This window comes from Marinobacter sp. Hex_13, assembly GCF_001566815.1.
Classification (GTDB): Bacteria; Pseudomonadota; Gammaproteobacteria; order Pseudomonadales; family Oleiphilaceae; genus Marinobacter; species Marinobacter salarius.
Genome location: NZ_LSMM01000018.1, coordinates 1 through 57,671 on the forward strand (window position 1 = coordinate 1; position 57,671 = coordinate 57,671).

The 57,671-nt window shown below is 57.7% G+C and carries 46 protein-coding genes (1 of these 46 running past the window's edge); 24 read left to right on the plus strand and 22 right to left on the minus strand.

The genetic code is table 11. From position 1 onward, the window contains the following. The 3 genes from AXW11_RS04140 to AXW11_RS04150 form a co-directional block, all read left to right on the plus strand. A partial coding sequence (locus AXW11_RS04140; protein WP_286791909.1) for a carbohydrate ABC transporter permease occupies nucleotides 1-472 on the plus strand: 472 nt, incomplete at its 5' end. Then, nucleotides 465-1,334 carry a carbohydrate ABC transporter permease gene (locus AXW11_RS04145; protein ID WP_036208880.1) on the plus strand — a complete coding sequence of 290 codons (870 nt, stop codon included), beginning with the start codon at nucleotides 465-467 and terminating at the stop codon, nucleotides 1,332-1,334. The genes AXW11_RS04140 and AXW11_RS04145, both read left to right, overlap by 8 nt. A gap of 6 nt (nucleotides 1,335-1,340) precedes the next feature. After that, entirely contained in the window at nucleotides 1,341-2,456 is a 1,116-nt protein-coding gene (locus AXW11_RS04150) for an ABC transporter ATP-binding protein (RefSeq protein WP_091642910.1), read from the plus strand. 22 nt (nucleotides 2,457-2,478) lie between these two features. Here AXW11_RS04150 and AXW11_RS04155 read toward each other — a convergent pair whose 3' ends face one another. Beyond that, nucleotides 2,479-4,011, minus strand: coding sequence for a cryptochrome/photolyase family protein (locus AXW11_RS04155; protein WP_091642912.1), 1,533 nt, complete (start codon nucleotides 4,009-4,011; stop codon nucleotides 2,479-2,481). Nucleotides 4,012-4,111: 100 nt separating this feature from the next. Next, nucleotides 4,112-5,104 (minus strand): GTP 3',8-cyclase MoaA, encoded by a 993-nt coding sequence (gene moaA, locus AXW11_RS04160; protein WP_036208888.1) that lies wholly within the window; start codon nucleotides 5,102-5,104, stop codon nucleotides 4,112-4,114. Between the two features lie 185 nt (nucleotides 5,105-5,289). Here moaA and AXW11_RS04165 point away from each other — a divergent pair, with 185 nt between their 5' ends. Then, the gene (locus AXW11_RS04165) at nucleotides 5,290-5,727 is read left to right on the plus strand and encodes an RrF2 family transcriptional regulator (RefSeq protein ID WP_085679235.1); all 438 of its coding nucleotides are present in this window, start codon (nucleotides 5,290-5,292) and stop codon (nucleotides 5,725-5,727) included. Here AXW11_RS04165 and AXW11_RS04170 read toward each other — a convergent pair. Both AXW11_RS04170 and AXW11_RS04175 read right to left on the minus strand, forming a co-directional pair. Further along, nucleotides 5,724-6,818, minus strand: a complete 1,095-nt coding sequence (locus tag AXW11_RS04170) for a fatty acid desaturase family protein (RefSeq protein WP_091642915.1) — start codon at nucleotides 6,816-6,818, stop codon at nucleotides 5,724-5,726. The genes AXW11_RS04165 and AXW11_RS04170 overlap by 4 nt on opposite strands. Nucleotides 6,819-6,886: 68 nt before the next feature. Then, nucleotides 6,887-7,990: a ferredoxin reductase gene (locus AXW11_RS04175; RefSeq protein WP_091642917.1), complete on the minus strand. Its 1,104-nt coding sequence runs from the start codon at nucleotides 7,988-7,990 to the stop codon at nucleotides 6,887-6,889. Between the two features lie 182 nt (nucleotides 7,991-8,172). Between AXW11_RS04175 and AXW11_RS04180 the strand changes: the two genes are divergently transcribed. Further along, complete coding sequence (locus tag AXW11_RS04180) at nucleotides 8,173-8,799, plus strand: TetR family transcriptional regulator (RefSeq protein ID WP_036208900.1); 627 nt, start codon at nucleotides 8,173-8,175, stop codon at nucleotides 8,797-8,799. 19 nt (nucleotides 8,800-8,818) lie between these two features. Here the strand turns inward: AXW11_RS04180 and AXW11_RS04185 are convergent, their stop codons facing one another. From AXW11_RS04185 to AXW11_RS04195, 3 genes are read right to left on the minus strand one after another with little or no spacing between them, the layout of a single operon-like run. Further along, nucleotides 8,819-9,412, minus strand: a complete 594-nt coding sequence (locus AXW11_RS04185; RefSeq protein WP_007153343.1) for an HD domain-containing protein — start codon at nucleotides 9,410-9,412, stop codon at nucleotides 8,819-8,821. A gap of 13 nt (nucleotides 9,413-9,425) precedes the next feature. After that, nucleotides 9,426-10,196, minus strand: a complete 771-nt coding sequence (locus AXW11_RS04190; RefSeq protein WP_007153342.1) for a class II aldolase/adducin family protein — start codon at nucleotides 10,194-10,196, stop codon at nucleotides 9,426-9,428. A 29-nt stretch (nucleotides 10,197-10,225) separates the two neighbouring features. After that, the gene (locus AXW11_RS04195) at nucleotides 10,226-11,677 is read right to left on the minus strand and encodes a WS/DGAT/MGAT family O-acyltransferase (RefSeq protein WP_091642920.1); all 1,452 of its coding nucleotides are present in this window, start codon (nucleotides 11,675-11,677) and stop codon (nucleotides 10,226-10,228) included. A 267-nt stretch (nucleotides 11,678-11,944) separates the two neighbouring features. On the opposite strand from AXW11_RS04195, the gene AXW11_RS04200 reads away from it, so the two are divergent. The 4 genes from AXW11_RS04200 to AXW11_RS04215 all read left to right on the plus strand — a co-directional run bounded on the left by AXW11_RS04200 (nucleotide 11,945) and on the right by AXW11_RS04215 (nucleotide 16,111). Beyond that, nucleotides 11,945-12,856 carry a bile acid:sodium symporter family protein gene (locus AXW11_RS04200; RefSeq protein ID WP_036208907.1) on the plus strand — a complete coding sequence of 304 codons (912 nt, stop codon included), beginning with the start codon at nucleotides 11,945-11,947 and terminating at the stop codon, nucleotides 12,854-12,856. Nucleotides 12,857-12,920: 64 nt separating this feature from the next. After that, complete coding sequence (locus AXW11_RS04205; protein WP_041334045.1) at nucleotides 12,921-13,301, plus strand: CidA/LrgA family protein; 381 nt, start codon at nucleotides 12,921-12,923, stop codon at nucleotides 13,299-13,301. Continuing rightward, nucleotides 13,294-14,019 (plus strand): LrgB family protein, encoded by a 726-nt coding sequence (locus tag AXW11_RS04210; protein ID WP_036208912.1) that lies wholly within the window; start codon nucleotides 13,294-13,296, stop codon nucleotides 14,017-14,019. The genes AXW11_RS04205 and AXW11_RS04210 overlap by 8 nt, the downstream gene beginning before the upstream one ends. Before the next feature lie 43 nt (nucleotides 14,020-14,062). Next, the gene (locus AXW11_RS04215; RefSeq protein ID WP_091642923.1) at nucleotides 14,063-16,111 is read left to right on the plus strand and encodes a TonB-dependent receptor family protein; all 2,049 of its coding nucleotides are present in this window, start codon (nucleotides 14,063-14,065) and stop codon (nucleotides 16,109-16,111) included. A 16-nt stretch (nucleotides 16,112-16,127) separates the two neighbouring features. Here the strand turns inward: AXW11_RS04215 and AXW11_RS04220 are convergent, their stop codons facing one another. The 4 genes from AXW11_RS04220 to tmpT form a co-directional block, all read right to left on the minus strand. Further along, a complete protein-coding gene (locus AXW11_RS04220) occupies nucleotides 16,128-17,675 on the minus strand; it encodes a SpoVR family protein (RefSeq protein WP_041334047.1) in 1,548 nt (515 codons plus the stop codon). Beyond that, a complete protein-coding gene (locus tag AXW11_RS04225; protein WP_206512165.1) occupies nucleotides 17,672-18,961 on the minus strand; it encodes a YeaH/YhbH family protein in 1,290 nt (429 codons plus the stop codon). Before AXW11_RS04225 ends, AXW11_RS04220 begins: the two co-directional genes overlap by 4 nt. Before the next feature lie 39 nt (nucleotides 18,962-19,000). Continuing rightward, entirely contained in the window at nucleotides 19,001-20,923 is a 1,923-nt protein-coding gene (locus tag AXW11_RS04230; protein WP_036208922.1) for a PrkA family serine protein kinase, read from the minus strand. Between the two features lie 233 nt (nucleotides 20,924-21,156). Beyond that, the gene (gene tmpT / locus AXW11_RS04235; RefSeq protein ID WP_041334054.1) at nucleotides 21,157-21,810 is read right to left on the minus strand and encodes a thiopurine S-methyltransferase; all 654 of its coding nucleotides are present in this window, start codon (nucleotides 21,808-21,810) and stop codon (nucleotides 21,157-21,159) included. 97 nt (nucleotides 21,811-21,907) lie between these two features. Between tmpT and AXW11_RS04240 the strand changes: the two genes are divergently transcribed. The 8 genes from AXW11_RS04240 (at nucleotide 21,908) to AXW11_RS04275 (ending at nucleotide 37,812) form a co-directional block, all read left to right on the plus strand. Beyond that, a complete protein-coding gene (locus tag AXW11_RS04240; protein ID WP_091642926.1) occupies nucleotides 21,908-22,840 on the plus strand; it encodes a D-2-hydroxyacid dehydrogenase in 933 nt (310 codons plus the stop codon). Nucleotides 22,841-22,995: 155 nt separating this feature from the next. Further along, nucleotides 22,996-23,823 carry a sulfotransferase gene (locus tag AXW11_RS04245; RefSeq protein WP_075194428.1) on the plus strand — a complete coding sequence of 276 codons (828 nt, stop codon included), beginning with the start codon at nucleotides 22,996-22,998 and terminating at the stop codon, nucleotides 23,821-23,823. Between the two features lie 33 nt (nucleotides 23,824-23,856). Next, the gene (locus AXW11_RS04250; protein ID WP_091642928.1) at nucleotides 23,857-32,346 is read left to right on the plus strand and encodes an Ig-like domain-containing protein; all 8,490 of its coding nucleotides are present in this window, start codon (nucleotides 23,857-23,859) and stop codon (nucleotides 32,344-32,346) included. Nucleotides 32,347-32,356: 10 nt separating this feature from the next. Beyond that, nucleotides 32,357-32,647 (plus strand): hypothetical protein, encoded by a 291-nt coding sequence (locus AXW11_RS04255; RefSeq protein ID WP_085679260.1) that lies wholly within the window; start codon nucleotides 32,357-32,359, stop codon nucleotides 32,645-32,647. Then, nucleotides 32,634-33,251 carry a hypothetical protein gene (locus tag AXW11_RS04260; protein ID WP_085679263.1) on the plus strand — a complete coding sequence of 206 codons (618 nt, stop codon included), beginning with the start codon at nucleotides 32,634-32,636 and terminating at the stop codon, nucleotides 33,249-33,251. The genes AXW11_RS04255 and AXW11_RS04260 overlap by 14 nt, the downstream gene beginning before the upstream one ends. A gap of 173 nt (nucleotides 33,252-33,424) precedes the next feature. Further along, nucleotides 33,425-34,642 (plus strand): maltose/maltodextrin ABC transporter substrate-binding protein MalE, encoded by a 1,218-nt coding sequence (malE, locus tag AXW11_RS04265; RefSeq protein ID WP_085679266.1) that lies wholly within the window; start codon nucleotides 33,425-33,427, stop codon nucleotides 34,640-34,642. A gap of 11 nt (nucleotides 34,643-34,653) precedes the next feature. Beyond that, on the plus strand, nucleotides 34,654-36,390 hold the full coding sequence (locus AXW11_RS04270; RefSeq protein ID WP_091642931.1) for a methyl-accepting chemotaxis protein: 1,737 nt from the start codon (nucleotides 34,654-34,656) through the stop codon (nucleotides 36,388-36,390). A 99-nt stretch (nucleotides 36,391-36,489) separates the two neighbouring features. Beyond that, nucleotides 36,490-37,812 (plus strand): YihY/virulence factor BrkB family protein, encoded by a 1,323-nt coding sequence (locus AXW11_RS04275; protein WP_036208935.1) that lies wholly within the window; start codon nucleotides 36,490-36,492, stop codon nucleotides 37,810-37,812. Here the strand turns inward: AXW11_RS04275 and AXW11_RS04280 are convergent. From AXW11_RS04280 to AXW11_RS04295, 4 genes are all read right to left on the minus strand, one after another. Further along, on the minus strand, nucleotides 37,809-38,849 hold the full coding sequence (locus AXW11_RS04280; RefSeq protein WP_091642933.1) for an HDOD domain-containing protein: 1,041 nt from the start codon (nucleotides 38,847-38,849) through the stop codon (nucleotides 37,809-37,811). The two genes, AXW11_RS04275 and AXW11_RS04280, sit on opposite strands and share 4 nt — an antisense overlap. A gap of 114 nt (nucleotides 38,850-38,963) precedes the next feature. Next, nucleotides 38,964-40,193 carry a DUF445 domain-containing protein gene (locus tag AXW11_RS04285; protein ID WP_036208940.1) on the minus strand — a complete coding sequence of 410 codons (1,230 nt, stop codon included), beginning with the start codon at nucleotides 40,191-40,193 and terminating at the stop codon, nucleotides 38,964-38,966. A 276-nt stretch (nucleotides 40,194-40,469) separates the two neighbouring features. Further along, nucleotides 40,470-41,207, minus strand: coding sequence for a 16S rRNA (uracil(1498)-N(3))-methyltransferase (locus AXW11_RS04290; RefSeq protein ID WP_091642936.1), 738 nt, complete (start codon nucleotides 41,205-41,207; stop codon nucleotides 40,470-40,472). Nucleotides 41,208-41,215: 8 nt separating this feature from the next. After that, nucleotides 41,216-42,568 (minus strand): adenosylmethionine--8-amino-7-oxononanoate transaminase, encoded by a 1,353-nt coding sequence (locus AXW11_RS04295; RefSeq protein WP_041334068.1) that lies wholly within the window; start codon nucleotides 42,566-42,568, stop codon nucleotides 41,216-41,218. 182 nt (nucleotides 42,569-42,750) lie between these two features. On the opposite strand from AXW11_RS04295, the gene AXW11_RS04300 reads away from it, so the two are divergent. After that, a complete protein-coding gene (locus AXW11_RS04300; RefSeq protein ID WP_036208948.1) occupies nucleotides 42,751-43,239 on the plus strand; it encodes a DUF2505 domain-containing protein in 489 nt (162 codons plus the stop codon). Between the two features lie 18 nt (nucleotides 43,240-43,257). Here the strand turns inward: AXW11_RS04300 and AXW11_RS04305 are convergent, their stop codons facing one another. The 7 genes from AXW11_RS04305 to AXW11_RS04335 all read right to left on the minus strand — a co-directional run bounded on the left by AXW11_RS04305 (nucleotide 43,258) and on the right by AXW11_RS04335 (nucleotide 50,419). After that, on the minus strand, nucleotides 43,258-44,004 hold the full coding sequence (locus AXW11_RS04305) for an amino acid ABC transporter ATP-binding protein (RefSeq protein ID WP_036208977.1): 747 nt from the start codon (nucleotides 44,002-44,004) through the stop codon (nucleotides 43,258-43,260). A gap of 13 nt (nucleotides 44,005-44,017) precedes the next feature. Then, a complete protein-coding gene (locus AXW11_RS04310) occupies nucleotides 44,018-44,689 on the minus strand; it encodes an amino acid ABC transporter permease (protein WP_041334074.1) in 672 nt (223 codons plus the stop codon). A 69-nt stretch (nucleotides 44,690-44,758) separates the two neighbouring features. Then, a complete protein-coding gene (locus tag AXW11_RS04315; protein WP_075194435.1) occupies nucleotides 44,759-45,517 on the minus strand; it encodes a transporter substrate-binding domain-containing protein in 759 nt (252 codons plus the stop codon). Nucleotides 45,518-45,745: 228 nt separating this feature from the next. Next, entirely contained in the window at nucleotides 45,746-46,615 is an 870-nt protein-coding gene (gene metF / locus AXW11_RS04320; protein ID WP_041334077.1) for a methylenetetrahydrofolate reductase [NAD(P)H], read from the minus strand. Between the two features lie 12 nt (nucleotides 46,616-46,627). Continuing rightward, nucleotides 46,628-48,022, minus strand: coding sequence for an adenosylhomocysteinase (gene ahcY, locus AXW11_RS04325; RefSeq protein ID WP_091642938.1), 1,395 nt, complete (start codon nucleotides 48,020-48,022; stop codon nucleotides 46,628-46,630). A gap of 57 nt (nucleotides 48,023-48,079) precedes the next feature. After that, on the minus strand, nucleotides 48,080-49,270 hold the full coding sequence (gene metK / locus AXW11_RS04330) for a methionine adenosyltransferase (protein ID WP_085679302.1): 1,191 nt from the start codon (nucleotides 49,268-49,270) through the stop codon (nucleotides 48,080-48,082). Between the two features lie 147 nt (nucleotides 49,271-49,417). Beyond that, complete coding sequence (locus AXW11_RS04335) at nucleotides 49,418-50,419, minus strand: metalloregulator ArsR/SmtB family transcription factor (RefSeq protein WP_091642941.1); 1,002 nt, start codon at nucleotides 50,417-50,419, stop codon at nucleotides 49,418-49,420. 245 nt (nucleotides 50,420-50,664) lie between these two features. On the opposite strand from AXW11_RS04335, the gene tkt reads away from it, so the two are divergent. The 6 genes from tkt to AXW11_RS04365 form a co-directional block, all read left to right on the plus strand. Then, nucleotides 50,665-52,665: a transketolase gene (gene tkt, locus AXW11_RS04340; RefSeq protein WP_091642943.1), complete on the plus strand. Its 2,001-nt coding sequence runs from the start codon at nucleotides 50,665-50,667 to the stop codon at nucleotides 52,663-52,665. Then, nucleotides 52,665-53,693 (plus strand): type I glyceraldehyde-3-phosphate dehydrogenase, encoded by a 1,029-nt coding sequence (gene gap / locus AXW11_RS04345; protein WP_036208995.1) that lies wholly within the window; start codon nucleotides 52,665-52,667, stop codon nucleotides 53,691-53,693. The genes tkt and gap overlap by 1 nt, the downstream gene beginning before the upstream one ends. 29 nt (nucleotides 53,694-53,722) lie before the next feature. Further along, the gene (locus AXW11_RS04350; RefSeq protein ID WP_091642946.1) at nucleotides 53,723-54,883 is read left to right on the plus strand and encodes a phosphoglycerate kinase; all 1,161 of its coding nucleotides are present in this window, start codon (nucleotides 53,723-53,725) and stop codon (nucleotides 54,881-54,883) included. A gap of 188 nt (nucleotides 54,884-55,071) precedes the next feature. After that, nucleotides 55,072-56,136: a class II fructose-bisphosphate aldolase gene (fba, locus tag AXW11_RS04355; protein ID WP_085679317.1), complete on the plus strand. Its 1,065-nt coding sequence runs from the start codon at nucleotides 55,072-55,074 to the stop codon at nucleotides 56,134-56,136. 520 nt (nucleotides 56,137-56,656) lie between these two features. Then, entirely contained in the window at nucleotides 56,657-57,628 is a 972-nt protein-coding gene (locus AXW11_RS04360) for a DnaJ C-terminal domain-containing protein (protein ID WP_091642948.1), read from the plus strand. A 14-nt stretch (nucleotides 57,629-57,642) separates the two neighbouring features. Further along, nucleotides 57,643-57,671: the start of a chaperone modulator CbpM gene (locus tag AXW11_RS04365; protein ID WP_041335575.1), read on the plus strand. 316 nt of this gene lie beyond the right edge of the window; the window shows 29 of its 345 coding nt (coding positions 1-29); it begins with the start codon at nucleotides 57,643-57,645; the stop codon falls past the right edge of the window.

A 57,671-nucleotide genomic window follows, 5' to 3' on the forward strand; every position in this document is an offset into this window, starting at 1 on the left:
GCACGACTGGGGCTGGACGTCCTTCAGCTTCGACTGGCTGGTGAATTCCGACTTCGCCATCTACACCATTGTGATGGCGGCGGTCTGGCAGGCCTCCGGCTTTGTGATGGCGCTGTTTCTGGCCGGGCTGCGGGGCGTCGACTCTTCCATTATCCGTGCTGCCCGAGTGGATGGTGCCAGCCTGCCGGTGATCTACTGGAAAATCATCCTGCCGTCCTTGCGGCCGGTGTTCTTCAGCTCCGTGATGGTGCTGGCCCACATTGCTATCAAGAGTTTTGACCTGGTGATGGCGATGACGGCGGGTGGCCCGGGCTATTCCACCGACCTGCCGGCGGTGTTCATGTACGCCCATACCTTTACCCGTGGCCAGATGGGGCTGGGCTCTGCCAGCGCCATGCTGATGCTGGGTGCGATTCTGGCATTGCTGGTGCCTTACCTGTATTCCGAACTGAGGGAGAAACGCCATGACTGATATGGTTCGTACCGGCTTTCGCCCCAGCCGCATTGCCATCTATGGCGTGCTGCTTCTGGCCTGCCTGGTGTACCTGATTCCGCTGATCGTGATGTTGATCACCAGTTTCAAGACGCCCATGGATATCCGCTCTGGCAACCTGTTGGCACTGCCCACCGACTGGACAACCATCGGTTGGACCAAGGCCTGGTCCGAGGCCTGCACCGGTGTGCAGTGTGAGGGCGTGAAAGGGTATTTCTGGAACTCGTTCAAGATGACGGTGCCAGCGGTGATGATTTCCACCCTGTTGGGTGCCTTTAACGGCTACGTGCTGTCGAAGTGGAAATTCAAGGGCTCGGATCTGTTGTTCGGGATGTTGCTGTTCGGCTGCTTTGTGCCCTTCCAGGTGGTGCTGCTGCCCATGGCGGCCACCCTTGGCAAGCTGGGCATGGCCAACACCACCGCTGGATTGGTACTGGTCCACGTGATCTACGGGGTGGCCTTTACCACGCTGTTTTTCCGCAACTATTACGTGGCCATTCCCGACGCTTTGGTGAAGGCGGCCCGGCTCGACGGCGCCGGCTTTTTCACCATCTTCTTCCGCATCCTTCTGCCCATGTCCACACCCATCTTCATGGTGTCACTGATCTGGCAGTTCACCCAGATCTGGAACGACTTCCTGTTCGGCGTGGTCTTCGCCAGCGGCGACAGCCAGCCGATAACGGTCGCCCTGAATAACCTGGTGAACACCAGTACCGGGGTGAAGGAATACAACGTGGATATGGCCGCCGCCATGATAGCCGCCCTGCCAACGCTGGTGGTGTACATCGTGGCCGGCAAGTACTTTATACGCGGCCTGACGGCCGGCTCGGTTAAAGGGTAAAACAACATGTCACAACTTGAACTGCGGGACATCCGCAAGACATACCCGGGGGCTCTCGATGAGACGCTCAAAGGCATTAATATTGACATCGCATCCGGTGAGTTTCTGACTCTCGTTGGACCTTCCGGCTGCGGCAAGTCAACCCTGATGAACAGCATTGCCGGCCTGGAGTCCATTACCGGTGGGTCGATTGTGGTGGAAGGCAAGGACATATCCACCATGGAGCCGAAGGACCGGGACATCGCCATGGTGTTCCAGTCCTACGCGCTGTACCCCACCATGTCGGTGCGCGAGAACATTGCGTTCGGTCTGAAAATCCGCGGTATGCCGAAAGACGAGATCCAGCAGGAAGTGGAGCGGGTGGCCGACCTGTTGCAGATTTCCGCGTTGCTGGACAAAAAGCCAGCCCGGCTTTCAGGGGGTCAGCAACAGCGGGTCGCCATGGGGCGCGCCCTGGCTCGCAGGCCGAAGATCTATCTGTTCGACGAGCCGTTGTCCAACCTGGATGCCAAGCTGCGGGTGGAAATGCGCACCGAAATCAAGAAGTTGCACCAGCGCCTGAAAACCACCATTGTGTACGTGACCCACGACCAGATCGAAGCCATGACGCTGGCGGATCGGATCGCGGTGCTCAAAGACGGCGAACTGCAGCAACTGGGCACGCCGAAGGAAGTGTATGACACGCCGGAGAATCTGTTTGTCGCGGGCTTTATGGGCTCGCCGTCCATGAGTTTTATCAATGTGACGGTAGAGCAGGCTGGCGCAGGCTTGGTGGTCAACGTTGAGGGTAGCGATGGCCGGAAACTTGCCCTGCCAGTGCCGGATTACCTGAAGGGGTGGGCCGGCAAACAGGTGGTACTCGGTATCCGGCCGGAGCACATAAGCCAGCCAGATGAACAGAAAAGAGATAGCCAGATGGTGGCCGAGAGCCGGTTTACGGTGGAGGTGACCGAACCCACCGGGCCGGACATCCTCGCCGTGATTCGCCTCAACAATGTTGATGTGCAGTGCCGGCTGGATGCGGAACACCCGGTGAACTGGGGTGAAGAAGCGGAGCTGATGTTCGACATGAGAAAGGTCGTGTTTTTCGACCCGGACAGCGAGAAGCGCATCCGCCCATAGTCGCGCCAGCCCCTCTCCGTGTTCAGAGTTGCTCCAGGTGTGCCAGCAAGTTGTCGGCACGCTGGAGCAGCGCCTCCCGCCTTTCTGGTTTCTGCTTGTCCCAGTTGCGGTACATCATGCCCATGCGCGGATTGCTGGCAAAGTCTGCCCGATGGCGATTGATGAAATGCCAATAGAGCGCATTGAACGGGCAGGCGTCGTCTTCCGTGGCCTTGTTGACCTTGTAGTGGCAGTTGCTGCAGTGGTCCGACATGCGCTGGATGTATTTGCCGCTGGCGGCATAGGGTTTCGATCCCAGATAGCCACCGTCTGCGTGCATCACCATGCCCAGCACGTTGGGTAGCTCCACCCAGTCGTAGGCATCGGCATACACGGCCAGGTACCAGTCACAGATCTCCTCCGGCTTGACGCCGGCCAGCAGCGCAAAATTACCGGTCACCATCAGTCGCTGGATATGGTGTGCATAGGCGTTGCGACGGGTGGCATCAATGGCCTTGTGCATGCAGCGCATCCTGGTGTCTCCGGTCCAGTAGAACCAGGGTAGGGAACGGGTATTACCGAGCCGGTTTTCCTGTGCGTACCCCGGCATATGCAACCAGTAGATACCCCGCACAAACTCACGCCAGCCCAAGATCTGGCGGATAAAACCCTCCACTGCGTTAATCGGCGCACGCCCCGAATACCAGGCCTGTGCGGCGGCCTCGCAGACGGCCAGTGGATCCAGCAAGCCGCAATTGATGTAGGGCGACAGGATGGAGTGGAACAGCCAGTCTTCATTGTCTGACATGGCATCCTGAAAGTCGCCGAAACAGGGCAGGGCAAAATCGATGAAGTACTCCAATGCCTGCTCTGCGTCCTCGTGGGTGACGGCAAAGTGAAAACCCTCCGTGGTGCCGAAGTGTTCGGTAAAGTGTTGCTCTACCGCCTCAATCACCTCCCGGGTCACCTTGTCGGGCTCAACGCGAAAGGGAGCCGGAGCCGCCGGTTTTCCCGTCCATTTGCGGCGGTTGTCGGCGTCGAAATTCCATTCGCCGCCCTCAGGCTTGCCATCTGGAGTCATCAACAAACCGGTTTTTCGTCGCATTTCCCGGTAGAAGAACTCCATTCGCAGCTGTTTGCGCCCCTCTGCCCAGTCCGAAAACGCCTGCTTGCTGGCGATAAAACGCGTATCCGGCCGGATCTCGACCGGCACGCCCAGGCGCTCATGCCAATGGCTAACTTGCTCGTGCAATCGCCACTCGCCGCACTCTGTCGTGATCACCCTGTCAGCGCCGGTTTCTTTGAGCTGATTGGCGATGACAGACTCGAGATTTCGGGTTTCGTTATCGGGGTGGTACGTCTGGTAGTGAACCTGCCAGCCGTCATCCTCCAGCCGCTGTGCGAAATGGCGCATGGCGCTGAACAGCAGAACCAGTTTCTTCTTGTGGTGATTGGTGTAGCTGGCCTCGTCGTGGACCTCTGCCATCACGATTCTGTCTCGTTTTCTGTCAGCGTTGTCGAGTGCGCTGATGGCGGTGGTCAGCTGGTCGCCGAGTATCAGAATCAGATTGGACATAGCGGGAAACGACCTCCGTACCTGGGGCAGCAATCACCCATGATCGCCACGATGTGGTACGAAGGATACGCCAGCGGCGCAAGGCTGGTTCAGCTGGAAGCTAGCCGCCGGTCATATTCATAAACCGAAGAATCTGAACGTCACCCTCGCTGGAAAAGTGATGGCGCTCCGGTTTCAGGTCCATGGCGTTGATGATGGTTTCACGGAGTTTGTCATCGGTTTCCGGGTGGCCGCGCAGCACGCGGCGCAGATCAACGGAATGCTCGTTGCCCAGGCATAGCAGCAGACGGCCTTCCACCGTGACCCGAACGCGGTTGCAGGTAGAGCAGAAATTGTGGGAATGGGGCGAGATGAAACCGACCCGAATGTCGCTGTCCGGCATGCGGTAGTAGCGGGCGGGGCCGCCGGAATCTTCCGGTGTGGGAACCAGCTCATGGCGCTGGCTGATGATATCGCGCACTTCGTCGCTGGTGCACAGCACCTGACCACGATCATGATCGGAAATTTCACCCAGTGGCATTTCCTCAATGAAGGTAATGTCCACTTTCTTTTTGCGGGCAAACTCAACCAGCTCTGGTACTTCCTGGTCGTTGCCACCTTTCATGACAACGGTATTGAGTTTGATGCCCTCAAACCCCGCCTCTTTTGCAGCGTCTATACCATCAAGAACCTGGGCAAGCCGGCCGGTGCGGGTGATGCGGCTGAATTTCTCGGCATCCAGGGAATCCAGGCTGATATTCAATCGTTTGAGCCCGGCCTTGCGCAGTGGCTCTGCCATGGTGGGCAACTGGCTGCCATTGGTGGTCATGGCGAAGTCCCGTAGGCCAAATGTGCCGATTTCCTTGACCAGTTCCAGAATGCCCCGTCTGACAAGCGGCTCTCCCCCGGTCAACCGAATCTTTTCGGTGCCCAGGGATACGAAGGTCTTTGCCACCTGGGCAATCTCTTCAAGTGTCAGCACCTGCTGCCGTGGCAGGAAGGTCATCTCCTCGGCCATGCAGTACACGCACCGGAAATCGCAGCGGTCTGTGACGGACAGACGCACATAGTTGACGGTGCGACCAAAACGGTCTGTCAGCGTGGCGTTGGGCATGGGTAAATTCCCCGTCTGGCTTTGTATACAACAAGCATAACCAATGTGTGGCGAATAACCCAACCCAATATCGACAAAAGAACCATTCGGGCGTAAGAACCGGTTTCATGAATTCTGCGTATACAAGTATCGGTTTGGCCACTTTCGGTGTGAACCTGATATCGATGACTTATTGGAGTTGATGAATGCATATCACCCGTTACACCGATTACTCCCTGCGTGTTCTGGTTTACCTGGCGGTGCAGGGTGATGAGCTGGCGACCATTCAGCAGATCGCCGACAGCTATGAGATCTCCAAGAATCACCTGATGAAAGTCGTTCATCAACTTAACAAGAAGGGCTACATCGAAACCGTCCGTGGCAAGAAAGGAGGGATGCGCCTGCACATGGCGCCGGAGGACATTAACGTTGGCATCCTGGTCAGGGAAACCGAACAGGATCTCAGTGTTGTGGAGTGCTTTTCCTCCAGGAATGCCTGCCGCATCACGCCGGTCTGTGGGTTGAAATCAATGTTCGGCGAGGCCTTGGCGGCATTCCTGGAAGTGCTGGACCGATACACGCTGGCCGATATTATTAACGACCAGCATCGCCCTCAGTTACTACGACTTTTGCAGATCGCTTAACTCAAGGCCCGGTTGCTGAATTCCGGTAGCAGCCGGTTGCGCATCCGGTCCGGCAGTGAATAGCCGAAAATGCGTTTCAGCACGGTTGAATACTGTTTGGCGAAGGTGCCGGTGTTGTATGGAATGCCGTGCTTTTCGCACACCGCTTGAACCTTCTCCGAGAGTTCGGGGTAGCGGTGGGCTGGCAGGTCCGGGAACACATGGTGTTCAATCTGGTAGCTCAGATGGCCGCTCAGCAGGTGCACCCACTTACCGCCGGTAAAGTTGCTGGAGCCTGTCAGTTGGCGCAGATACCAGTGGCCCTTGCTCTCACCTTCGCATTCCTCCTCGGTAAACGTCTCCGCATCCTGGGTAAAGTGGCCACAGAAAATGACCGTGGACGACCACAGGTTACGGATCAGGTTGGCGCCAATGTTGCCCGCCAGTACCACCGGAGCCACCGGAAAGGTGACCAGCGGGAAGAACACATAGTCCTTGAAGGCCTGACGGCCGCCCTTGCGGAAGAAGTCCTTCAGGAACGGAATCTTTTCCCGTACCGAGATTTCCCGGCGGCGGATCCGTTCAGACTCCAGCTCATGCAACCCAACGCCCCACTGGAAGAACACACTCAGCAGAATATAGTTGATGAACTGCAGGGTATGAGCCGGCTTCCATTTGTCGTCGTCGCTCAGGCGGAGCAGGGCATAGCCGTAGTCCCGATCCTTGCCGATGATATTGGTGTAGGTGTGGTGCTCGTAGTTATGGGTGCGGCGCCAGGAATCGCCAGTGCACACCGTATCCCATTCATAGGTCTGCGAGTGCAGCGATGGGTCGTTCATCCAGTCGTACTGGCCGTGCATGACGTTGTGGCCGATCTCCATGTTTTCGATAATCTTGGAGATACCCAGCGCCGTGGTGGCGGCGAGGAACACGGGCGGGATAAACCCGAAGGGCATCAGCACCCGGCCACCGATTTCCAGGGACCGGTGGAGCCGAACGATCCTGCGGATGTAACGTGCATCCCGTTCGCCAAGATCGGAAATCACCTGGTCACGAATGGTGTCCAGGTCGTTTTCAAGCTCTTTCAGTTGTGTTTCGTTCATCGTTTTCATGGTGACTCCTTGCAGAATGGTCGAACCATGTCTGCCAATAATGGGTTCAGGCGTTGTGGTGCGGCCGGTCAGAGTTCAACAGTCACCGGCCCGCTCGGAACAGACACACAAAGCTGAATGGTTTCCTCGCCCGGGCCGGATGCTTTGCCGGTCAGGCGGTTGATCACAGTGCCGCTGGTCTTGCGGCAACTGCACTGGTGACAGATGCCCATGCGGCAGCCGTAGCGTGGCGACAGTTTCGCGGCCTCGGCAATGTCCAGTAGCACCGCATCGCCTTCGGACGAGACATCCAGGTTGCTGCGTTGGAAATGCACCGCTCCTCCGAGGGACTCGGTGTCGAGATTTGCGGACGGTGCGGAGAAGAAGGTGCTGTGAATGCGGTCTTCGCCAATCCCCCGCCGATACAGGAGATCGTTGGCCAGATCCATGAGCCCTTTCGGCCCGCAGAGATAGCACCGCCGTGCTGCAATGCCGGGAACCTCATCCAGATGTTGCTCGCTGAGGAACTGGGGCGGGTGGGTGTCGCTGGTGGCAAACACCTTCAGGGTGAAGGCCGGCCAGCGACTGGCCAGCGCGTGCAGCTTTTCCGCAGCAATCACATCGGCCTGGGTGCGCACGAAATACAGCAGGGTCACCGGCGCCCGATAGTCTGATGCCGCCATGGTTTCCAGCTGGCTCAGCACCGGGGTGATGCCGCTGCCACCGGCGATGTATAGGGCTGGCTCCTGCGGATCGGGAATCTGGAAGTCGCCGAACGCCTCGCCCAGCCCGATGACCGCGCCTGGCTCCAGGTGGTCGTGCATCCAGTTGGTCACCAGGCCACCGGGAAGCCGTTTGATGGTCAGAGTGACGGTGCCGTCTGCGCGCCATTGAATGGGCGAACTGGACAGGCTGAAGGTTCGGTTGCGACGCACGCCGTCAACATCGATGCCAATATTGACGTGCTGGCCGGCGGCAAAGCCTTTCCAGCGCCCGGCCGGCGCCAGGACAAAGGTTTTGGTGTCGGCGGTTTCGTTGTAGATGGCCTTCACTCTGGCCGGCGTGTATTGCCGTACCCACATGGGGTTGATGCGCTCCAGCAGGGGATCAAAAAAGGCAGCCGGGTCGTCCCGGTTAAAAAGCTGCCTGCCCAGCCAGTGCAGGGTCGGTGACTTTTCCAGTACAGATATCATGATTGCTCTCCTTTGTACTGATGTGTACAAGTGTTCACTAATGTGTACGACTGTACACATTGAGGTGTTGGGCGGCAATCAAGCCATCAACATTGTCCTATAATGACAAGTTCGGGTTATTTTTAGTGTGGGCCTGTGTACACTTGTTGGCTTGTGATCAACCGATGAGCTAGTTCCAGGCGATGGCAGAAAAACAACGACGTAAGCCGGGTGAAACCCGCGAGAAACTGATGAACGCGGCATTGGCCCTGGTGGGAAAGGGGCGGCATTTTGCCAGCCTGGGCATCCGCGAAGTCACCCGACAGGCAGGCGTGGTGCCGACGTCTTTTTACCGGCACTTCCGCAACATGGATGACCTTGGGCTGCAGTTGGTGGACGAATTGGGGCTGGTGCTTCGACGGATGATGCGCGAGGCGCGGGCGAACGTATTGCAGGCGGACAAACTGATCGACGAATCAGTCGGTATTTTTATCTCCCATGCTCGCAATAATCGCAGCTTTTTCATGTTTATGGCCCAGGGGCTGGCGGGGGAGAGCCGGGCGGTACAGGAAGGCATCCGCAGCGAAATGCGTTATTTTGCCAGCGAACTGGCCAATGATCTTCGGCGTCTGAAAGTGGCGGATCACCTGAGCGATGCCGACCTGGATATGACCTGCGACCTGGTGGTGCGCAGTGTGGCCTTCAGCCTGACGGACATCCTGGGGATCTCTCCCGACGACGACTATCAGGAAGAACAGGTGCGGCAGCGAACCGCACGCTTTCTACAGCTGATATTTGTGGGCGCAGCCAACTGGAAGAGTCAGTCCTGAGCCCACGTTGTGTTCCGGGTCACATGACGCTTTCGGCATCCTTGTAGAGGGATCGCACAGGCTGAGCGAACACCCGTTGCACCATGGGCTCGAAGTAGGAAAGCGGTAACGTTTCCGCATCAGGGTCGAACGCGGGTGAGTCATACTTGTGAACAAACTCGATGGTGCGTTCGAAGTGTGGATGGTCCCGGTACTGGTCTCTCATATCCCGGTTCATACCGAGATAGTGAAAGAAAAAGTAGCCCTGAAAGATGGCGTGGTGTTTTACCATCCAGTGATTAGCGTCGCTGACGAACGGTTCCAGTAGCACTGCGGCGACATCCGCATGGTTGTAGGTGCCCAGGGTGTCACCGATGTCGTGTAGCAGGGCGCAAACCACATACTCGTCGTCCTTCCCGTCCCGGTGTGCCAGGGTAGCCGTTTGCAGGCAGTGCGTCAGCCGGTCAACCGGAAAACCACCAAAGTCGCCCTCCAGCATTTTGAGGTGCGATAGAATTCGATCTGGCAGGCCTTTGGCGAATTCCCCGAAAGACGACGCGATGACCTGCCAGTCTTCGGCCTTGCCGTCTTTCATATGAGTAAACGTGGCCTGGTTCTTTGTCGGTTGGTTCATACTGTTCTCCCCCTTATTCCCGGAAACTGGCATCAATGCGGTCGAGCTTGCGTAGCAGGCCCGGCCAGGCCAGCTTGCCGCCCAGGCCTTTGGTCACCTGATCCGCCTGTTGCCGGATGGTATCCACAATGCCGGCAGGAATTGGCGTCAGTGGGCGATCGCCCGACAGTGCCCTGATCTGAATCTGACAGGACGTTTGCAGTATGTACATGGCCAGGAAGGCATCGGGAATACTGGAGCCGGTGGTCAGCAGGCCGTGGTTGCGAAGAATCATGAAATTGGTATTACCGAGATCCTTTTGCAGGCGGGCCTTCTCGTCTTCCCTTAGCGCCACACCTTCATAGTCGTGATACGACAGGCTCGCCAGTGCAAACAGGCTCTGCTGGGATAGCGGCAGCAGGCCCTCCTGTTGGGCGGATACAGCAATACCGTCGGTGGTGTGCAAATGCATGACGCAGGCGGCATCGTCCCTGACCTGGTGGATGGCGCTATGGATGGTAAAACCCGCGGGATTGATATCGAAGTCGTCGGGGTTGATCTTGTTGGCGTCCTGATCCACTCGCACCAGGCTGGAGGCTGTAATTTCCTCGAACATCATACCGTATGGATTAATAAGAAAGTGGTGCTCGTCACCGGGTATCCGTGCGGAGATATGGGTGAATACCAGATCGTCCCAGCCGTATAGGGCGACCAGACGATAGGCCGCGGCGAGGTCGACTCGGAGCTGCCATTCTTCCTTGCTGACCTGATCTCTTTTTGACGGAATTGAAAGTTGTTCGGACATGGCATTGGCTCCCGTTCTCAGGTGTTGCGCTACTTTTTATTGGAGGCGGCGACCTTTCTGCGGACGGATTTTTGAGTGGCGGTATCAGGCGGGAGAACCAGCATTTCCAGTTCATCCAAAGCCTCACCGGTGTAGACCGCCAGCTTCTGCATACTGGGCAACGTATCGCGGCAGCCCGTGAAACCGAAGTTGAGCGAGCCGGCGTAGCTCAGGCAAGTAATGTTGAGCGCACCGCCGTGGGCAATAAGCGAAACCGGGTACATCGCCTCCAGTCGTGCTCCTTCATAGTAAAGGGTTTCCCCTGGCCCTGGCACGTTGGAGATGGTCACGTTGAACACCGGGCGCATTCGCCCGCCCAGGCCTGACATCAACTGCAGGATGTAGGGCGACATCAGCAGCATGGTGTATTGGGTCAGGGCTTTACGCGGCAGTTTCTGAAGGTGCTGTTTGGCCCTGCGGGTAGAGTGTTTGATGCTCTTCAGTCGCTCGAGGGGGTCGGCTTCGTCGGTCGCCAGTGAGGCAATCATGAAGCTGATCTGGGTGCCCGTGCCCTGGTCATCGGAGGGGCGGATATTCACCGGAATTCCGGCGGTGAGTGGCGTATCCGGCAAACCATCCTGTTCAACAAGAAAGCGGCGCAGGGCAGTGCCACAGAGGTAGAGCACAATGTCGTTCAGGGAGCCGTTGGACGCCTGGGCGACCTGTTTGATCCGTTCGAGCTGGTAGTGCTGGGTGGCAAACCGCCGCTGACCGGTGACCCGGTGATTGAGGGCGGAAACCGGGCCGGCAAAGGGCGCGGTCAGCCCCTCTTCCGGGTGCCGTGCGGACTGGATCAGGCGGTTCATCGCATTCCAGAGCCTCGGCGCCATGTCGGCCTGAATCCTCAGGGCTTCCATGGCCTGGGACAGGGCGGCTGAAATGCTGGCTTCGGAATCTGTCTTGCTGCCCCGTGTCCGCTCCGGGCGTACCGACCATGGCGGCAGCATATTAATCTCACCGGGGTCCTTGCTGAGCACCCGCTGCATCAGCCGAACACCGCTTATGCCATCAATCATGGAATGATGCATCTTGGTGTAGAGGGCAAAACGGTTGTTCTCCAGGCCCTCGATAATGTGGCATTCCCACAGCGGGCGGGAAAAATCCAGCGGGTTGGAATGCAGCCTGGATACCAGGATGCCAAGTTCCCGTTCACTGCCGGGGCGCGGCAACGCCGAGTGTCGAACGTGGTAGTCGAGATCCAGCTTCTTGTCGACCTTCCAGGACGGGGCGACCAGGCGGCCCAGGAACCCCGAAAAGGCGAGCTTGTAGCACCAGGGCGGCGCTACATCGGCATCTGCTTTCATGCGGGCGAGCATGTCTCTTAGAAACGTCTCCGGAGCATCTTCCGGTAGTGAAAAAATCTGCAGGTTGCCGACGTGCATCGGGGTGTCTTCCGATTCCACCGCCAACCAGGAAGCGTCCAGTGTGCCCAGGCGTTTCATTGATCGTCCTCTTGCTTTATGAAGCTGCCAAACTGCACTGAATCTGATGCGTTTGGATTCGTATAGTTGTTGTTCGAAAGTATACGCAACAACCGGGACAATCACACGAACAAGCAGGTTGAAAGGTTCAGGTTTTTGCGCGCAATCCCATTCCTACCCTTTGCGCAATTACATGTTGTTGCGAATCCATATTCACTCTTTTTCGGCAGCTTATGCTATTTTCACTAGCTGGCTAATCTAATCACAACAAAAATCCTTGGAGGCTTTGTGGAATCGAGTCCACTGATCTCTGCGGGGCTGCCGATTGCCCTGTTTATCATCATGATCGGTATAGGTATGACCCTGACGGTCAGGGACTTCCGCCAAGTGGCGGTTTTTCCAAAAGGTATGGTGGTGGGTACCGTTGCCCAGATACTGCTCATGCCCATGGTGGCCTTTGCCATTGCCTCCATGCTCGACCTGTCATCGGCCATTGCCGTGGGGCTGGTGATCATTGCGGCCTGTCCGGGAGGCACTACCTCCAACCTGTTCGTGTTGCTGTCCCGGGGGAACATTGCCCTGTCGATCGTGTTGACGGTCACCGCCAGTCTTATAACCATCGTGACTCTGCCGTTATTCACCAACTATGCGCTTCAACTCTATGCTGGCACCGAGGAGTCCATCACACTGCCGGTGGGAAGAACGGTAGGCATGCTGGTGGGTATTGTCCTGTTCCCTGTGGCGATCGGGATGATCTTCCGCACCCGGGCACCAGAGCTCTCACGCCGTGCTGAAAGCGCAGTCAGCGTGTTCGGGGGTGTGGTTCTGGCGTTGCTGGTTGTCGGTCTGATCTGGGGCGTACGCGACCAGATCTGGGACCTGCTGCGACAGGCCGGCCCGGCAACCCTCCTGCTGAACATTGCCGGTATATTCCTGGGGCTCCTGGCGGGCCGCGCCGTTGGTCTGACCCAGCGCGAATCCATTGCCGTTGCTGTGGAGTTGGGCATTAAAAACAGCACCATTGCCCTGTTGGTAACGCTGACGCTGCTGGAGTCCAGCACCATGTCGATTCCCGCAGCGGTATACGGCGTGCTGATGTTCCCGATCGGTTTCCTGCTGGCGGCCTATGGCCGGAAAGTGATTCCAGCGACTACCATCACGACCACCACCCCGCCGCGCACAGAGACCAAGGCCGGGTAGGCACGGCGCTGCTTAGTGGCTATGCTCCTGACTTGGGCCGTTTTTTCTGTCGGGAGCCGCCACCATGAACTTTCTCAACGGAATAACCCTGCTGCTGGTGTATCAGTTGGTAGGGGAAGTCACTGTTCGTCTTCTCTCACTGCCGATTCCAGGGCCCGTGCTGGGTATGGTGATGTTGTTCCTGACGCTGATGATTCGGGGCGCCACGCCAGAGCCACTTGAGAACGCTTCCAGCGCATTGCTCAGCCATCTTTCGCTACTGTTCGTGCCGGCGGGTGTTGGCATGATGAGTCATTTTGGCCGGATTGCGGATGAGTGGCTGCCGATCACGCTGGCCCTGTTTCTCTCCACTATTATCACCATGGTCGCCACCGCCGGCATTATGCAGGTAACCTCGCGATGGTTTGCCCGACCCGAAAATGCGGGAGGGCAGCGGGATGAATGAGCCGGTCATTCGTGATATCTGGGTTTATCTTTCAACGTCGCCGTTGCTTGGCCTGACCATTACGCTGGTGGCCTATGGCCTTGCCTATCGGCTCTATCTCAAGTCCAACTCCAGCCCCCTGGCCAATCCGGTGGTTACCTCAGTGGCGATGCTGATTGCCCTGTTGATGCTCACTGGTACCTCCTACGAGGAGTACTTCGAAGGCGGGCAGTTCGTTCACTTCCTGTTGGGGCCTGCCACGGTGGCGCTGGCGGTTCCCCTTTACCAGCAGTTTTCCCGGCTGCGCCAACTCTGGTTGCCGGTATCCATTTCCCTGGTGTGTGGTGTTGTGATTGCAGCGGGCAGCTCCATTGGGCTTGCCTGGCTTCTTGGCGGCTCCACTGAGATTCAGGTGTCCCTGGCGCCCAAATCCGCCACGGCGCCGGTTGCCATGGGGATCTCCGAAACCATCGGCGGCATTCCGTCCCTGACCGCCGTTCTGGTGGTGGCCACTGGTATTGTCGGTGCGGTGCTCGGTACCAAACTGTTTGAATGGATGCGTATCACCGACGACAGTGTGAAAGGCATCGCCATGGGTGTGGCGGCCCATGGCATTGGCACAGCACGGGCATTTCAGGTCAGTTCCCAGATGGGCGCTTTTTCGGGGCTGGCGATGGCGCTGTCGGCGTTTGCGACGGCATTGATTGTGCCCTGGTTGGTGGATTTACTCGGAATTTAGACCGGCAGCAGGAGGTAAAGTGTTCGTTCACAGGAGATTGGTTGTGGTCTTTTCAGCGCTGATATCCGCTGGAACATGGGCTACCGCCAATGCGCAGCAAAGCGTGGAGTCGCAAGACAATGTCATCAAGGTGACGTCGCCCCGCCTTGAGAGAGACCTCTACGAGACCCCCGCTGCGGTGTCCGTGACCAATGCCCCGGACATCCAGGAGGGCCAGCAGAGGCTTCAACTGGACGAGTCCCTGGATACTGTCCCTGGCCTGTTCTTCCAGAACCGCTACAACTTCGCCCAGAATCTGCGGCTGTCCACCCGTGGTTTTGGTGCCCGGGCGCCATTCGGCATTCGCGGCATTCGTATACAGGTGGATGGCATCCCCTACACGTTGCCCGATGGGCAGTCTCAGATTGATGCGGTGGACCTGGACTCTGCACAGCGCATTGAAGTGATTCGCGGGCCGTCGTCGGTTCAGTACGGTAACGCCTCCGGTGGGGTGATCGACATTACCACGGCCCGTGGAGACGAAATGCCGCCGGGCGCGCGCCTGCGTCAGGATGTGGGAAGCAACGACTATTACAAAACCACGTTCCAGGCCAACGGAAGTGAGGGGGCGACGAGTGGCATCGCAACTGCGTCCTGGCTTAACTACAACGGTTACCGCGATCAGAGCCAGGTTGAGAAAGGCCTTTTCAATGGGCGGGTGTCTCATGGTTGGGGAGCCGGGCAGCGTTTAACGGCCACCTTCAATGCCTTGCACACGCCAAAAGCAGAAGACCCCGCCGGCCTGACAGCGAGCCAGGTGGAACAGGATCGCCGCCAGGCGACGGCCAATGCCGAACGGCTTGACGCCGGCCAGGACGTTGACCAGCAGACGCTTGGGTTGCTGTATGAAACCGCCGAGATGGGTACTGGGGACCTGGCCGTTAGTACCTTTTTTACGCACCGTGATTTTGCCCAGCAACTGCCGTTTCCCGGCCCCAGCCGAATTGCCTACGACCGCCAGTTCTACGGCGTCAGTACGGATTACCAGCAGGGCAGCGAGGTAGCGGGCCTTCCGCTGACCTGGGTGGTGGGCGTTGACCTTCATCGCCAGGTTGATGAACGCCGGCGCTATTCGGTGTCGTTTAACGGTGATGTCACCGGACAAACCCAGGACGAAACCCAGAACGGCACTACCGCCGCGGTGTTTGCCCAGGGTGACCTGGCATTGACGGAGCGCCTGAACGTGTCTCTGGGCACCCGGTTTGATCGCCTGCGGCTGTCGGTGGATGACCACAGGATCAGTGACGGAGACGATTCCGGCAGCCGCACCTATCGGGAATTCAGTGGTTTTGCAGGAGTCAGCTATCGGTTGGCGCCACGCCAGCAGTTCTACGCCACGGTGGGCACGGCCTTTGAAGCACCCACCTTCACGGAGTTTGCCAATCCCGACGGCAGCGGTGGCTTCAATCCAGACATTGAGCCCCAGCAGGCGCTTAACCGGGAAGTCGGTATACGCGGCAGCCTGGGGCAGGGGATTCGTTATGACCTGGCACTGTTCTCCATCCGGGTGGACGACGAAATCCTGCCCTATGAGATCAATAACCGTACCTTCTACGAAAACGCCGGGCGCACAGAACGGAATGGGGTGGAGCTCGGCCTGAAGTGGGATATCTCCTACACCTGGCGGGTAACCAGTGCCGTGACCCTGGCGGACTACACGCTGAAGGACTTTACCGACGAACAGGGCAATGACGCCGATGGCAATCGCCTGCCGGGGTTACCGCAGGAGCAATGGGTTACGGAGGTTGAGTGGCGCGGTGACGGGCAACGGTTTGCTGCCCTGGAGTGGCAGTACGTGGGTGACCTGTACGCCGAGAACAGCAACCAGACCAGGGTCAGTGACTACTGGCTGCTGGGGATTCGGGCCGGTGACAGCGTTCGCGTGGGCAGTCAGAAATTCAGCGTCTACGGCGGTATCCGCAACCTTCTGGATGAGGATTACTTCAGCAATATCCGCATCAATGCCAATGCAGACAGGCCTATAGAAGATCGCGGCTACTATGAACCCGCGCCCGGCAGAACTTTCTATGCCGGGCTGGAGTGGGCATTCTGACAATTAATAGCGACATTCAATCCGCGTCGTCCGGTTCCCGTTGCGGGCAGTGGCACTCCTCCATGACCACGCCGTTGTCGACGCTTTCAAGGTGGACATCAAAGCCCCACAAACGATGCACGTGACGAAGCACCTCATCAGTGTCGTCGCCAAGTGGAACCCTGTCGACGGGGATGTGCCGCAGGGTCAGTGATCGATCCCCCCTGACATCCACATTCCAGACCTGGATATTGGGTTCGCGGTAGCTCAGGTTGTATTGCCGTGCCAGCTTTTCCCGAAGGCTGCGGTAGCCGGGGTCATCGTGGATGGCGGTGATCCGGTAGACGTCTTCCTCATCATCGTTCTGAATGGCAAAAAGCTTCAGATCCCTCATCACTTTTGGGGACAGGAACTGCTGGATGAAACTCTCATCCTTGAAATTCTTCATGGCGAAATGCAGGGTTTCCAGCCAATCAGAACCGGCAAAGTCCGGGAACCATTCGCGGTCCTCGTCGGTGGGATTCTCACAGATCCGCCGCAGGTCGGTGAACATCGAAAAACCCAGAGTGTAGGGGTTGATGCCCGAATACCAGGGGCTGTCAAACGGTGGTTGGTAAACCACGGCCGTATGACTTTGCAGAAACTCCATCATGAAACCGTCGTTCACCAAGCCCTTGTCGTACATTCTGTGTAGCAGGGTGTAATGCCAGAAGGTGGCCCAGCCTTCGTTCATCACCTGGGTCTGGCGCTGCGGGTAGAAGTACTGCCCCAGCTTTCGAACGATACGGATGATTTCCCGCTGCCAGGTTTCCAGTAGTGGCGCGTTCTTCTCGATGAAGTAGAGGATGTTTTCCTGGGGTTCTTCCGGGTAGCGCTTCTTGCGGCTCACCGGGTCGTCATCCTCGCCCATTTTGGGGATGGTGCGCCAAAGATCGTTGAGCCGGCGCTGCTGATATTCCTCGCGTTCCTTTTGCCGGCGCAGCTCTTCGGCGGCAGAGATCGGCGCGGGGCGTTTGTAGCGGTCAACGCCGTAGTTCATCAGCGCGTGGCAGGAATCCAGGATTTCTTCCACCGCATCCAGGCCATAACGCTCCTCGCACTCGGCCACGTAGTTACGGGCGAATACCAGATAGTCAATGATGGCGCTGGCGTCGGTCCAGGTGCGGAACAGGTAGTTGCCCTTGAAGAACGAGTTGTGGCCATAGGAAGCGTGGGCAATCACCAATGCCTGCATGGGCAGGGTGTTCTCCTCCATCAGGTAAGCGATGCAAGGATCGGAGTTGATCACGATCTCGTAGGCAAGCCCCATCTGCCCCCGCTGATACCCTTTGGAGGTAGACAGGAACTGCTTGCCGAAAGACCAATGGTGGTAACCCACGGGCATACCGACGGAGCTGTAGGCATCCATCATCTGTTCGGCGCTGATCACCTCCACCTGATTGGGGTAGGTGTCGAGACCGAACTCCGCCGCGCATTTGGCGATTTCCTCGTCGTATTTCTCGATCAGCGGGAAGGTCCACTCGGAACTGGTCGAGATAGGTTCCCGGGTTTTCGGTTCGTTGGGTCTGTCGATGGTGTCGGTCATGCGGCTTTCCTCTCGAACAACTGGCGGAAGACCGGATAGATTTCACCAGGGTCGGCGATCTGTTGCAGCGCGAAGCTCTGCGGGAACCGCTCCTGAATTTTCTCGTATTCGTACCAGAGCATCTGGTGATCCTGGGGCGTGATCTCCACATAGGCGTAGTACTGCACCAACGGCAGGATGCTGTCGGCCAGCAACTTGCTGCATATGGGCGAATCATCGTTCCAGTTGTCGCCGTCCGAGGCCTGGGCGGCATAGATGTTCCATTCCGCAGGGGAATACCGGGACTCGATGATCTTGTGCATCAGTTTCAGAGCACTGGATACGATGGTGCCGCCGGTTTCCCGTGAGTAGAAGAACTCTTCCTCGTCCACTTCCTTGGCGCTGGTGTGGTGGCGGATGAAGACCACTTCGATCTTCTTGTAGTTCTTCTTCAGGAACAGATACAGCAGGATGAAGAAACGTTTGGCGATGTCCTTGTGCATCTGGGTCATCGACCCGGACACATCCATCAGGCAGAACATTACGGCACTGGTGGCTGGCTGGGGCTTCTTCACGTGCTGGCGGTACCGCAGGTCAATCTCGTCAATGAACGGGATGCGCCGGACATTGGCCTTGAGATCGGCAATCTCATCCTCCAGGGCTTTGATCTGGTCCTCGTGGCTGAAGGCCGGGTCCAGATCCTCCGGCGCGCTTTTCAGCGCGGCCAGCTCTTCCTCCATTCGGCGGATTTTCTTGCGGCGCGCGCCACCGAGGCCAAGGCGTCGGGCATGGGCGCCCCGCAATGAGCGAACCACGTCCAGCTTGGCGGGTATGCCCTGGGTTGAAAAACCGGAGCGAACGTATTTGAACGCCTCGGTGTCTTTCAGCTTTTTACGGGCGAGATTGGGAAGTTCCAGATCATCAAACAGAAAGTCGAGGAATTCTTCCTGGGTGATCTGAAAGGCGAACTCATCCATGCCTTCGCCATCCGGGCTGGCCTGGCCCTGTCCCTGGCCTCCGCCGCCACCTCCTGGGGGTTTGGGCACCGTGTCACCCGTCACGAACTCCTTGTTGCCGGGGTGGACCATTTCCCGCTTGCCGCCCTGGCCATGGTGGAAGATCGGTTCGTCAGTATCCCGGGACGGAATACTGACATTCTCGCCACGCTCAATATCCGTAATGGAGCGCCGGTGAACCGCGTCCGCCACGGCCTTTTTGATATGATGGCGGTAACGGCGCAGGAAACGTTCCCGGTTTACCGCGCTCTTGTTCTTGCCGTTCAGTCGCCGGTCGACTACGTGGGTCATACCCATAGTTTCACTCCAGTTCAGCGTATGAAGGCTGACTTATTGAGACTTACGAACCCGCAGGTACCATTCCGCAAGGAGGCGGACCTGTTTCTCCGTGTAGCCTCGATCGACCATACGTTCGACGAACTGCTTGTGCTTGTTCTGATCCTCCTGGCTGGCCTTCGGATTGAAGGAAATAACCGGCAGCAGGTCCTCGGTATTGGAGAACATTTTCTTCTCGATCACGCTGCGCAGTTTTTCGTAGCTGAGCCAGGACGGGTTACGACCCTGGTTGTTCGCCCGTGCCCGCAACACGAAATTGACCACCTCGTTGCGGAAGTCTTTCGGGTTGCTGATGCCGGCCGGCTTCTCGATTTTCTCCAGTTCGTCGTTAATGGACGAGCGGTCGAGAATCTCCCCGGTTTCCGGATCACGGTATTCCTGATCCTGAATCCAGAAGTCGGCATAGGTGACGTAGCGATCGAACAGGTTCTGGCCGTATTCGCTGTAGCTTTCTAGGTAAGCCGTCTGGATTTCCTTGCCAATAAACTCAACGTAGTGAGGCGCCAGGAACTCCTTGATAAACCGCAGGTAGCGGTCGTGGGTCTCGGCCTGGAACTGCTCCTGCTCGATCTGTTTTTCCAGCACATAGAGCAGATGAACCGGGTTAGCCGCCACCTCCGTGGTGTCGAAGTTGAAGACCTTGGACAGAATCTTGAACGCGAAACGGGTGGACAGTCCGTCCATGCCCTCATTCACGCCGGCTGAATCGCGATATTCCTGGATCGACTTGGCTTTGGGATCGGTATCCTTGATGTTCTGGCCATCGTAAACCCGCATCTTGGAAAAGATACTGGAGTTTTCCGGCTCTTTGACCCGCGACAGGATGGAGAACTGCGCCAGCATATCCAGGGTGTCCGGTGCGCAAGGGGCGCCGGAAAGGGAACTGTCGCGCAGCAATTTGCGATAAATATCAATCTCTTCCGTCACGCGCAGGCAGTAGGGCACCTTGACGATATACACCCGGTCAAGGAAGGCCTCATTGTGCTTGTTGTTACGGAAGGTCTGCCACTCGGACTCGTTGGAGTGGGCCAGGATAATACCGTCGAACGGCACGGAGCCCATGCCTTCGGTGGTGTTGTAGTTGCCTTCCTGGGTGGCGGTCAGTAACGGATGCAGCACCTTGATAGGCGCTTTGAACATTTCCACGAATTCCATCAGGCCCTGGTTGGCCTTGCACAGGCCGCCGCTGAAGCTGTAGGCGTCCGGGTCATCCTGGGAGAAGTCTTCCAGCATGCGGATATTCACCTTGCCAACGAGGGCGGAGATGTCCTGGTTATTGTCATCGCCCGGCTCGGTCTTGGATACACCCACCTGGTCCAGTACCGACGGGTACATCTTCACCACACGGAACTGACTGATGTCGCCGCCGTACTCGTGCAGACGTTTTACCGCCCAGGGCGACATGATGGACTTGAGGTAGCGGGACGGAATGCCGTATTCCTCTTCCAGAATACTCGCATCCTCAGCGGGATCGAACAGGCCTAGTGGCGACTCGTTAACGGGTGAGCCCTTGATCGCATAGAAGGGCACTTTCTGCATCAGTGACTTGAGTTTTTCAGCGAGAGAGGACTTGCCGCCACCGACGGGGCCAAGCAGGTAGAGGATCTGTTTCTTCTCTTCCAGGCCCTGGGCAGCGTGGCGGAAGAAGGAGACGATGTTTTCCACGGCCTCTTCCATGCCATAGAACTCGGAGAATTCCGGGTAACGCTTGATCACCTTGTTGGAAAAGATACGTGACAGCCGGGAGTCACGGGATGTGTCGATATGCTCCGGCTCGCCGATGGCCAGTAACATCCTTTCTGCGGCAGTGGCGTATGCCGCCGGGTCCTTTTTGCAGATCTCCAGGTATTCCTCAAGAGTGTATTCTTCTTCTTGAGTTGCTTCATACCGGTCTTTGAAATGCTGCATTATGCTCATAGATGGCCCCTCGCTTGCTCTCTTGCCATGAAAAGACAGCTTTTAGTTCACACAATATCCCCGTTGCTGTTGGGTCCGCCGCTCCAGGCGGTCGTTATGGTTATGGGTGGAAGTAAAGGGAGTAACAGACCGATTTACGCTGACGCGTTTATGTCGGTCTTGTTACTGTGAGCTTAGTTCAAGCTTCGGGACTTGGACAGGAGTAAAAGCGTTAAGGTTCATTAAATTGTGTATCAGCGCTTGCTGAGACGGAACACACTCTCCGTCGCGCCAGCAAGCCCTTTACGCTTGGTAAAAGGGTGATCTTTTGCCAGCGTATTGGTGAGTATATGTTCGATCTCGTAATCAGCGGAGTATAGTTTCAGTACTTCTTCGTCACTGACATTGAACGGCGGGCCCTTGATGTCGGTGTCGTAGTCCAGGGTGATCAGAAGTATGCGGGTGCCATCCGGAATCACGGCGGTCAGGTGGTCGACATAATCCTGGCGCATGTGGGGTGGCAGGGCGATCAGGGCAGCACGATCGTACACCAGCCGGACGTGCTTCAGGTCCTCCGGCACCAACTGGAAAAAGTCGCCGCACCAAAGCTGGAGATCGTCGTGGGCAAATTTGGTGAAGGGTTCACCCGGGTGAACCTTCGCTTTCTCCTGGCCCTCTTCGAAGAAGTCCTTGCAGGCAACGTCACTCAATTCCACGCCGATGACAGCGTGGCCGCGGTCATGGAGCCACCACATGTCATGGGCCTTTCCGCACAGGGGAACGAGCACGGCACCGGTGCCATTGCCGGCGAGCTCTGGCCAGTGGTCATGGAGGTACTGATTGACGGTGCCTTCGTGGAAGCCGATTTCTTTCTTGGCCCAGCGTTCGTGCCAGAACTGATGTTCCATGAGTGTTCCCCTTTTCGCCAATTGGAGGTTTCGCTCAGTCTAACTTAATCTGGGGCTCTGTTGGTCGGCCAAAAACTTCATGAATAAGGAACGACGAATGAAAGCCGTATTTCTGGACGCAGACACACTGGGTAACGATGTGGACCTCTCGCCGATTGAGGCAGTGACCGGGGAGATGGTCAAACATCCGCGAACGTCCCCCGAGCAGGTGCAGGAGCGCATACGGGGATTCGACACGGTATTGGTGAATAAGGTTGTGCTGTCGCGGGAGCACTTCGAGGCCTGCCCGGAGCTAAAGACGGTTGCGGTGGTGGCGACGGGGCTGAACAACATTGATAAGGATGCGGCGAAAGACCACAGCGTAACGGTGATGAACGTGACCAACTATGGCCGCTCCACCGTGGCGCAGCACACCATGGCGTTGATTCTCGCGCTGGCCACGCGCTTGGTGGATTACGACAAGGACGTGCGGGCCGGGCGCTGGGGGCAAAGCTCGATGTTCTGCCTGATGGATCATCCCATCATGGAACTGGAAGGGCGCACGCTGGGGGTTGTTGGCTATGGCGACCTTGGGCAGGGCGTTGTGGAGCGCGCAAAGGCGTTTGGGATGAATATTGTGCTTGGCGCAAGGCCCGGACAGGCAACTGGTGAGGTGGATGGTTACCCCCGGATTCCCCTGGATGAGCTGCTGCCCAAAGTGGATGTGCTGTCGCTTCACTGCCTGCTGACGGACGACACCCGGAATATGATAGGCGCCCGCGAACTGAAGATGATGAAAACGGAGGCGCTGCTGATCAATACCAGCCGTGGCGGCCTGGTGGACGAGCAGGCGCTTGCGGACGCCCTGCGGGCGGGGACTATTGGCGGTGCCGGCTTTGATGTGCTGACGGAGGAGCCGCCACGAAATGGCAATGCGTTGCTGGCGGATGATATTCCCAACCTGATTGTGACGCCACATTCGGCCTGGGCGAGTCGGGAGGCGCGGCAACGGATTGTGGAGATTACTGCAAGTAACTTATCGACAATCTAATAAACCAATAAAAAATTACTAAATATTACCTTTGTAGAGGGGAAAGTGACGGCTCACTGAGCTATCTTTGGCGCCTAACAGAAAGTTAATGGTGGTAGGTCCAAGGAAATCGTTGTGATAACAGCGCAACGGTAGCTTCATCTCAGGGAGTCGTGATGCCCCCCAGTCAGTTTCATTTCATTTCAGGCCTGCCCCGGTCCGGGTCGACGTTGCTTGCAGGAATTCTGAGACAAAACCCCCGGCTTTACGCTTCTATGAGTAGTCCTGTCGGAGGGTTGATAAATGGCGCTCTGGAGCAGATGGGTGCCGGCAGCGAATTCTATACCTTCTTCGATGAAACCCGGCGTAAGCGCATATGCCGTTCACTCTTTGACGCCTATTACGAAGACGTCGGCCAGAGACCGGTTATTTTTGACACCAATCGCCACTGGACGTCCCGCCTCCATCAACTCGTGGAGTTGTTTGATGACTTTAAAGTGATCTGTTGCGTTCGTAATCCGGCCTGGATTATGGACAGCTTCGAAGTCATCCACCGAAAAAACCCCTTTGATTACAGTCGGATGTTTAATTCCGGCAATCGCCAGACCGTCTATAGCCGATGTGACGCCTTGATTAGCGCTGGCGGCGCGGTTGGCTCTGCCTGGACAGCTTTGAAAGAGGCCTACTACGGGGAGTTCTCGGACCGTCTGCTGCTTCTGGATTATGACTTGCTGACTCAGCATCCGGGCCGTTGTCTCGAGCTGATTTATCAGTTTATCGGCGAAACCCCTTTTGAGCATGATTTTGACAGGGTGGAATACCAAGAAACTGAATTTGACGAAACCCTGGGCGTGAAGGGGCTTCATGCCGTTAAGAAGAAAGTGGAATTCAATAGCCGCCGCACCATCTTGCCGCCCGACCTGTTTTCGAAATATCAGGAAATGGATTTCTGGCAGGACAACACGGGTACTGCTGCCAACATCATCGCACCGAAGAAAAACTAGGCACGCCCCCAAGTGGTGGCGCGGAGAGGAATTATGCAAAAAAAGACTGTCCTGAATGGGCTTGGCGCATTGATGGCGCCTATGGGTATGTATGCCGCCGCTGCTACTGCATCGGCGGGTACCTATATGCCTCGGACCTATCTGCGAACCGCCCAGGGCATCCCTGATACCGCTGCTCAGTTGCCGTCGTTGAGCTCGCTGCCGAGAACTGCAGGCGAATTCTTGATCAATCAGCCAATACTAAGTGCTGACTTTCTGCAGGTAGAACAGGGGCAGCCGCTGCGGGAGTTGGTTCTCGTTGACGCCGGAGTGCCGCAAAGCGAGTGGTTTGATTACGCGACCAGGCCAGATACCGAGGTAGTCCACCTGTCTGACGGAAGCGGGCGACTTCAGCAGATCATCGACGTGCTTTCTGCTTACCGGGATCTGACGGCTATTCACCTTATCTCTCATGGTCAGGCCGGAGCTCTTATTCTCGGCAATGAGCGAGTCGATGAAGCTACTCTTGAGGATAACCCTGATTTCCTTGCCGCTTTTGAGGGGGCCACGCGCCCCGGCGCCGATCTTCTTCTATATGGTTGTGATGTTGCCGCGGGCGACGACAGTATTCTCGACATCATTCGTCGCGAAACACACCTTGATGTGGCGGCCTCATCCAGCCCTACCGGCAATGCCGGCCTTGGAGGCGACTGGGTTCTTGAAGTTGTCCGTGGGGATATTGAAACGACGTTGCCCTTCAGCGAAAAAGCTCTGAGGGACTTCTCTGGGGTACTTGGCAGCTTCTCGCCCCGTAATTTTTGTAACGCCAATAACGGTGGCGATTACCAATCTGGCTTAAGCACGATTACGTCAGAGAACGGTGATTTCACAGTGACAACCCAGCCAGGGCCGTTTCGTTGTGGTAAAAATGGGCAAGTGGGTTATCTCAATCCAATACAGTCCAGTCATATAATTTATCTGGCGAGCAACTCAGGGGGCGTTGAGTTTTCTTCACTGGTATTGGGCAGCGGTTGTGGTTCTGTGGATGTGATTGGCTACTCCAGTGGAGCACCAATCGCTTCGTCTTACAATAACGCCCCGACAGGCTACAGCAATACCATCAATATGAGTTCGTTTGCTGGCAAGAACGTAGATCGTCTGGCCCTCGGCCTCGCCTCGTGTTCTGGTAGTACAGGAATAACCTCGTTTTCTACAGTGGAGCCGAACGCAGCTCCCAGCGATATAGCTCTTAATTCAACGAGTATCAACCAGTCATTAACGGGTGCGGGAAGCGTCGTAGGTTCCCTTTCAACAACAGACTCTGATGTCGGCGATGACCACAGTTACAACCTTGTCTCAAACGGAGCCTCGGCCAATGGTAGTTGTGGTGCTTCTGGCGATGACGACAATGCGAGCTTCCAGGTCGACAACGCCAACGATGACCTGGAGACGGCTGGCAGTCTGGCATCGGGCTCCTACGATGTGTGTATTGAAACCAGCGACGGTACGGCCAGTTACCAGGAGTCGTTCGCTATTACCGTGAACGATAATGTTGCGCCATCTTATCAAAACGGCACTCCGTCGGTTTCGGGGACCACAGCCAATCAGACAACGTTGACTACCCGCCTAGACGAGGCTGGTGTTACCTATTGGGTTGCCCTATCCGACGGCGCGGCGGCTCCCTTGGCAGTCAACGTCCGGAATGGGACTGACCGATTAGGCAGCCCTGCTCCTTTTAGCGGTAGCTACAATGTCTCCTCCAATGGTGTGGACTTCACCGATGACATTACAGGTTTGTCGGCCGGGACATCCTATGACTTGTGGGTGGTGTCGGAAGATGGTGTGCCGAATTTGGGGAGCCCCACAAAAATAGATGTGACAACTCTCCGTGACAATGATGGCAGCCTGATCACTGCGGCAGGCGTTGCTGAGCCGGTTGCACTGTTTACTACGGTCGATACGGTGGCCGAGACCGTCAATGTGTTTGACTTCACTCTTGCAGACGGAGGCACCAGTGACAACCTCCCCCTGAATGTCACCGAAATCACCTTGAACGTCTCCGGGAGCAGCTCGGATACGGAGCGTTCAAAGATCACCTGGCGGCTTAATGGGCCGGATGTAAGCAACGTAACGGGCACCTACAATGGGGGCTCCGATACGATTACTTTCTCCTCGTTGGGTGTTTCTGTTGCACATGGAGCCAGCGAAACCTACACCGTCAACGCTTACTACAACGACAATACCGGCCTGACCGAAGATCGAACGGTCATCCTATCGGTGGATGGCGATACCGATCTCACGGTAGGCGGCTCTGGCACCCAGATGGGCTCCACCTCCACGGTTACCAACGGCACCGGAACAGCCATCGAAGTAGTGGCTTCGCAACTGGCATTTGCAACCCAGCCTTCTGGTTCGGTTTCCGGCAGTGCACTGACCACCCAGCCTGTGGTGGTCGCTCGTGATGCCTTCGGCAACATAGATGCTGATTTCACTGAAACAATCACCCTGGTGGAAGCCAGTGCGGGATCAATGTCAAACAACACCCAGGCGTCCGTTAATGGTGTTGCAACCTTTACAGGGCTGACCTACTCCGCCACCGCTGACCAGCAGAGTTTCACTCTGACGGCCGACGATCAAGCCGGTGTTGGCAGTGATCTGCCAACAGTCGATGCCAATGCCGTCACTTCCGACGTCGTGGCCACAAAGCTGATCTTCGACAATCAGCCTGCTCCCACCACGTTAACGAGTGGTGTGGCTACCGCCTTTACCACTGTCCCGGTTATATCGGCCGTTGACGGCAATAACGTTCCCGATACCGGATACTCGACCGACATAACGCTTGCGGAAGTCAACGGAGCCGGAAGCGCTAGCCTGACGGGGACGGGCGACACTGATGGTAATGGGTCTACTGTCACCCTGACACCCAGTTCTGGCACCGCGACCTTTACTGGTTTTCAGGCCACTTACACTGCGTCCGGATCCAGTGATGAAACTTTCAATCTGCGGGCCTCTTCCGGCGCGTTGACCGCTGCGGACAGTAGCCAGTTAACCGCCAGTGTAACCCCGACCATCAACAGCGTTTCCGTTCCCTCCAACGGTACGTATGCAACCGGGCAGAATCTGGATTTCACCGTCAATACCAGCCAGCCGATGACCGTAAACACGGCGAGTGGCACTCCACGCCTTTCCCTGACGATTGGTGGCTCGGTCGTCTACGCCAGTTATATTTCTGGTAGCGGCACCAGTGCCCTGACATTCCGCTATACCCTCCAGGCGGGCGACCTTGATGCGGATGGCATCAGTGTCGGTGCTCTGGAGGCCAATGGCGGAACCCTGCAGGATGGCGCCGGTAACGATCTGGATACAACTCTGAACTCAGTGGGGAGTACCAGTTCCGTTCTGGTGGATGCAGTGGCCCCGACTGTCAGCAGCGTCTCGGTACCGTCAAACGACCTGTATGTTGCAGGCGAGAACCTGGATTTCACCGTTAATACCAGCGAGAACGTGACGGTCAATACCGCTGGCGGAACACCGCGAATCCCGCTGACGGTAGGAAGTACCACCCGCTACGCCAGTTATCTGAGTGGCAGTGGAACTTCCGCCCTGGCGTTCAGATACACAGTGCAGTCGGGAGATGAAGATGCGGACGGCGTGGCCGTCTCGGCAGTGGTCGATCTGAATGGTGGCACGCTACAGGACAGCGCGGGGAACGATCTGAATACCACCCTGAACTCGTTGGGTAACACCAGTAGTGTGCTTGTAGATGCGGTAGCGCCGTCTGGCTACTCGGTTAGCTTTGATGACAGTACCCTGAACGCGTCCGAATCGGACTCTGTCAGTTTCACATTTGCGGGTGCAGAAGTGGGGGCCGATTACAGCTACAGTATTTCCAGTAACGGGGGAGGCACCCCAGTCACCGGGACGGGCACCGTGTCTGATGGCGCCCAGCAGATTACTGGTCTGGATGTCGGAAATCTTGGTGATGGAACGCTTACCTTGTCTGTTGCGCTGACGGATGAGGCTGGTAACCAGTCCTCTTCAGTCACTACAACAGCCACCCTGGATGCGACGGCGGCCTCTGTCACTCTGGACTCGGCGGCGGATCCGGTGACCCATGCCGAGTTCACGGTGTCCATCACGTTCGATGAGCCAGTCAATGGTTTTGCGGTCGGGGACATCACGGTGTCCAATGCCACTGTGGGAAGTTTTTCCGGTAGCGGGGCCAGTTATACGGCCACCATTACGCCCACCGATGATGGTACTGTCACCGTGGATGTTGGTGCTGGCGTTGCGCAGGATGCAGCGGGTAACGATTCTACGGCAGCGACTCAGCTCAGGCGAGTCTATGACGGTACAGCACCGGTGCCTGTTATCACCACGGATGTGACGGCAGACGTTACCAACGCGCCTATTGGCGTGACGGTCGACTTCGGTGAAACCGTTACCGGTTTCGTGTCCGGAGATCTATCAGTCAACAACGGCTCTGTTACCGGGTTTACTGACTCCGGCAACGGCTTGTTTGAACTGACGGTTGAAGCTGCGGGTGATGGCGATGTAACCATTGAATTGCTTGCGGGCGTTGCCGAGGACGAGGCAGGTAATGCCAGTGAAGCCTCTGATCCACTGATTCTCGCGTTCGACGGCTCAGTCCCGGTTCTCCAGAGCTCTGTGCCGGCAGCAGGCGCCAGTGACGTTCCTTATCAGAGTGATTTGTCACTGACGTTTGACGAGCCCGTGTTTGCAGGTGTTGGTGAATTGGTGGTCCAGGATGCCACCGACGGCGTCGAGCACACACGCCTTGTCATTACGGACACACAAGTATCTATAGACGATGCTCAGGTCACTATTGCCCTGGACGAGGTCTTGGTGCCAACGCACGAGTATTACGTAACATTCGCCGCGAACAGTTTGGAAGATGCAGCCGGCAATGGCTGGGCAGGCATCGTGGGCGATACTGCCTTCCGCTTTACCGTTGGGAACCAGGCACCGGAAGCTGACAACGACAGCGCGAACCTTGACCAGGGCGCTCGCCTGGCGCTGGATGTTCTGGCGAACGATCGCGACGAGGAAGGGCGCCTGAATCTGGCCAGCGTGCGGGTAGTTGCCCAACCGACCCACGGCCGTGTGTCAGTCGAGACCGGGACGGGAGCCGTAACCTATGAGCCGGAAACCGACTACACTGGCCCGGACAGCTTCACCTACGTGGTGGAGGACGAGTTCGGTGGCCAATCCAATGCGGCGACGGTCAGCCTGATTGTCGAGCCGGCCGGCCTTCCTCCAGTCACTCGTGGGGATGTTGCTACAGTAGTTCCGGGTGGCACGGTGACTCTTGCGCCGCTGGATAACGATTACGCCGGAACCTCGGGTGTGAGTCTGGACCCGCAAAGCGCCGAACTGATCCTCCGCCCCCATCACGGCACGGCACAGTGGGCCGATGGGAAATTAACCTACACCGCGGAGAGTGATTTCGAGGGTGTGGAAAGCCTTGCCTATACCGTGTCCGATGCAAACGGTGTCCGCTCCGCAGTGACCCGTCTGTATATCAACGTGGCTGATGGCGCCATAGCGCCGCTTGCGCGGGATGATTCTGCCGACACTGAGATGGCCGCTGAGATTGCGGTGAATGTGCTCACAAACGACGAAGCCACAGGTAGCGCGCTTGCCAGTGGCACTGTTGAACTGGGCAGTCTGCCGCGCCACGGTGTGGCCGAGGTTGACCCAGCCACAGGTGCAATTGCTTACATGCCGGACGCGGACTTCCGGGGCGAGGACGCTTTCCACTACACCGTCCGTGATGATCGTGGACTGGTGTCGGAATCAGCACTTGTCACGATCAACGTCGGTCTTGCGGGTGTGCCGGTGGCTGGAAACGATCAGGTTCAGGCCATGGACGGTGCAACCATCGCAATCAACGTGCTAGGCAATGACCGTGGTTTGGGCTTGGCGTTGAGCCCGGCAACCCTGAGTGTAGTGGATAGCCCTGCTCAGGGACTGGTAACACTGGACACCGGGGCCGGCGTTTTCCGCTATACCCCGAATGACACCTTCGATGGCTCCGATACCTTCACCTATACCGTTCAGGATGAGGATGGCCAAGTATCTGGCCCAGCCACTGTCACGGTAACCGACCAGCCAGGTAACAACCGGCCTTTGGCCAATGATCGTGACGTGACGGTAGCCGAGGACAACGATACCAGCTTGTCACCTCTGACTAATGACCAAGACCTCAACGGTACTCTGGATACGGCGTCACTGCAGGTTGAACAGCAACCGTTGAATGGCACCTTGTCCGTAGGTGCCGGTGGCACAGTCAGCTACACGCCAGGGGAAAATTTCTACGGTGAAGACCGATTTACCTATACGGTGGCAGACGATTTCGGCCGCAGATCCCGCCTGGCTGTGGTCCGTCTCGTGGTAGCACCGGTTCCGGATCAGCCACAGATCTCCGGCTCGCCGACCTCGACCGTTTCAGCCGGAAACGCGTATCGTTTCACCCCGGTGGTCACCGATACCGATGGCAACCCACTGACCTTCAGTGTCGTCAACCTGCCCGCATGGGCAACGTTCGATGAACAGAATGGTCGTGTTAGCGGCACACCGGAACTGGACGATGTGGGCCGTTATGGTGGCATCGTGATCAGCGTCAGCAACGGCGATGAGTCTTCGGAGCTGGCAGCCTTTAGCGTTCGGGTAACCGGCAATTCCGGTGGTTCCGACGACGGTGGCCAGGGCTCTCCTGAAAGCCCGGTGACGCCAGGGTCGGATGAGGGCGCGGACATTCCTGTCGTCGACTCGGATAACCCTGTCGTTGAGGTAGGCAATGACAAATGGCCGTCCTACACCGACGATCAACCTTCGAAGGCGCTTTACGAAGCCACCTTCGTGGACGCCGCTGGCGAAAAGCGGAGTGTGTCAGTTCTCGTGGATGATCCCCAGGCACCGCTGCCTGCGACAGAATCGCCCGATGCGTCCGGGCGGCAAACGCTGACCTTCTCGCAATCTGACGGCAGTGAGCAAACCGTTGCCGTGTCTCCCTCTGGCGAGACAACAATCGCGGTGTTCGGCCAGGCCGGTGATGCCGATCCAGTCAGCCAGCTGACCAGCGATGCCGCCGAACTGATTGTCACGGCCCTGGCTGGGGGTGACATGCTTAGCAAAGTGGTCATCGAGAATAGTGACGGTGGCAGCAGCGAAATGACGATCGTCCAGTTAGTCATGGAAAGGGTATTGGTCTCCGGAACCCGCTATTCGGCGGACGGTGCCGTACTTGAAACCACGGCTGTCCAGTTCGATATGGTGCCCGCGGACATTGAGCTGGCTGCCGACGGCACGGTTTCACTGAGGGGTGAGGCGACCAGTGGCAGCGAAACGACCGCTGTAGAGTATCGTGTGACGCCCGCTGGAAGAGTCAGCGCTGTCAGCCAGTACGCGGATGGCATCATTACGCCGGTTTCTTCAGGTGTAACGGTTCGTCAAGGTGGTTCCGTGGGCATGGTGATGGTCGATGGTTACATCGCCCTTGATCAGCCTTATCCGAACGCTGGCGTCGAGCACATGGCTCGTGTGGCCAGTAATGGTCAGGTGGAGTATATCGACGGTAGCGCCAATACCACCAATCTGCCAGCCGGTTCGATTCTCATCATTGATGGCGATCAGGCAACTACCGGTGGCCGCGATCTGGACCCCGACGGTAACGAGTTGAATCGTGCCGGCGAGATATTAGGGGCGGCGAGTGGACAACCCATCATCAGTCGGCTGGAGGTTACGGACCTGTCCAACGGCAACGAGTCGGTATTCGTCAGTCCCGCGGTGAATGGTGATGGCATCAATGCGTCTCGTTCGCTGCCTGGGGGCGAACTGTCGGCCAGGATTCGCCTCGACGGCACATCGGTCCATCGACTGTCAGGACGTGTTGACATGCGGGATAACCAGGCCCGTTCCCTTATCCCAGGCAGCCTGTCGTTGTTCTTCAACGACCGCGTGGTAACCGTGGTTGACGAAACCGACGCCACGTTACTGACAGAGCTTCTGGGTAATGGCGAGGTTCGGCATGAAGTGGCCGCGGGCGGGGCATCCACCCGTGCCTTCAGTTACCTGCCAGGCTCATCCACGATCATGGAGCGTGACGATGATGGTGATGTCCGGGTGGTGACACGTGCATCCGCAAACGGCCGTTCCCTTGAAGCAACCGCCAGTGCTGACGGCAGCGCCAACCATCGGTTGATCAATCGCCTGGGTGAGCGCTCTGAAGCGGACATCCGGGTTCCCGGTGCCTTCACCAGCTTGAACGAGGATGGCAATCTGCGCAGCCGCGTGAGGCTAGACGGCAGTGATGTGTGTGCCTGGGTGGAAACCTTCGGTAACGGTGAAGCCGGCACAGGCTTCGGAACATACGATCCCGATACACTGACCTGCCAGAGCGTGGAAATGCCCACAAGTCGTGAAAGCCTGTTCGAGGCCGGCAACACTGTCGAGGTTGAGAGCGAGTCCGGTAAGCATACTATTACCATCGAAACCCGCGTGACGCGGCCGATCCGGTTCTGAGGAGATGATGATGAATTCAATAGCCTGTGAGTCCGTTCGTCACGCTTTCCGCGCCAGTGCGTTGATTGTGATGATGTTGCTTTCCGCCTGTGGTGGGGGGTTCGACGAGGAACCGAACAATGCGAGATTGTTCCTGCAACCGGGAGATGAAGTGGAGGTCTTCAGGGGTGATGAGCTGACCCGCCCGTCGGAAGATTCGAGGATTGCGGTACGCCATGAACAGCAGGGGGACCGCAAGTTTGTAACGGTTCTGGCCGGAACGGCGGAGTTGGTCCGGGGAAACTATTATGCCCAGCGATAAGCGTCGGCAGTGGTTGGTCGCCTCTCTTCTGGTCGGGGCCATCTTGGCTCCGGCCAGTGTTGCGGCAGCCAGCGGTGCTCTCTTCGTGGGCGCCCAATTGGGCGGCTCGTCCCTGGCTGCAGACATCGAAGGACCCGGTGCGGCTTTTTCCAACCTGGATCACGGCACAACGCTGTCTGGTTCGGTTTTGGCAGCCTATGAGGGTGACCATTCTGGTCAAGGTTATCGGGTAACCGGGACCCTGGGGCATGCAAAGTGGGATAATGCGGGGTTGCTGGAAGCATTGGGCGGAGTGGATCTTCTCTGGCGTCAGGAAGATGGTAGTGGCGCTGTCTATGCTGGACCAAGACTGGGAGCGATTCGTTTTAGTGATGACATCACCGATGACAGCAATACCCGGTTTGCCTGGGGCGCCGAAGTGGGTGTCCTGACAACATTAGGCGCTGGGCCTGGTGGCGGTGACCGACCATTGTCCGCGGGCCTGTTCCTGCGACACACGGTCATCGATGCCCGCCAGTCCGGTGTAACCGGCAGTGGCCTTGATCGTGACATAAAGGTGAGCAGCCAGACTTCATTCGGTATTCAGGTACTCCTTCCGTTATAGCGAGCCGAGAGTGGGCTTTCGGCCCACTCTCGCTTACGCCCCTCATCTCATCCCCTTAAAGTTTGCACGCGTATGACGCGCCGACCCTCGCCTCCTGCATAAACTGCCAGTGGCATGTCTCATTTGAGGCATGGGATTCCCAACGCTCAAACAATAACAACAGGGCGATACCTATGATCAGACCTCTCCTGGCTCTTGTGCTTTCCTGTGTTTTCTTTTCTGCACCGGCATTCTCCTTTGAACGCGGTGAATTGCTTATCTGGATCAACTCCGACAAGGGGTATGAAGGGCTGGCTGAGGTTGGCCGACGCTTCGAAGCCGAAACCGGCATTCCTGTGACCGTGGAGACGCCGGACGATCTCACCTCCGAGTACGACCATTATGGCTATTCCTCCAAGGCGCCCGATATCGTGATCTGGCCCCATGATCGTTTTGGAAGCTGGATCAATGAGGGCCACCTGCGCCCCATCGAGCCGTCCGAGCAGGTGCGTGAGGCTATTGCACCCTTTGCCTGGCAGGCGGTTTCCGTGGGCGATCGGGTGTATGGCTACCCAATCGCCATGGAAGTGGTCAGTCTGCTCTACAACAAGGATTTGGTCTCAACACCGCCCGCCACTCTGAAAGGCGTGAAAGCTGAGCATCAACGACTGAGCGCACAGGGTATTGAGGCCATCTCCTGGGACTACAAGAATGTGTATTTTTCCTGGCCAGTGTTCGCCGGATCCGGTGGGTACAGTTTCGGCCTGGAAAACCAGGTTTACGACCTCTCCGATGTTGGTGTGGACACAGATGGCGCTGTCGGTGCCGTGGCAGGCATAAAAGACTTGCTGGATTCCGGTGTGCTGTCGGCAGATGCGGATTACGGCACCATGATGGACGGCTTCAAGGCCGGTCAGACTGCGATGATCATTAACGGTCCCTGGGCCTGGAGTGAGATACGGGACGCCGGTATAAACGTGGGCATAGCCGACGTGCCCACTGTCAGCGGTGAACCTGGAAAACCCTTTGTGGGCGTGCTGGCCGCGGGGATCAGCGCGGTATCCACCAACCATGAACTGGCCCGTCAGTTCATGGAGGACTATCTGCTGACCGAATCCGGCCTGCACGCCGTGAATGACGACAAGCCCCTTGGCGCCGTGGCCCATCTGGAAGTGGTGAAAACCCTCAGCGAAGACCCGTTTATTGACCATACCTTCCGCTCCGCCAGTCGTGGGGAAATCATGCCCAACATTCCTGAGATGAAACGCTTCTGGGACCTGATGACCATCCGCTTTGACGGCATGCTGGCCGATGATTACCCCATAGCGTCCACGCTCAAGGAGGCTGCAGGGCGGCTTGAAAGGCTTGATGACATGCGGGGCTGGACACGCCGGCATTACGTTACGAACTGAGTGAGCTCGCTATGGCATTCCCCCGATTAGAATTGACCATCCGTTCCCGGGTGATCCTGTTGTTTACCCTGTTGATCGGCCTGTCCGTTGCGTCATCGGCTCTGGTTTACCAGCGCATAGCCGGCATTGGTGACAGTGTCGATCAGCAGGCACGCGGCATCGCCGGCCAAATGGTTGCCATTGATGAGCAGTCCGAACTCATTGACCAGCAAAGGGCGTTGGGCAAGCTGTCCGAACGCGTTACGGTCGCCCAGCAACATATGGGTGCGATGCAGTATTGGTATTTTCACGCCGCTCTGAATGCGGACATGGAGTCCCTGGACAAGGCTCAAGCCGCCTCCAAACAGTTGGTGGACGAACTGGCTGCCATGGTGGCGGCCGATAGCAGCCTGCAGGCGGAGATCGCGGAAATGACAGAAACCGTGGAGCAGTACCGTACGCTCGGCGAAAAAATGTTCGAGTTCTTTGAAAAGTCCATGATGCTGATGGGGCGTTCGATGGCGGAGGCCGCCCGGGAACAGGCCGTTAGTCTCACGGCTAGCCTCAACGATATCCGCAGCGGCTACCAGCAACGGGAGGCCGTACTCACCGAGGGCGTGTTGGAAGCCGGAGAGACAGTCAGGCGTGCCAGTGATCAGGTCGCCATAAGTGGCGGTGCTATTCGACACGAAATTGATCGGGCTGGATCGGTCAGCCTGATAATGGCTGGCGCGCTCGTTATCTCGGCATTGTTGCTGGGCACGCTGTTCCTGCGTTCACTGCTTCGTCCGGTGCGCAGGTTGGGGCAGCGTATTGGCGAAATACAGGCCGACAATGACCTGCGGGGCAGTCTCGAGTATCGCAAGAACGATGAATTAAGCGTGATCACCCGCGCCTTTGATCAGATGCTGGCGCGATTTGGCGGTCTGATCGGTCATGTCGCCGCCTCCACCAATGAATTGGGGGATATGGCGGCTCAGGGACGGGAAAGCAGTCAGAGTCTTGCCGACCAGGTTGGACGCCAGCAACAGGAAACCAGTCTGGTGGCGACAGCCGCAAACGAAGTTACTGCCACTGCGGAAGAAGTCCGGAAGAGTGCCAACCACGCGGCATGCCTTGCCGATGAGGTTGGTGGATTGACGCACAGTGGCGGTCAATCGGCGGATGAAGCCGTTGCCGCCATGGCTAGGCTGGAAACACGAGTGGAAGCCGTGGCCGAAACCATCACCGGGCTGGCCAGCCAAAGCCAGTCTATCGGCCAGGTCGTGGATGTAATTCGGGGCATTTCGGAGAAAACCAACCTGCTGGCATTGAACGCTGCCATTGAAGCGGCCAGGGCCGGTGAAATGGGCCGGGGGTTTGCCATTGTGGCCGACGAAGTGCGGGGCCTGGCCAGCCAGACGGCGAACTCGACCGGGCAGATAGACGATCTCGTGTCATCGTTGCAGGCACAGTCCCGTGATGCCGTCGAAGCGGTGGAGGCCGGACGGGAGGAGAGCCGTACAACCGTCCAGCGCATCCGGCAATGCAGCGAGAGCCTGGGGCTGATCGATGAGAAGGCGGGCGAGATGCGTTTGCTCAACCAACAGGTCGCCCAGGCTGCGGCTGAGCAGAGCGAGGCTGTCAGCAAAATCGACGAAAACCTGATCAACCTCAAGCGCCAGATTGAAGACATTTCAGACAATGCCCGCGATACCGGAAGCATGACCGATTCCCTCGCGTCACTGAGCGAAGTGCTGAGAGGAAATATCAGCCAGTTCCGATACTGAGCCGAAACCGCTAGTAAAAGCCACACAATACGCCATACTTTGTTGTGATTTGGTATCTGACTGATAATCTGTACAAAACACTGGCAAACAGGACGTTGTGTGGCTTCATTTCAATTCAAAGATCGGCTTCAGTCTGCGGAAACCTGGATTCTCGCCAACCCCAATCCACCGCAACACTGGCCATGGACCTGGCTTTATAAAACCGGGCGTACCGCCTATGCGCTGGTGCGGGACGTCGTTAGTGGCAACCTGACGCTTCATGCCATGAGCCTGGTGTATACCACCTTGCTGAGTATTGTGCCGTTGCTGGCCTTGAGCTTTTCGGTGCTCAAGGCGCTGGGCGTACACCAGCGTATGGAACCCTTCCTGTTCCAGTTCTTTCGGCCCATGGGCCCCCAGGGCGTCGAGATTGCCGAGCAGATTCTGGGCTTCGTGGATAACATGAAAGTGGGTGTGCTCGGCTCGGTCGGCCTGGCACTGCTGGTTTATACCGTGGTGTCACTGGTGCAGAAGATCGAGCGTTCTTTCAACATGATCTGGCGGGTGCCGGACATGCGCTCGATGGCCCAGCGCTTCAGTAATTATCTCAGCGTTATCATGGTGGGGCCGTTGTTGATGGTGTCGGCCATCGGTATCAGTGCCACCATTTTCTCGTCGGCGTTCGTGCAGGCGCTGATGGAAATCGAACCGCTCGGCTCCATGATTGTCTTCGCCACCCGCTTTACCCCATTCATGCTGGTGGTCGGGGCGTTCACCTTCGTATACGTGTTCATTCCCAACACCCGGGTGAAGCTTCGCTATGCGTTCATCGGTGGACTGGTGGCAGGTATATCCTGGCAGGCGGCGGGTATGCTGTTTGCGTCGTTTGTCGCCGGTTCCGCCAAGTACGCTGCCATCTATTCCAGTTTCGCAATCGGCATCATCCTGTTGATCTGGGTGTACCTCAACTGGATGATTCTGCTGCTGGGGTCCAGCATTGCCTTCTATCTCCAGAACCCGGGCTCGGTGGCCAAACGCCGCCAGGTGCGGTTGTCGCCGGAACTTCTGGAAAAAACCGGGCTGGCGTTGATGTGGCTGGTGGCGAAACCCTTCAGCGAGGGCCGGCCGGCACCGCAGCAGGAAGCGGTTGAGCAGCAACTCAGGGTGCCGGGGGAGGTGACCCGTGGTATCAGCGACAAGCTGATCCGCGCCCAACTGCTGACATTGGCCGGTCGCAACGGCGATTGCCTGGCTCCGGGCCAGTCCCTCGAGAGGATCACCGTTGGCAGCGTGCTGGAAGCCATACGTCGTGATGAGGATCGGGTTGCTGACCGTTTACCTTATGCCGTGCCGAGCCATCTGATGGAACGCCCTCCGGAGCACGAATCGGTGTCCTTCGCCGAACTGCTAAAGCAGGAAGGGGGTTACGGAGAAAAAACCTAGGCGCGGGTTTTTGCACCCGCTTCCAGGGTATCGAGGATCACCTTGCGTACCCGCGTAAACTGCTCCCTCGAGATGTTAGTAATACGCAATACGTCGTCTTCCGGCATATTGCGCTGGTGGGCGTGGCGTAACACCTCCCGGGTGCCGATAATAATACCGTCGTTCAGCGGGGTGTGTTGCTGCCTCGGTGCCGGCCGTTCCGCCGCCAGAAGCTGGGCGTGGTATTTAGGCGGCAGCCCCCATTCATTGGCCAGTAGTTGTGACGTGGCCCACTGGTAGCGGGAAAGGGCGATGTGGATCAGCGAGGGTGGCGGTTCCGCCAGCCCGGATTCCGTCCTGCAGACGCGCTGCAACTCCCTTCGTAGTGTGATGTAAGAGAGTGCTGGCAGTAGGCCTGCCATGAAATAGACGCTGCTATCCTGGCCGTGAATCTTCGCAATCAACTCCGCACTGCGGGCACAGGTGAGCCCCCAGCGCCATACCCGTTGTGCAAAGAGTGCTTCCCGACTGTTCCTGGCCGCCATCATCGGCCGCATGATGGCGGCGGAAATAACGTTGCGAATACCGTCCATACCCAGAACAAAGACCGCCTGGTCCACCGAGTCGATGGACTGGTCGCCGGTGCGGAAGTAAGGGCTGTTGGCAATTTGCAGTAGTTGGTCGGTCAACGCGGGATCATTGAGGATGATCTCCGTCAGTTGGTTACGGCCTGTATTGGCATCGGAGAGTGCCCGCATTAGCATCGGCAGGGTCATGGGTTGGCGCGGTAATTCGTCCAGTTCACTATTGGCGATTCGCCAGCGCAGTTTTTCCAGCACTTCATCCCATTGCCCGGTTTCTGAGCGCAGCGTGGCAGGGGGTGAGTCAAGCAGCCAGCAAAACAGACGTTCTTCCAATTTGTCGATCAGGGCCGGGTCTATGTCCGGGCTGTCGTTTGTTGAAACAACCGGGTTGAGCAGGCGGGATTCAGGTGCTGTTGCGGTTGTTGGTTTGTCGGACGAGAAAAGTCCTGAAATCCAGGAAATAAAGCCTGGCATCCGATGCCTCCGGGAAAAGAATAGTCGCCGGGAAATACATACCCGTACACCGCGAGTATAGAATGAGCTAGCGGCTATGCACAGTATAACAGCAGGCTTTTTGGCACTAGAGCCTCAGAAAACAGAGCCTCCGAAGACGAACACCAATTGGCAGATACCGGCGGCGAAACCCAGGAAGGCGCCCACCAGGATCAGTTTGATTTCGTCCTCCTGGAAGCAGGGTCGAAGAAGGTCTTGAAATTCCTCAGATGAGAGGGCAATCATGCGCTCCACCATGATGCTTTCCACGGCCCTTGCCCGGTCGGTTTCGAACACCGGGTTATTGAAGGAGGTTTGCGAAATTTCGATGGCTTTTTTGCCGACCTGGTTCTTTAGGGTCGCAAAGCCTGTTGGTCCAAACGCCATCTGAGTCAGGGCCTTACCCATGCCGGCGGTTTCGTCCACCAGGGGTTTAATGTGTTTTTTGACCATGTTGCGGGCCCGGTCGCCCTTTGGGCCCTCCAGTATGGCGTTGATGATGTTGCCAACCGTGAGTATTTCGTGGGTGACGATGTGGCAGAAGGATTCGGCGACTTCCTGCTGGCGTTTGAGGAACAGTCCCTGGAATCGGAAAGGGCCGACTTTCTTTTCGTGCAAGGGCCGGAAGATCACGTTCAGCGCGATCCAGTTGGTCGCCCAACCCACCATCAGGCCGAAGAAAGGCAGTACCCACCAACTTTGGTAGAAATACCAGACGGTCATCTGAACCAGGCCGAACAGGAAGCCGAAATAGAAGCCGGAGTTGATGATGAAACGGAATTCCACTTCCCCGCACTCGATGAAGATCCGGTTCAGCAGCCGTTTGTCCTTGGCCAGGCGTTCGATGACCATGCTTTTGATGTCGAGCAGGTCTTCGATGTTGTCGGAAACGTCACCCACCAGGTTGTCCACCAGTTGCGGGGTGGACTTGCGTACCCGGTCGTAGACCATGTTCCTGGCTGAGGAGGGCAGGTTTTCCCAGAAGGTGGGATATTCCTTGAGCATCAGTTCGTCGACGTATTCTTCGGTGCGGGGTTCGACGGTGTAGAGGATGTGGGCTGCCAGTACCTGGGGATCGATCTGCTGGAAAATTTCCTGCACGGTGCCAATCTTGGAGATGGTGGCGTCGACGCTGATGGCGGCCATTTTTCGGGCCTTTGAGGGGATGATGCCCTGCCAGCCGAGTAACGGGGGCTTGCCGACGAATTCCAGCGGGTAGAAAGTCATTTTGATGGCCAGCCAGTTCGTGGTCCAGCCGATCAGGGCGGCAATGACGGGGATACTGAGGTATTGCCAGAATTCTGGGGTGCTTAGCAGGCTTGTCATCTGGTGCTCACGTTCTTTGGTTGTTGGTGACTTGGTGCCCGCTACCTTACGGGGAGGGTTCTCCAAAACACGCTCCTGCGGCACATCCATGTGGCGCTTGGGCTCCGCCATCCATGGCTCCGCACAGTTTTGGAGAACCCTCCCCGTAAGGCAGCCCAAACCACGGAGGCGCCTTCAACGATCATCTCACTCTTATGTCCGACAGGGATCATGTTGTCAGGCGTGGCTTCTGTCAATGACTTGCCTGCCAGCCTGAGACGGCGGCACGGTCGGGTGTTATTGGCTTCCGATATCACCCCACAACCACTGGCACAGTGCCATGGCGGCAACCGGGGCGGTTTCGGTTCGTAGAACGCGGGGGCCGAGGGCAACTGGGAGGAAGCCGGCGGTTTCGGCAGCGGTGATTTCGTCCGGGCTGAGGCCGCCTTCGGGGCCGATCATCAGAGCGACGCGAGCGGGTTTGGCAAGGGTGTCCAGGGATTGTTCGGTGCGGTGGTGCAGGACCAGGCGCAAGTCGCAGTCACCCGAGTTTTCAAACCATTCCGACAGTGTCATCACCGGTACTATCTCGGGCACCCGGGCTCGGCCGCATTGTTCGGCGGCGCTGATGGCGACGGCTTGCCAGTGGCGCAGGCGCTTGTCTTCACGGTCGCCTTTGAGTTTGACGTCGCAGCGTTCGGTGGTCAGCGGTACGATGCGGGTAACGCCCATTTCCACGGCTTTCTGAACGGCGTAGTCCATGCGGTCGCCTTTCGACAGGGTTTGCCCGAGTACGATCTCCAGGTGGGACTCGGTGGCATTGGCGGACGGCGTTCCTACCTCGACCGACACGTGTTTCTTGCCGGCCTCGGTGATGGTGGCGGGGTAGTCGTTGCCGTCGCCGTTGAACAGCAGCAGTTCCTGGCCGGGCTGCATGCGCAGCACGCGGCCGACGTGTTGTGCTGCATTGTCGTCCAGGCCGGCTGTGGCGCCTTCACTCAGGGGTGAGTCGGTGTAGATGCGGGGGATGCGCATGATGTTTGTCAGTCCCGTACGGCGATTTCGATGCCTTCTGTGGCCACTTGGGCCAGGTGGCGGATCTGTTCTTCGGTGATCACGTAAGGGGGCATAAAGTAGACTACGTTACCCAGTGGCCGCAATAGCGACTGGCGGGTGAGCGCATGCTGGTACACGCGGATGCCGCGCCGCTCCTGCCAGGGGAAGGGCTCTTTGGTGGCTTTGTTTTTCACCATTTCCACCGCCAGGGTCATGCCGTGCTGGCGGATGTCGCCGACGTTGGGGTGGTCCGCCAGGTGGGCGACGGAGTCAGCCATGCAGGTGCTCAGGCGTTTGTTGTTCTCGATGACGTTGTCGTCGCGGAAGATGTCCAGGGTGGCCAGGGCAACGGCGCAGCCGATGGGGTTGCCGGTGTAGCTGTGGCTGTGCAGGAAGGCCTTCAGGGTTTCGTAATCGTCGTAGAAGGCGTTGTAGACGGTGTCCGTCGTCAACACCACCGACAATGGCAGGTAGCCCGCGGTCAGGCCTTTGGACAGGCACATGAAATCCGGAGTGATACCGGACTGCTCGCAGGCGAACAGGGTGCCGGTGCGGCCGAAGCCAACCGCGATCTCGTCGGCGATCAGGTGCACGCCATATTTGTCGCAGGCTTCGCGCAGTTTGGTGTGGTAAATCGGATGGTGCATGCGCATGCCGCCTGCGCACTGAATCAGTGGTTCGACCACCACGGCACAGATTTCGTCATGCTTTTCGGCCAGTAACGCGTCCATGGCCTCGAACTGCCGCAGCGCGTACTCTTCGTCGGTCTCGCCCGGCTCCTTGTTGAACGCATCCGGGGAGGGCGCCGTCATGACTTCCATCAGCAGCGGCTGATAGGTGTCCTTGTAGAGGGCAACATCGCCCAGTGCCAGTGCCCCCAGGGTTTCGCCATGGTAGCTGTTGCTCAGGTTGACGAAGTTTTTCTTGCCCGGTTTGCCCTGATTCTTCCAGTAGTGGAAGCTCATCTTGAGCGCAGCTTCAATAGCAGATGAGCCGTTGTCGGCGTAGAAGCACTTATTGAGGCCTTCAGGGGTCACTTCGATCAGTCTCTCGGAGAGGCTGACCACCGGCTCGTGGGTAAACCCCGCCAGGATCACATGCTCCAACTGACCAATCTGCTCCTGAATAGCCGCGTTGATTCTGGGGTTCGCATGGCCGAACAGGTTGACCCACCAGGAGCTCACGGCGTCGATGTAGCGGTTGCTTTCGAAGTCCTCAAGCCAGACACCTTCGCCCCGTTTGATGGGCACCAGGGGCAAGGTGCCTTCGTGGTCTTTCATCTGGGTGCAGGGGTGCCATACGGATTTGAGGCCGCGGGCGACGAGGTCAGCGTTGCGCATGATAAATCTCCGTCAAACGGTGGGGTTCTGTCAGGTTCCAACAAAAGGTCAGCTGTTAACCAGTGCGAATATTACAGTTAACAACGCCTGCTGACCACTATGCCATCCACCGATGACCGGCGGGCCAATGTGTGAATGAAACTCACCGCGCACAATCAGGCCATTCTTATACGGAGGCCTTTATGGAACTGGAATTGAGACATTCATACGATGCTGGCCTGGACCGGGTGCTTGGGGCTTTCTTCGACGAGGCCCATATCCAGGAGAAGAACCAGCGGCTGGGTTCGCGCAATGTGAATATACCGGAGCTGACCCGTGACGACTTGTCCGCGAAGGTGGTGGTTGAGCGTGAAATGACAGCCTCCACCGAGGTGCCCGGCATCCTGGCGAGCTTTCACAAAGAGTGGAATCGCGTACGCCAGGAAGAGCACTGGTTCCGCAAGGACGACGGGGAATGGCATTGCGAGTTCCGGGTAAAAATTGAAGGCGTGCCCGCGAAGATCAAGGGCAATATGCGCCTGCAGGGCACAGACCAGGCCTGCATCAACTACGTTACGCTGAATGTCTGGTGCGAAGTGCCGTTACTGGGCAAGAAGATTGCGCGGTTTCTGGCGGATGATTCCCATACCAAGATCGAGAAGGAGTATAGGATCACCCGCCAGTTGCTTTAACGCGTCTGGCGGGGTAAGTCAGTGCGCCAACACCCGGCTCAGGAACGCCTGGGTGCGTTCATTCTGCGGGTTGTCGAACACATCCGCCGGTTTGCCTTCCTCGACAATCTGGCCTTCGTGAATGTAGATCACGCGGTCGGCCACTTCCCGGGCGAAGCCCATTTCGTGGGTGACCACCATCATGGTCATACCTTCCTTGGCCAACTCTCGCATCACGTCCAGCACTTCGCCGATCATTTCCGGGTCCAGCGCGGAGGTGGGTTCGTCGAACAGCATCAGCCGGGGTTCCATGGCCAGTGCGCGGGCAATGGCTACGCGCTGCTGCTGGCCGCCCGAGAGCTGGCTGGGAAACTTGTCAGCCTGACTGCCGATACCGACGCGGTTCAACAGTCTCTCCGCCGTGGCGTTGGCGACGGTTTCGGGGGCATCCTTGACCTTCCTGGGCGCCAGCATGATGTTCTTTTTCACCGTCAGGTGCGGGAACAGGTTGAACTGCTGGAACACCATGCCGACTTCCTTGCGGATTTCAGCCAGGGCTTTCGGGTTGCCACTCTTCGGGGCAAGCTCGTTACCGTCCACCACCAGCTTGCCGGACTCGAACTCTTCCAGGCCGTTAACGCAGCGGATGAGGGTGGATTTGCCGGAGCCACTGGCGCCGATAACCACCACCACTTCGCCGGCTTCAACGGTCAGGTCAATTTCCTTGAGGACATGCAGGGTACCGAAGTACTTGTTCATGCCCTGCATTTGCACGATCTGTGTCATGGGTACCTATCCTTCAGACAGAAGCCAGTCCGCGCCGCTCTATCAGGCGGAGCACGAGTGAGAGGGAGAGGGTAATCGCGAGGTACATGATCGCCACCACGAAGTAGACCTCGAAGGCGGTAAAGGTGTTGGCGATGTACACCTGGCCCTGGCGAACCAGCTCGCCCACACCGATGACCGAGAACAGTGACGTGTCCTTGATACTCACGATCGCCTGATTGCCCAAGGGCGGAATCATGCGGCGGAAGGCCTGGGGCCAGATAATCGACCAGAAGGTCTGGGAGCGCGACAGGCCCAGAGAGAGGCCGGCCTCGGTCTGGCCCTTGTCGATGGATTGCACGCCGCCCCGGACCACTTCGGAAATATAGGCGCCGGAGTTCAGGGCAATGGCGGCGATACCGGCGGTTAGCGGGTCAATCGGGCCGCCAACCAGATCGGGCAGACCGTAGAAGATAAACAGCACCTGCACGAGAATGGGGGTGCCGCGGAAAATTTCGATGTACGCGGTTGCGGGCCAGCGAAAAAACCATTTTTTGTTGATGCTCAGCAGGCCGAAAATAATGCCCAGCACAAAACCAATGGCGAGGCCGCCAAAAGAAATAAGCAGGGTATAGGGAATACCTTTGAGCAAATAAGGAACGGCGTTGATGGCTGCCTGCCAGTCAAACTGAAACTGGAATTCCACAGTGGATGTCTCCGTTGGATGGGGAGTTACCAGCCGGGGTGTTGTACACCCCGGCTGTGGTTTTCAGTTTTACATGTCTTCCGGCATGGGGCCGAACCACTTCTCGTAGATTTTCTTGTAGGTGCCGTCTTCCTTGATGGAAGCCAGGGCTTCGTTAACGTCATCCACCCACTCACTGCCGTTTTTCAGGGCGATGCCGTACTGCTGGCCTTCGTACAGCTTGCCAACGGTTTTAACTTTGCCTTCACCACGGGTGCTGGCGAAGTAGCCAACGTTAGGCGCATCGTAGAACACAGCGTCAACGGCGCCTGACATAAGCGCCATGTACATGTCTGAACTGCCTGGGTAGGGCGTTACGCCGTCATTTTCGTCCAGCGTTTTCATCAGGTAGTCGTAGCTGGTGCTGCCGATCTTGGTGCCGATCTTCACACCTTCGAGGTCTGAAATTTCCTCGACTTTTCCATTGTCCTGGCGCACCAGGATGCGCAGGCCGGAGTCGTAATACGGATCGGAGAAATCAACGATTTCCTCACGTTCTTCGGTGATGGTGATCCCGGCAATGGCGATGTCCACGTTGCCCGTCTGCAGGGCAGGGATGATGCCGTTAAAGTCCATGGTGTTCAGGTCGATCTCAAAGCCGGCACGGTCTGCCACTTCGCGGATGATCTCCATGTCGAAACCGATCATCTCGCCGGTTTCCTGATCCATCATTTCGAACGGCACGAAGCTGGGGTCGGTGACGACGCGCAGGGTCTCTGCGCTGGCAGTGCCTGCGGCAACGGTAAGTGCCAGTGTTGCGCCAACCGTCTTAAGCCATTTGGTGCTCATACAATCTCCTGTTTTTACTTTTGTTGCCCGTGCACCCGGTGGAGTGCTCCAGAAATGCGGGCTGATCAAGCCTGTTCTTTCCGGGGGCGGTTTGTGGAACTGCAACCCTTACACTTTAGACCATCAGGCGGAGAAATGCAGAAAATCAAATGGTTGGAGGGGGAGCCCTCTCCCATGGAGGGAGAGGGTTTGGGGAGCGTTGGGGAGAGTTGGGGAAAGCAGCGAAACTTAAAACGCAATCTTCTCCCGCTCACCAATCCCCAGGTTTTTCCAGATACTCTGGCTCGGTTCCGCCTGGTTCAGGGTATAGAAGTGAAGCCCGGGCGCCCCGGCGGCAAGCAGTTTCGCGCACATTTCGGTGACCACTTCCTCACCAAACTTGCGGATGCTGTCGCTGTCGTCGCCGTAGGCTTCCAGCTGCTTGCGGATCCAGCGGGGGATCTCCGCACCGCACATGTCCGAGAAGCGGGTCAGGTTGGAGAAGTTGACGATGGGCATAATGCCCGGCACCACCGGAATGGTAACGCCCATCTTCTCCAGACGGTCGATAAAGTAGAAGTAGCTGTCCGCGTTGAAGAAGTACTGGGTGATGGCGCTGTTGGCGCCTGCTTCAACCTTGCGGGCGAAGTTCTTCAGGTCGTCTTCCGCGGTGCGGGCCTGGGGGTGGAACTCCGGGTAGGCCGCTACTTCAATATTGAAGGTATCGCCGCTGTACTCGCGGATAAAGCTGACCAACTCATTGGCGTACCGCAGTTCACCGGCGGCGCCCATGCCTGACGGCATGTCGCCACGCAGGGCGACGATGCGGTTGATGCCGTTGTCGCGATAGACATCCAGCAGTTCCGCAATGCTGTCGCGGGTGGCGCCCACGCAGGACAGATGCGGCGCGGTGGACACGCCCCGTTTGTGAAGGTCCAGCACCGTCTGCACAGTGCGGTCCCGGGTGGAGCCGCCGGCACCGAAGGTGACCGAGAAGAAATCCGGGTCAACCTCGGCCAGCGTATTGCGCACGCCCTGCAGCTTTTCCCAGCCCTTGTCGGTCTTGGGCGGGAAAAACTCAAAGCTGAAGCGGCGTTTGAACTGTTTCTGGGTTTCCATGCTGCTACCTGATCAGTACTTGTAACTTTCCGGCTTGTACGGGCCTTCGACCGGTACGCCAATATACTTCGCCTGCTCAGGTGTCATCTTGGTGATCACGCCACCAAAGCCTTCCACCATGGCGCGGGCCACTTCCTCGTCCAGATGCTTGGGCAGAACCTGAACATAGATACCCTTTTCGCGGGCCTCTTCCGGAAGGTCGGCGAACTTGCGCTCGAACAGGTACATCTGCGCCAGCACCTGGTTGGCGAAGGAACCGTCCATGATCCGTGACGGGTGACCGGTGGCGTTACCCAGGTTCACCAGGCGGCCTTCGGACAGCAGGATCAGGTGGTCGTTGGCGACCTTGTCGCGATACACCACGTGCACCTGCGGTTTGACCTCGTCCCACTCCCAGTTCTTGCGCATGTAGGCGGTGTCGATTTCGTTGTCGAAGTGGCCGATGTTACACACCACGGCGCCGCTCTTGATCGCCTTGAGCATGTTGGCATCACACACGTTCATGTTGCCGGTGGTGGTGACCAGCAGGTCGGTGTTCTGCAGCAGTGCCTTGTCCACGCCGGCTTCGGTGCCGGTGTTAACGCCATCCAAGTATGGCGACACCACTTCGAAACCGTCCATGCAGGCCTGCATGGCGCAGATCGGGTCGGCTTCGGTAACCTTCACGATCATGCCTTCCTGACGCAGGGACGCAGCAGAACCCTTGCCCACATCGCCGTAGCCGATGACCAGCGCTTTCTTGCCGGCCAGCAGGTGGTCGGTGGCGCGCTTGATGGCGTCGTTCAGGCTGTGGCGGCAGCCGTACTTGTTGTCGTTCTTGGACTTGGTCACTGCGTCGTTGACGTTGATGGCCGGCACTTTCAACTTGCCGTCCCGCAGCATTTCCTGCAGGCGGTGTACACCGGTGGTGGTTTCCTCGGTGACACCGTGGCAGTTAGCCAGAATCTCCGGATACTTTTCGTGGAGCAGGGCCGTCAGGTCGCCGCCGTCGTCCAGAATCATGTTGGGTTCCCAGCCGTCCACGTCGGCACCAACGGTACGCTCGAGGCACCAGTCGTATTCCTCGTCGGTCTCACCTTTCCAGGCGAAAACAGGGACACCACTCTCGGCAATAGCGGCGGCTGCCTGATCCTGGGTCGAGAAGATGTTGCACGATGACCAGCGCACTGTGGCGCCCAGTTCAACCAGTGTTTCGATCAGCACGGCGGTCTGGATGGTCATGTGAATGCAGCCCATGATATTGGCGCCTTTCAGCGGCTGCTCGGTTTTGTACTTTTCACGCAGGGCCATCAGCGCAGGCATTTCGCCTTCGGCGATGTTGATTTCCTTACGGCCCCAGCCCGCGAGTGAGATATCGCGAACTTTGTAATCATCGAATTGCTTCAGTTTTTCTGCCGGAGTGCTCATGGTGTTCTCCCGTCGTATAAATAGTGGTGATGGTCGTGTGTACGACCGGTCTTCAAATCAAATACCAGCGGCATCCTTCAACAGGTCAGCCCGATCTGTCTTCTCCCATGGGAAGGCAGTAAACGTTTTGCCGCCAACCGTCATCTCCACCGGCTCACGCCCGAAGTGGCCGTAGGCCGCGGTGGCCCGATACATCGGGTGCAGCAGGTCCAGCATGTTGGTAATTGCATACGGGCGAAGGTCGAAGTGCTCGCGGACCAGCTTGATGATCTTGTCGTCGCTGATCTTGCCAGTGCCGAAGGTATTCAGGGAGATGGACGTTGGCTGCGCCACGCCGATGGCGTAGGACACCTGGATCTCGCACTTCTCAGCCAGGCCAGCGGCGACAATATTCTTCGCCACGTAACGGCCGGCGTAAGCGGCTGAACGGTCCACCTTGGACGGGTCCTTGCCGGAGAAGGCGCCGCCGCCGTGACGGGCCATGCCGCCGTAGGTGTCGACAATGATCTTGCGACCGGTCAGGCCGCAGTCGCCCACAGGGCCGCCGATCACGAACTTGCCAGTCGGGTTGATGTGGAACTGGGTATCCTTGTGCAGCAACTCCGCCGGCAGAGCGTGCTTGACGATCAGTTCCATGACGGCTTCTTTCAGATCTGCCTGGGACACGTCTTCGTCGTGCTGGGTGGACAGAACAATGGCGTCGATGCCGGTGACCTTGCCGTTTTCATAGCGGCAGGTGACCTGGCTTTTCGCATCGGGGCGCAGCCATGGCAGCAAGCCGCTCTTGCGGGCTTCGGCCTGGCGTTGTACCAGACGGTGAGAGAAAGTGATCGGGGCCGGCATCAGCACGTCGGTTTCGTTGCTGGCGTAGCCGAACATCAGGCCCTGGTCGCCGGCGCCCTGGTCTTCCGGCTTCTGGCGGTCAACGCCCTGGGCAATGTCCACGGACTGCTTGCCGATGATGTTGATAATGCCGCAGGTGTCACCGTCGTAGCCCACGGTAGAGGAGGTGTAGCCGATGTCCTTGATCACGCCGCGCACCAGGTCTTCCAGATCCACCCAGGCGCTGGTGGTGATTTCACCACCGACGATAGCGACCCCGGTCTTTACCATGGTTTCGCACGCAACCCGGGCATGGGGGTCGTCAACCAGAATGGCGTCGAGGACGGCATCGGAAATCTGGTCAGCCAATTTATCAGGGTGGCCTTCAGAGACCGATTCGGAGGTAAAGACGCTGTAATCAGACATAGGGTTGTTCCTCTGTGAGCGTTGCAAATTCGGGCCGGCAATGGGTTCTTGATTGAGGCCGGCAGTTTTGATGTTGGTATCGTAAATCAGTTTTCTGAGTCTGCATATTTCTATATCAAAAAAAATTGATACAGTTTTGTTTCTGTCCTATGTGGACTCTGCGGTTTTCCAGAATTCTCTCACCTGCACCTGGAAGCCGTTTCTCAGCCCGATGAACAGCGACTCACCCGCAGCCAGGCCTGCATCGGTGGCCCAACTGGTAAGCTCTTCCGGTTCAAAACCCAGCCACAGATCGCCGCAGGCTTCCTTCGCCCAATCCTGGTCATGGCTGCACAGATCACTGACAAACAGGCAGCCACCGGTGTTCATCAGTGCCGAGGCATCCAGAAAAATGTCCGCGGGGCTGGGTACGTGGTGTAGGACCATGTTGGCCACCACCAGGTCAAAATCGTCACCACGAGCCAACAGGTTGTCGGTAACACCTTCAATCAGATCGACGTTGTTCAGACGTTCTTCGATGCAGGTACGGGTGGCCTTGGCCAGCATGTCGCGGGAATTGTCCAGTGCCACCACGTGATTGCAGATCTTCGAGAGCACCGGCAGGAATGCGCCTTCACCGGGGCCGATTTCCAGGGCCGTTTTCCAGTCATGACGCTCGGAACGATTACGAATCAGGTTCGCCACCGGTTCGGCGTAGAGGTCAAACGCGGCAATGAGTTCCTGTTGCTCCCGGAATTTTTCGGCGTAACGGGAGAAGAAGGCCTGGGACTGGTCCGCGCGCTGATTGCGGATGGCTTCGATCTTTTCCTGCAGATGCTCAGGCAGCGGAATACGGTCCACGCTCTGGAAAACCTGGCGGATGGTCTGGTCCGTCAGCTTGTCGCTTTCGAGGTTCAGGGGGCGCCGGTAGAAAATGGCGTTGCCTTCCCGCTGGGGTTCCAGCAGTCCTGCCTTGTGCATCACCTTCAAATGATGGCTCATGCCCGACTGGCGCATCTCGAAGAGCTGGCTCAGCTCCAGTACGCCAAAGGTGTCCCGACGCAACACCCGCAGAATCTCCAGGCGTAACGGGTCACCGCTCGCTTTGAAGATCGGTGCCAGGGCGTCCACGGAGGACAGGTCAGTTGCAGGTGTGGTCATGGATGTCATGGGAAAGAAGTGTAGGCATGTCTTTCCGGGCAATCAACATCTATATCAAAATAAATTGATATAGATTTAGATCTGTTTGAAAAATCAGATAAAATTTCTGTGCAAAAATTCCGGCGTTGAAAACATCCGTAAAACTTCCATAAAAAGAGTGTCGCCGATTTGCCCCGGTGGTCACTAATCGGCGAAAATACGCGCCTTCTTTTTAACCGTTCACCTTTTGCCGACCAAAAACTGGAGAAACGTCAATGCCGTCTCGCACAGATCTCGCCAACGCCATTCGCGCGCTGAGCATGGATGCGGTTCAGAAAGCCAAATCCGGCCACCCGGGCGCTCCCATGGGTATGGCGGACATCGCCGAGGTCCTCTGGAACGATTTCCTTAGCCACAACCCGGCAAATCCCAATTGGGCTAACCGTGACCGGTTTGTGCTGTCCAACGGCCATGGCTCCATGCTGCAGTATTCCCTGCTGCACCTGAGCGGCTATGACGTCTCCATCGACGACATCAAGAACTTCCGTCAACTGCACTCCAAAACCCCGGGCCACCCTGAGTACGGTTATACACCGGGCGTTGAAACCACCACGGGGCCGCTCGGGCAGGGCATTGCCAATGCGGTCGGCTTTGCGCTGGCGGAGAAAACCCTGGCGGAGCAGTTCAACCGCCCTGGCCACAATATTGTTGATCACTACACCTACGCCTTCCTGGGCGATGGCTGCCTTATGGAAGGCATCTCCCACGAGGTGTCTTCCCTGGCCGGCACATTGGGCCTTGGCAAGCTGATCATGTTCTACGACGACAACGGCATCTCCATCGACGGTGAAGTGGACGGCTGGTTTACCGACGACACGCCCAGGCGTTTCGAAGCTTATGGCTGGCAGGTCATTCCCGAGGTTGATGGCCATAACCCGGAGGCCGTTCGCGCTGCGATTGAGGCCGGCCGGGCGAACACAACTCAGCCCACACTGATTTGCTGCAAGACCATCATTGGTTTTGGTTCCCCCAACAAGCAAGGCACCGAAGCCTGTCACGGCGCTGCGCTGGGTGAGGACGAAATTGCACTGACCCGCGAGAAGCTGGGTTGGAACCACGGTGCTTTCGAGATCCCGTCGGAAGTATACGGTGCCTGGGATGCCCGTGAAAAAGGCGCTGCCGCGCAGACCGAGTGGGAACAGGCATTTGCCGCCTACGAAAAGGCGGAACCGGAACTGGCCGCTGAGCTCAAGCGTCGTATGGCCGGAGAACTGCCGGCGGACTTCTCCGAGAAGGCCCAGGCGTATATTCAGGAGTGCCAGGACAAAGGCGAAACTGTTGCCAGCCGCAAGGCGTCCCAGAACACCCTGAACGCCTATGGCCCGATGCTGCCGGAATTGCTGGGTGGCTCTGCCGACCTGGCGGGCTCCAACCTCACCATCTGGAATGGCAGTAAGCCACTGACCAAAGAAGACGCCAGCGGTAACTACGTTTACTACGGTGTTCGCGAATTCGGCATGGCAGCCATCATGAACGGCGTCGCCCTGCATGGCGGCTTCGTACCTTACGGCGCTACCTTCCTGATCTTTATGGAGTACTGCCGCAACGCCGTGCGCATGGCAGCGTTGATGAAGCAGCGCTCCATTTACGTGTTCACCCACGACTCCATCGGCCTGGGCGAAGATGGCCCAACGCATCAGCCCATCGAGCAGTTGGCGAGCCTGCGCACCACGCCTAACATGAGCACCTGGCGCCCGGCGGATGCCGTTGAGTCAGCGGTTGCCTGGAAAGCTGCCCTGGAGCGTGTCGATGGCCCGACTGCGCTGGTCTTCTCCCGTCAGGGACTGCCGCACCAGCAGCGTGATGCGGAGCAACTGGCCAACATCGCCAAGGGTGGCTACATCCTGTCAGACAGCGAAGGCACGCCGGACCTGATCCTCATCGCCACTGGTGGTGAAGTGGGGCTGGCTCAGGACGCAGCCGAAGCGCTGCGCCAGAAGGGTGACAAGGTTCGCGTGGTGTCCATGCCATCCACCGACACCTTCGACGCCCAGAGCGCCGCGTATAAGCAGGAAGTGCTGCCGCTTGAAGTGACCAACCGGGTCGCCGTCGAGGCCGCTATTGAAGATTACTGGTACAAGTACGTTGGCCTGGACGGCCGCGTGGTGGGCATGAGCACCTTCGGTGAGTCTGCGCCTGCCGGTGAGCTGTTCAAGGAATTCGGCTTTACGGTAGACAACATTGTCGCTGTGGCCGGGGAGTTGCTGGAAGCCTGATGAGCACCGCTGCACCGTATCGCATCGCCATCAATGGATACGGCCGTATCGGCCAGTGCGTCTTGCGTGCACTCTACGAGAATCGTTTTCGCGATCACCTTCAGGTGGTCGCGATTAACGAGCTGGCGGACATCGATACCATTGCCCATCTCACCCGCTACGATTCCACCCATGGTCGATTCCAGGGTGAGATAAACGTTGAGGGCGATTCCCTGCTGGTAAACGGGGACCGTATTCGCGTCGTCCGTTGCGCCGAAGCATCGGAGCTGCCCTGGGACGAGCTGGGCATTGATCTGGTGCTGGAGTGCTCAGGTGCTTTCACCGACCGCGCGACGGCCGAGCAACACCTGAAAGCTGGTGCTGAACGCCTGCTGTTCTCACAACCGGCGGAATCCGATGTGGATCGCACCATTGTTTATGGCGTGAATCAGGACCAACTGGCCGAGTCTGATCGTATCGTGGCTGCTGCCTCCTGCACCACCAATTGCCTGGTACCGGTTATCCAGGTACTTGATGAAGCATTGGGGGTGGAGCACGGCACGACAACCACTATTCATGCGGCCATGAATGACCAGCCGGTGATCGACGCCTATCACCATCAGGACCTGCGCCGAACCCGCAGCGCCCTGCACAACATTGTTCCAGTCGACACAGGCCTTGCGAAGGGCATTGAGCGCTTGCTGCCTCACATGGAAGGCAAGTTCAGCTCGGTGGCCATGCGGGTGCCCACCATGAACGTGTCGGCAATCGACATGGTGGTGAATGTCAGAGAAAACACCTCGGTGGAGGCGGTGAACAACTTACTAAAAAACGCCGCCCATGGCCCGCTGAAACACATTCTGGGCTACACCGATGAGCTTCTGGCCAGCTCCGATTTTAATCACGACGCCCACTCCGGCATCGTCGACGGAGGCCAGACGCGCGTAACCGGCGGCACCATGGTGAAGGTGCTGTGCTGGTTTGATAACGAGTGGGGGTTCGCAAATCGGATGCTGGACGTCAGCAAACACTGGCTCTCCAGCCACTGACACTTTTTTTGATCAGGGGATGAACAACGATGACTATCAAGAGAATGACCGATCTGGATCTCGCCGGTAAGCGGGTACTGATTCGTGAAGACCTCAACGTACCGGTAAAAAATGGCGAAGTGTCCAGCGACGCTCGCATCCGTGCCTCGCTGCCGACGATTAAGGCGGCAAAGGACGCAGGCGCAAAGGTCATGCTGATGTCCCACCTCGGCCGCCCGGAAGAAGGCGTTTACGACGAAGCCTCCTCCATGAAACCGGTGGCCGACCACCTCAGCAAGGTACTGGGTCAGGAAGTTCGCCTGATCACCGATTACCTCGAGGGCGTTGATGTAGCCGACGGCGAAGTCGTCCTTTTCGAAAACGTCCGCTTCAACAAGGGCGAGAAGAAAGACGACGAAGAGCTTTCCAAAAAGTACGCGGCCCTGTGCGATGTGTACGTGATGGACGCCTTCGGCACCGCCCACCGCGCCCAGGCCTCCACCCATGGTGTTGCCCGCTTCGCCCCGGAAGCCTGCGCCGGCCCGCTGCTGGCGGCAGAACTGGAAGCCCTCGGCAAAGCCCTGGATAACCCGGCCAAACCGGTGGTGGCCATTGTCGGCGGCTCCAAGGTGTCCACCAAACTGGACGTGCTCAACGCCCTGGAAAAAGTCTGCGACTCCATCATCGTCGGTGGCGGCATCGCCAACACCTTCCTGGCGGCCGCCGGTCACCCGGTCGGCAAATCCCTGTGCGAACACGACCTGATCGACACGGCCCGCGAAATCGCCTCCCGCGTGGAAATCCCGCTGCCGGTGGACGTTGTGGTTGCCAGTGAATTCGCGGAAACCGCGACCGCCACCACGAAGAACATCTCCGACGTCAGCGATGATGACATGATCCTCGACGTTGGCCCGGAAACCGCTGGCCAGTTCGCCGAGCTGTTAAAAAGCGCCAAAACCATCCTCTGGAACGGCCCGGTTGGTGTTTTTGAATTTGATCAGTTCAGCAACGGCACCCAGTCCCTGGCGAAAGCCATCGCCGAAAGCGACGCCTTCTCCCTGGCTGGCGGCGGTGATACCGTTGCTGCCGTTGACAAGTACGGTGTGAGTGACAAAATCTCGTACATTTCCACCGGTGGCGGTGCTTTCCTGGAATTTGTGGAAGGAAAGACGTTACCAGCTGTCGCAGTTCTTGAAGAGCGCGGCGCATAGCAAAAGTTTAAATCGCAAGGAGGGCCGAGAAGCTCTTCCGGGACCGTAAAAAACAGGGATGTTTTTTACGAGCCTACAGGGACGTATTCACGGCGTGTCCCGGAAGAGCTTCTCGGCCCTCCGCAGCAGACTCCAAACCAGAGAGGTCTGCCAAAGACATTGTTTAATAAACCAAGGAGACAACCCCAATGGCCCTGATTTCGATGCGGCAACTGCTGGACCACGCCGCCGAGCATGGTTACGGTGTGCCGGCGTACAACGTGAATAACCTGGAGCAGATGCGCGCGATCATGGAGGCGGCCGACAAGACCGACTCTCCGGTGATTGTTCAGGCCTCTGCCGGCGCCCGCAAATACGCCGGCGCCCCCTTCCTGCGTCACCTGATTCTGGCAGCCATTGAGGAGTTTCCCCATATTCCGGTGGTTATGCACCAGGATCACGGCACCAGCCCGTCCGTATGTCAGCGCTCCATTCAGCTAGGCTTCAGCTCCGTAATGATGGACGGCTCCCTGGGTGAAGACGGTAAGACTCCTACCGACTATGAGTACAACGTCGACGTCACCCGCCGCACTGTGGAAATGGCCCACGCTTGTGGCGTCTCTGTAGAAGGCGAACTGGGATGCCTGGGCTCCCTGGAAACCGGGCAGGCCGGCGAAGAAGACGGCATTGGCGCAGAGGGCACCCTGGACCACAGCCAGATGCTGACCGATCCGGAAGAAGCGGCGGATTTCGTCAAGAAAACCCACGTGGACGCCCTGGCCATAGCCATCGGAACCAGCCACGGTGCTTACAAGTTCACCCGTCCGCCGACCGGTGACATCCTGGCCATCGAGCAGATTAAAAAGATCCATGCCCGCATCCCGGACACCCACCTGGTTATGCACGGCTCCAGCTCCGTGCCCCAGGAGTGGCTGAAGATCATCAACGAATACGGCGGCGAAATCCCGGAAACCTACGGTGTGCCGGTTGAGGAAATCGTTGAAGGCATCAAGCACGGTGTTCGCAAGGTCAACATCGACACCGACCTGCGCCTGGCCAGCACCGGCGCAACCCGTCGTTTCCTGGCCCAGAACCCGGCCGAATTTGACCCGCGTAAATTCCTGAAAGAAACCATGAAGGCGATGACGGAAGTCTGCGTCGCCCGCTACGAAGCCTTCGGCACCGCCGGCAACGCCAGCAAGATCAAACCGGTTAACCTTGAACGCATGTTTGAGCGGTATGCTTCTGGTGAGCTGGATCCCAAGGTTCGATAAGCCCTGGGGTTTGCCTCTGTAGCCTGCTGGTTGCGGAGGCGTCGCAGAGGTGGGCTTTCCTTCCGGGACACGTCGTGAATACGTCCCTGTAGACTCCTAAAAAACATCCCTGTTTTTTAGGGTCCCGGAAGGAAAGCCCATCTCTGCTTGTTTTGCCTCTCGATATCGCCCGCTCTATCAGTCTTCGTCAAGCGTTGTCCGGACATCTTTGCGATAACTCCAATAGCTGGCATGAGCCGCGATGGGAATACCTTTCCAGAAATGTGGAGCGCCAGGGATGGCGCGACCAAGCCCTACATGGACGTATTCACGGGCGTTTTCTGGAAAGGTATTCCCACCGGGGCGCCACCCGCAGAAATCAACAGGCTACAAGCCCAACCTTAAGGCACGACAAAAGCCAACAACTGATACGCATCAATTCTGATACCTCCCCACCTTGTAATTTCCCCTTACTCATCAAATATAGAGTTAATAATCGGGCGAAAAATGCCCAGTCATCTGGACACATGTGAGGGAATGCATGGACTTCAAAGACTATTACGCCGTACTCGGTGTGAGCGAGTCTGCCTCCCCCGAGGACATCAAGAAGGCCTATCGCAAACTGGCCCGGAAATACCATCCGGACGTCAGCAAGGAAGAGAACGCCTCCGACAAGTTCAAAGATGTCGGTGAAGCCTACGAAGTATTGAAAGACCCGGAGAAACGGGCCGAATACGACGAGTTGAAGAAGTACGGTGCCCGGAAAGACGGATCGTTTCAGCCGCCTCCCGGATGGCAGAGTGCCTCAGGCTTTGGGGGTGGCGGCTACACCGAAGCCGATGCGCAGCAGTTCAGTGAGTTCTTCGAAGAAATCTTCGGAGGCGGCCGTCGCGCCGGTGCCGGTTTTGGCGGCGGCTTTGGTGGCCAGCGTCACTCCATGCGCATGCGGGGTGAAGACGTGCATGCCCGGCTGGCGCTGTTCCTGGAAGAGGCCTTTCATGGCTGCGAAAAGCAGGTTTCCTTCACCGTCCAGGATGCTGGCGCCCAAGGCCGCGTCGTGCCGCGCCAGAAAACCCTCAACGTGAAGATCCCCGCCGGCATGAAGGAAGGGCAGCACATCCGCCTGAAAGGCCAGGGTGCCCCCGGCGTTGGCGGTGCGGAGAACGGTGACCTGTTTATCGAAGTGGAATACGCACCGCACCCTCACTTCACCGTCGAAGGCCGGGATATACTGGTGACGGTTCCCATCGCACCCTGGGAAGCCGCGATCGGGGCCTCGGTCACGGTGCCAACCGTTGGTTCAAAGGTGAATGTGAAAGTACCTAAGGGCTCTTCCAGCGGTCGAAAACTGCGGCTAAAAGGTAAAGGGTTGCCCGGTAAACATCCGGGGGATCAGATCGTGGTGTTGCAAATCGTCATGCCCGAACAGCACTCTGAGAAAGCCGAGGAACTCTACAAGCAGTTGGCCGAGGCCGAAAAAGGATTCAATCCACGCAGCAAGTTGCATGTGTAAGCGGGGGATGAAGGATGACTGACAAAGACCATATCCTGAGCGT

Excerpts from the sequence above, each read along its gene's own strand:
- AXW11_RS04145 (WP_036208880.1), top strand. The coding sequence starts at position 465 with ATGACTGATATGGTTCGTACCGGCTTTCGCCCCAGCCGCATTGCCATC.
- AXW11_RS04150 (WP_091642910.1), top strand. The coding sequence starts at position 1,341 with ATGTCACAACTTGAACTGCGGGACATCCGCAAGACATACCCGGGGGCT.
- AXW11_RS04155 (WP_091642912.1), bottom strand. The coding sequence starts at position 4,011 with ATGTCCAATCTGATTCTGATACTCGGCGACCAGCTGACCACCGCCATC.
- moaA (WP_036208888.1), bottom strand. The coding sequence starts at position 5,104 with ATGCCCAACGCCACGCTGACAGACCGTTTTGGTCGCACCGTCAACTAT.
- AXW11_RS04165 (WP_085679235.1), top strand. The coding sequence starts at position 5,290 with ATGCATATCACCCGTTACACCGATTACTCCCTGCGTGTTCTGGTTTAC.
- AXW11_RS04170 (WP_091642915.1), bottom strand. The coding sequence starts at position 6,818 with ATGAAAACGATGAACGAAACACAACTGAAAGAGCTTGAAAACGACCTG.
- AXW11_RS04175 (WP_091642917.1), bottom strand. The coding sequence starts at position 7,990 with ATGATATCTGTACTGGAAAAGTCACCGACCCTGCACTGGCTGGGCAGG.
- AXW11_RS04180 (WP_036208900.1), top strand. The coding sequence starts at position 8,173 with ATGGCAGAAAAACAACGACGTAAGCCGGGTGAAACCCGCGAGAAACTG.
- AXW11_RS04185 (WP_007153343.1), bottom strand. The coding sequence starts at position 9,412 with ATGAACCAACCGACAAAGAACCAGGCCACGTTTACTCATATGAAAGAC.
- AXW11_RS04190 (WP_007153342.1), bottom strand. The coding sequence starts at position 10,196 with ATGTCCGAACAACTTTCAATTCCGTCAAAAAGAGATCAGGTCAGCAAG.
- AXW11_RS04195 (WP_091642920.1), bottom strand. The coding sequence starts at position 11,677 with ATGAAACGCCTGGGCACACTGGACGCTTCCTGGTTGGCGGTGGAATCG.
- AXW11_RS04205 (WP_041334045.1), top strand. The coding sequence starts at position 12,921 with ATGAACTTTCTCAACGGAATAACCCTGCTGCTGGTGTATCAGTTGGTA.
- AXW11_RS04210 (WP_036208912.1), top strand. The coding sequence starts at position 13,294 with ATGAATGAGCCGGTCATTCGTGATATCTGGGTTTATCTTTCAACGTCG.
- AXW11_RS04220 (WP_041334047.1), bottom strand. The coding sequence starts at position 17,675 with ATGACCGACACCATCGACAGACCCAACGAACCGAAAACCCGGGAACCT.
- AXW11_RS04225 (WP_206512165.1), bottom strand. The coding sequence starts at position 18,961 with ATGACCCACGTAGTCGACCGGCGACTGAACGGCAAGAACAAGAGCGCG.
- AXW11_RS04230 (WP_036208922.1), bottom strand. The coding sequence starts at position 20,923 with ATGAGCATAATGCAGCATTTCAAAGACCGGTATGAAGCAACTCAAGAA.
- tmpT (WP_041334054.1), bottom strand. The coding sequence starts at position 21,810 with ATGGAACATCAGTTCTGGCACGAACGCTGGGCCAAGAAAGAAATCGGC.
- AXW11_RS04240 (WP_091642926.1), top strand. The coding sequence starts at position 21,908 with ATGAAAGCCGTATTTCTGGACGCAGACACACTGGGTAACGATGTGGAC.
- AXW11_RS04245 (WP_075194428.1), top strand. The coding sequence starts at position 22,996 with ATGCCCCCCAGTCAGTTTCATTTCATTTCAGGCCTGCCCCGGTCCGGG.
- AXW11_RS04250 (WP_091642928.1), top strand. The coding sequence starts at position 23,857 with ATGCAAAAAAAGACTGTCCTGAATGGGCTTGGCGCATTGATGGCGCCT.
- AXW11_RS04255 (WP_085679260.1), top strand. The coding sequence starts at position 32,357 with ATGAATTCAATAGCCTGTGAGTCCGTTCGTCACGCTTTCCGCGCCAGT.
- AXW11_RS04260 (WP_085679263.1), top strand. The coding sequence starts at position 32,634 with ATGCCCAGCGATAAGCGTCGGCAGTGGTTGGTCGCCTCTCTTCTGGTC.
- malE (WP_085679266.1), top strand. The coding sequence starts at position 33,425 with ATGATCAGACCTCTCCTGGCTCTTGTGCTTTCCTGTGTTTTCTTTTCT.
- AXW11_RS04270 (WP_091642931.1), top strand. The coding sequence starts at position 34,654 with ATGGCATTCCCCCGATTAGAATTGACCATCCGTTCCCGGGTGATCCTG.
- AXW11_RS04280 (WP_091642933.1), bottom strand. The coding sequence starts at position 38,849 with ATGCCAGGCTTTATTTCCTGGATTTCAGGACTTTTCTCGTCCGACAAA.
- AXW11_RS04285 (WP_036208940.1), bottom strand. The coding sequence starts at position 40,193 with ATGACAAGCCTGCTAAGCACCCCAGAATTCTGGCAATACCTCAGTATC.
- AXW11_RS04290 (WP_091642936.1), bottom strand. The coding sequence starts at position 41,207 with ATGCGCATCCCCCGCATCTACACCGACTCACCCCTGAGTGAAGGCGCC.
- AXW11_RS04295 (WP_041334068.1), bottom strand. The coding sequence starts at position 42,568 with ATGCGCAACGCTGACCTCGTCGCCCGCGGCCTCAAATCCGTATGGCAC.
- AXW11_RS04300 (WP_036208948.1), top strand. The coding sequence starts at position 42,751 with ATGGAACTGGAATTGAGACATTCATACGATGCTGGCCTGGACCGGGTG.
- AXW11_RS04305 (WP_036208977.1), bottom strand. The coding sequence starts at position 44,004 with ATGACACAGATCGTGCAAATGCAGGGCATGAACAAGTACTTCGGTACC.
- AXW11_RS04315 (WP_075194435.1), bottom strand. The coding sequence starts at position 45,517 with ATGAGCACCAAATGGCTTAAGACGGTTGGCGCAACACTGGCACTTACC.
- metF (WP_041334077.1), bottom strand. The coding sequence starts at position 46,615 with ATGGAAACCCAGAAACAGTTCAAACGCCGCTTCAGCTTTGAGTTTTTC.
- ahcY (WP_091642938.1), bottom strand. The coding sequence starts at position 48,022 with ATGAGCACTCCGGCAGAAAAACTGAAGCAATTCGATGATTACAAAGTT.
- metK (WP_085679302.1), bottom strand. The coding sequence starts at position 49,270 with ATGTCTGATTACAGCGTCTTTACCTCCGAATCGGTCTCTGAAGGCCAC.
- AXW11_RS04335 (WP_091642941.1), bottom strand. The coding sequence starts at position 50,419 with ATGACATCCATGACCACACCTGCAACTGACCTGTCCTCCGTGGACGCC.
- tkt (WP_091642943.1), top strand. The coding sequence starts at position 50,665 with ATGCCGTCTCGCACAGATCTCGCCAACGCCATTCGCGCGCTGAGCATG.
- gap (WP_036208995.1), top strand. The coding sequence starts at position 52,665 with ATGAGCACCGCTGCACCGTATCGCATCGCCATCAATGGATACGGCCGT.
- AXW11_RS04350 (WP_091642946.1), top strand. The coding sequence starts at position 53,723 with ATGACTATCAAGAGAATGACCGATCTGGATCTCGCCGGTAAGCGGGTA.
- fba (WP_085679317.1), top strand. The coding sequence starts at position 55,072 with ATGGCCCTGATTTCGATGCGGCAACTGCTGGACCACGCCGCCGAGCAT.
- AXW11_RS04360 (WP_091642948.1), top strand. The coding sequence starts at position 56,657 with ATGGACTTCAAAGACTATTACGCCGTACTCGGTGTGAGCGAGTCTGCC.